At 74.4% G+C, this 45,144-nt stretch carries 31 protein-coding genes and 2 pseudogenes (1 of these 33 running past the window's edge); 13 read left to right on the top strand and 20 right to left on the bottom strand.

All coding sequences use genetic code 11. The features are described 5' to 3' along the window. A protein-coding gene (locus ACZ3IG_RS15975) for a TIM barrel protein (protein WP_467432410.1) crosses the window boundary here: on the bottom strand, window positions 1–528 show its 5' portion. The gene continues 303 nt to the left of window position 1, outside the view; the window shows 528 of its 831 coding nt (coding positions 1–528); it begins with the start codon at window positions 526–528; the stop codon falls past the left edge of the window. Between the two features lie 158 nt (window positions 529–686). Then, window positions 687–1,244: a hypothetical protein gene (locus ACZ3IG_RS15980; protein WP_467432412.1), complete on the bottom strand. Its 558-nt coding sequence runs from the start codon at window positions 1,242–1,244 to the stop codon at window positions 687–689. 276 nt (window positions 1,245–1,520) lie between these two features. Between ACZ3IG_RS15980 and ACZ3IG_RS15985 the strand changes: the two genes are divergently transcribed. From ACZ3IG_RS15985 to ACZ3IG_RS16020, 8 genes and pseudogenes are all read left to right on the top strand, one after another. Continuing rightward, window positions 1,521–1,772 (top strand): YkoF family thiamine-binding protein, encoded by a 252-nt coding sequence (locus ACZ3IG_RS15985; RefSeq protein ID WP_437083584.1) that lies wholly within the window; start codon window positions 1,521–1,523, stop codon window positions 1,770–1,772. After that, entirely contained in the window at window positions 1,769–2,137 is a 369-nt protein-coding gene (locus ACZ3IG_RS15990) for a helix-turn-helix domain-containing protein (RefSeq protein WP_467432414.1), read from the top strand. Before ACZ3IG_RS15985 ends, ACZ3IG_RS15990 begins: the two co-directional genes overlap by 4 nt. 152 nt (window positions 2,138–2,289) lie before the next feature. Beyond that, window positions 2,290–2,811, top strand: a complete 522-nt coding sequence (gene uraD, locus ACZ3IG_RS15995; RefSeq protein ID WP_467432415.1) for a 2-oxo-4-hydroxy-4-carboxy-5-ureidoimidazoline decarboxylase — start codon at window positions 2,290–2,292, stop codon at window positions 2,809–2,811. Next, window positions 2,808–3,209 (top strand): hydroxyisourate hydrolase, encoded by a 402-nt coding sequence (uraH, locus tag ACZ3IG_RS16000; protein WP_467432416.1) that lies wholly within the window; start codon window positions 2,808–2,810, stop codon window positions 3,207–3,209. The genes uraD and uraH overlap by 4 nt, the downstream gene beginning before the upstream one ends. A gap of 5 nt (window positions 3,210–3,214) precedes the next feature. After that, window positions 3,215–4,120 (top strand): factor-independent urate hydroxylase, encoded by a 906-nt coding sequence (gene pucL, locus ACZ3IG_RS16005; RefSeq protein ID WP_467432418.1) that lies wholly within the window; start codon window positions 3,215–3,217, stop codon window positions 4,118–4,120. A gap of 83 nt (window positions 4,121–4,203) precedes the next feature. Further along, entirely contained in the window at window positions 4,204–5,583 is a 1,380-nt protein-coding gene (locus ACZ3IG_RS16010; RefSeq protein WP_467432420.1) for an 8-oxoguanine deaminase, read from the top strand. A 290-nt stretch (window positions 5,584–5,873) separates the two neighbouring features. Beyond that, window positions 5,874–7,217 carry a nucleobase:cation symporter-2 family protein gene (locus ACZ3IG_RS16015; protein ID WP_467432480.1) on the top strand — a complete coding sequence of 448 codons (1,344 nt, stop codon included), beginning with the start codon at window positions 5,874–5,876 and terminating at the stop codon, window positions 7,215–7,217. A gap of 43 nt (window positions 7,218–7,260) precedes the next feature. After that, window positions 7,261–7,359 (top strand): annotated as a pseudogene (locus tag ACZ3IG_RS16020) (response regulator transcription factor); the annotation flags it as partial. 255 nt (window positions 7,360–7,614) lie between these two features. Here the strand turns inward: ACZ3IG_RS16020 and ACZ3IG_RS16025 are convergent. Together ACZ3IG_RS16025 and ACZ3IG_RS16030 are read right to left on the bottom strand one after the other, a co-directional pair. Next, window positions 7,615–8,259: a hypothetical protein gene (locus ACZ3IG_RS16025; RefSeq protein ID WP_467432421.1), complete on the bottom strand. Its 645-nt coding sequence runs from the start codon at window positions 8,257–8,259 to the stop codon at window positions 7,615–7,617. Between the two features lie 215 nt (window positions 8,260–8,474). After that, window positions 8,475–9,176: a hypothetical protein gene (locus ACZ3IG_RS16030; protein WP_467432423.1), complete on the bottom strand. Its 702-nt coding sequence runs from the start codon at window positions 9,174–9,176 to the stop codon at window positions 8,475–8,477. Between the two features lie 245 nt (window positions 9,177–9,421). Here ACZ3IG_RS16030 and ACZ3IG_RS16035 point away from each other — a divergent pair, with 245 nt between their 5' ends. Then, a complete protein-coding gene (locus tag ACZ3IG_RS16035) occupies window positions 9,422–9,865 on the top strand; it encodes an Rrf2 family transcriptional regulator (RefSeq protein ID WP_467432425.1) in 444 nt (147 codons plus the stop codon). Window positions 9,866–10,047: 182 nt separating this feature from the next. Beyond that, complete coding sequence (locus tag ACZ3IG_RS16040) at window positions 10,048–11,289, top strand: amidohydrolase family protein (RefSeq protein ID WP_467432427.1); 1,242 nt, start codon at window positions 10,048–10,050, stop codon at window positions 11,287–11,289. 77 nt (window positions 11,290–11,366) lie between these two features. Here the strand turns inward: ACZ3IG_RS16040 and ACZ3IG_RS16045 are convergent. Beyond that, window positions 11,367–11,516: pseudogene (locus tag ACZ3IG_RS16045) on the bottom strand (IS21-like element helper ATPase IstB); the annotation flags it as partial. A 574-nt stretch (window positions 11,517–12,090) separates the two neighbouring features. Between ACZ3IG_RS16045 and ACZ3IG_RS16050 the strand changes: the two are divergent. Continuing rightward, the gene (locus tag ACZ3IG_RS16050; protein WP_467432428.1) at window positions 12,091–12,714 is read left to right on the top strand and encodes a LuxR C-terminal-related transcriptional regulator; all 624 of its coding nucleotides are present in this window, start codon (window positions 12,091–12,093) and stop codon (window positions 12,712–12,714) included. Between the two features lie 10 nt (window positions 12,715–12,724). Here ACZ3IG_RS16050 and ACZ3IG_RS16055 read toward each other — a convergent pair whose 3' ends face one another. From ACZ3IG_RS16055 to ACZ3IG_RS16080, 6 genes are all read right to left on the bottom strand, one after another. Next, the gene (locus tag ACZ3IG_RS16055) at window positions 12,725–14,791 is read right to left on the bottom strand and encodes an ATP-binding cassette domain-containing protein (RefSeq protein ID WP_467432431.1); all 2,067 of its coding nucleotides are present in this window, start codon (window positions 14,789–14,791) and stop codon (window positions 12,725–12,727) included. Then, window positions 14,788–16,509, bottom strand: coding sequence for an ATP-binding cassette domain-containing protein (locus ACZ3IG_RS16060; RefSeq protein ID WP_467432432.1), 1,722 nt, complete (start codon window positions 16,507–16,509; stop codon window positions 14,788–14,790). Before ACZ3IG_RS16060 ends, ACZ3IG_RS16055 begins: the two co-directional genes overlap by 4 nt. A 73-nt stretch (window positions 16,510–16,582) precedes the next feature. Beyond that, window positions 16,583–16,711 (bottom strand): mycelium formation morphogenetic lantipeptide SapB, encoded by a 129-nt coding sequence (gene ramS, locus ACZ3IG_RS16065; protein ID WP_215167632.1) that lies wholly within the window; start codon window positions 16,709–16,711, stop codon window positions 16,583–16,585. Beyond that, window positions 16,708–19,359, bottom strand: coding sequence for a class III lanthionine synthetase LanKC (gene lanKC / locus ACZ3IG_RS16070; protein WP_467432433.1), 2,652 nt, complete (start codon window positions 19,357–19,359; stop codon window positions 16,708–16,710). The genes ramS and lanKC overlap by 4 nt, the downstream gene beginning before the upstream one ends. A gap of 123 nt (window positions 19,360–19,482) precedes the next feature. Further along, the gene (locus ACZ3IG_RS16075; protein WP_467432436.1) at window positions 19,483–20,088 is read right to left on the bottom strand and encodes a histidine phosphatase family protein; all 606 of its coding nucleotides are present in this window, start codon (window positions 20,086–20,088) and stop codon (window positions 19,483–19,485) included. A 20-nt stretch (window positions 20,089–20,108) separates the two neighbouring features. Beyond that, window positions 20,109–21,317 carry a pyridoxal phosphate-dependent aminotransferase gene (locus tag ACZ3IG_RS16080; protein WP_467432437.1) on the bottom strand — a complete coding sequence of 403 codons (1,209 nt, stop codon included), beginning with the start codon at window positions 21,315–21,317 and terminating at the stop codon, window positions 20,109–20,111. A gap of 87 nt (window positions 21,318–21,404) precedes the next feature. Here ACZ3IG_RS16080 and ACZ3IG_RS16085 point away from each other — a divergent pair, with 87 nt between their 5' ends. Next, window positions 21,405–22,055: a winged helix-turn-helix transcriptional regulator gene (locus tag ACZ3IG_RS16085; RefSeq protein WP_467432438.1), complete on the top strand. Its 651-nt coding sequence runs from the start codon at window positions 21,405–21,407 to the stop codon at window positions 22,053–22,055. A gap of 102 nt (window positions 22,056–22,157) precedes the next feature. On the opposite strand, the gene ACZ3IG_RS16090 is transcribed toward ACZ3IG_RS16085, so the two are convergent. From ACZ3IG_RS16090 to ACZ3IG_RS16100, 3 genes are read right to left on the bottom strand one after another with little or no spacing between them, the layout of a single operon-like run. Further along, complete coding sequence (locus ACZ3IG_RS16090; protein WP_467432439.1) at window positions 22,158–22,958, bottom strand: hypothetical protein; 801 nt, start codon at window positions 22,956–22,958, stop codon at window positions 22,158–22,160. Beyond that, window positions 22,958–24,235, bottom strand: a complete 1,278-nt coding sequence (locus ACZ3IG_RS16095; protein WP_467432440.1) for a VWA domain-containing protein — start codon at window positions 24,233–24,235, stop codon at window positions 22,958–22,960. Before ACZ3IG_RS16095 ends, ACZ3IG_RS16090 begins: the two co-directional genes overlap by 1 nt. Before the next feature lie 57 nt (window positions 24,236–24,292). Then, complete coding sequence (locus ACZ3IG_RS16100; RefSeq protein WP_467432441.1) at window positions 24,293–25,876, bottom strand: IucA/IucC family protein; 1,584 nt, start codon at window positions 25,874–25,876, stop codon at window positions 24,293–24,295. Window positions 25,877–26,025: 149 nt separating this feature from the next. On the opposite strand from ACZ3IG_RS16100, the gene ACZ3IG_RS16105 reads away from it, so the two are divergent. Next, window positions 26,026–27,597, top strand: coding sequence for an IucA/IucC family protein (locus ACZ3IG_RS16105; protein ID WP_467432482.1), 1,572 nt, complete (start codon window positions 26,026–26,028; stop codon window positions 27,595–27,597). A 39-nt stretch (window positions 27,598–27,636) separates the two neighbouring features. Here ACZ3IG_RS16105 and ACZ3IG_RS16110 read toward each other — a convergent pair whose 3' ends face one another. From ACZ3IG_RS16110 to ACZ3IG_RS16135, 6 genes are all read right to left on the bottom strand, one after another. Beyond that, entirely contained in the window at window positions 27,637–28,710 is a 1,074-nt protein-coding gene (locus tag ACZ3IG_RS16110; protein ID WP_467432485.1) for an ABC transporter ATP-binding protein, read from the bottom strand. 44 nt (window positions 28,711–28,754) lie between these two features. Continuing rightward, a complete protein-coding gene (gene modB / locus ACZ3IG_RS16115; protein WP_467432442.1) occupies window positions 28,755–29,588 on the bottom strand; it encodes a molybdate ABC transporter permease subunit in 834 nt (277 codons plus the stop codon). Continuing rightward, window positions 29,585–30,403, bottom strand: coding sequence for a molybdate ABC transporter substrate-binding protein (modA, locus tag ACZ3IG_RS16120; protein ID WP_467432445.1), 819 nt, complete (start codon window positions 30,401–30,403; stop codon window positions 29,585–29,587). Before modA ends, modB begins: the two co-directional genes overlap by 4 nt. Window positions 30,404–30,551: 148 nt before the next feature. Further along, entirely contained in the window at window positions 30,552–30,947 is a 396-nt protein-coding gene (locus ACZ3IG_RS16125) for a TOBE domain-containing protein (protein WP_467432446.1), read from the bottom strand. 40 nt (window positions 30,948–30,987) lie between these two features. Further along, window positions 30,988–31,767 carry a type VII secretion system-associated protein gene (locus ACZ3IG_RS16130; RefSeq protein ID WP_467432447.1) on the bottom strand — a complete coding sequence of 260 codons (780 nt, stop codon included), beginning with the start codon at window positions 31,765–31,767 and terminating at the stop codon, window positions 30,988–30,990. Between the two features lie 128 nt (window positions 31,768–31,895). Further along, entirely contained in the window at window positions 31,896–45,059 is a 13,164-nt protein-coding gene (locus ACZ3IG_RS16135) for a lonely Cys domain-containing protein (protein WP_467432450.1), read from the bottom strand. Window positions 45,060–45,144 lie beyond the last annotated feature (85 nt).

Below are 45,144 nucleotides of genomic sequence, written 5' to 3' on the forward strand. Positions count from 1 at the left end.
GACCGCCACCGCGGCCGGTGCGGACACCAGCGGGTACCGCGGTGACTCGGGCCCGTTCAGGGCCTCGACCAGCAGGACGGCGCCGATGCGGTCGGCCGCGCGGGCCGCGAGGGTCAGGTTCTCCAGCGCCAGCGCGTCCTGCTCGGCCGGGTCCACGCCCTCGACGCGGTTGCCGTAGAGCGCGTTGAGCGCCGTACAGCCCAGCGACTCGGCGAAACCGGCGGCCACCTCGACGTTGGCGCGGAACCGGTCCGACTCCTCGCCCGGCACCGACAGGACGCCGCGGTCCGGGCCGGGGAGCCGTCCCGCGTAGAAGTTCAGGCCGGTGAGCCGGACGCCCGCGTCCTCGACCGCCCGCTTCAGGCCGTCGAGCGCGGCCCGCTCGGGCACGGGCGCGTCGGTCCACGGCCACCACAGCTCGACCGCCCCGAAGCCGGCCGCGGCGGCCGCCGCCGGGCGCTCCAGGAGCGGGAGTTCGGTGAAGAGGATCGACAGGTTGACGGTGAAGCGCTGGTCCCCGAATCCCATCCGGATACCGCACCTCCTTCCAGGTTTCCGTATTGCGGAACAAGCTTTCTGCTTGTTGGAAGATTGCCGTCGAGGGACGAGGCTTGTCAAGGGTCATCGAAAAGCGCCCCGCCTCGGTGGCTGGGGCGCTGGGTCTCTTCGGAGGGATAGGGGGCGGCTCAGTCCTGGCAGTCGGCCGCGGAGCCGTCGGCCCAGGCGGTGACGGACACGCGGTAACCGGCTCCCGTGCTGAACTCGGGGCCGGGCTCGCTTCCTTCCGCGTCCAGGATCTCCCGCGTCAGGAAGTAGACGTCCAGCATCACGGTGCCGTCCTCTCCGTCACGGGTGAAGCACAGGTCCGCGTTCTCCGGCGACCGCCGGGTGGCCGGGGGCGGCGTCCAGCCCTCGCGCCGCGCCGCGGCCCGGTAGTGCCGGGTCACGTCGGCCTTGTCGCCGGGGAAGACGTAGGTGCGCTCGGCGTACAGCCGCGCATCGCCGCTGTCCTCCCAGCAGCCGGCGTCCAGGCCCTCGAAGCCCTGGGGCTCGACCGTCCCCCGGGGCCGGGAGTCCAGGACGCCGTAGGACTTCAGCTCGCCGACCCGGCTCCCGGTGCCCTCGCAGCCCGAGGTGGAGGCGGCCTCCGCCAGGGTCTGGCACCCGGTGAGTGCTCCCGTCGCGCACAGGGCGGCCGTCAGCAGGAGGGCGGCGCGCGGGATCGTTGCCTTGCGAGGTGACAAGCCGACTCCTGTGGGTGGCCTGGCGGGGCGGCCAGTCGCATCGCCCGACACCTGTCGTGCGCGGACGCTGACACTACCGAACTTACGTTTCCTGATGCCGGGTTGAAGCGCCGGACCGGGACCTCGGCGCGCACGGGTCCGCGCGCCGCGCGGCATGCCCGGGCGTCCGGGCCGGTCGCGGCGGGGAAGTCCGTTAAGGTCATGCCGGAACGGCTGTGCCCGCTCGGCCGAAGAGCTGGGAGAACCGCAGATCAGTACCGGCGCCAAGGGGACGCAGTGCGATTGAGAGTGGAGTTCACGACCGAGCCCTTCGACCTCGACGAGGCCCCCGCCCACGCGGTGGTCGCCCGCGAGGTCATCGAGGCCGCCGACCTGGACGCGGTCGACGTCGGACCGTTCGGCAACACCGCCGAGGGCGGCGCCGACGCGGTGCTCACCGCCCTGGGCGACGTGCTCCGCCGGACCCTCGGCGCGGGCGCCACCCGGATATCGCTCCAGGTCAACGTCGTGGAAGAGGGCGAGCGGTGACCGGGAGCACGGACGAGCCGTTCATCGCGGCCGTCAAGCCCCTGGTCGACGCCATCGGCGGCGAACTGGTCCCGCCGGACGAGGCCGGCCGGGACGACGTGGTGCTCTCCTGGCAGGGGGCCGACGTCGTCGCCGTACGCCTGCCCCAGCTCGCCGACTCCCTGGACCACATCCTGGCCGCGATGGAACGCCGGCGCGGCGTGCCGCTGGCCGAACTGGACCGCAGGGCCAAGCAGGAGGTCGTACGGAGTCTGGAGGCGCGCGGGGCCTTCTCGGTACGGCACGGAGTGGAGACGGTGGCGAGCGCGCTCGGCGTCAGCCGCTTCACCGTCTACAACTACCTGAACCGCGAAAAGGGCTCCTGACCAGCGACGACGCCCCCGCAACGGCAGCCGCCGCCCGGAACACCGGGCGGCGGCTTCGTTTACCGCGAATTTTCAACAAAGTGTTGACGCCGTGTTTCCGGGCGCGTTAGCTATCGGCACGCCCGTTCAGCACAAGGCCACGGAGGCTCCCCGTGACGTCCACTTCCACGCCGCCGGGTCTGGCCCGGTTCAACGCCCTCGCGGAGCCCGCGGCCCTCGCCGCACTCCACGAGGTGTGCGCCTGCCCGGCCTGGGGGAAGCGGCTGACCGCCGCCCGCCCCTACGCCACCCCCGAGGACCTGTACGCCACGAGCGACACCGCCACGGCCGGACTGACCGCGACGGAACTCGGGGAGGCGATGGCCGGGCACCCGCCGATCGGCCGGCCGAGGCCGGGCGACCCGGCCTCGGCCCGCGAACAGGCGGGCATGGCCGGCGCCCCGGCCGGGCTGAAGGCCGAGATGCTCGAACTGAACCTGGCCTACCAGGAGAAGTTCGGCCACGTCTTCCTCATCTGCGCCACCGGCCGGACCGGCGAGCAGATGCGGGACGCGGTCAAGGAGCGGATCGGCAACTCGCCCGAGCGGGAACGGGAGATCGTCCGCACCGAGCTGGGAAAGATCAACCGGATCCGGCTCTCCCGGCTCGTCGACGAAGAGGATGCCCCGACGTGAGCACCAGCACCACCGCCTCCGTGTCCACCCACATCCTGGACACCAGCGCCGGCCGCCCCGCCCGGGGCGTCGCCGTCCGGCTCTCCGCCCGCGCCGGCCGCGAGGGCGACTGGCGGGACCTCGGCGGCTCGGCGACCGACGCCGACGGGCGCTGCAAGGACCTCCCGGCCCCGCCGGAGGGCACGACCCACGTACGGCTCGACTTCGCGGTCGAGGCGTACTTCGAAGCAACGTCGAAGAAGCGAGCCGATGCGCAGCAGGACGCCCCCGCGAATCGGGACAGCGGTGCCGTGTTCTTCCCCGAGGTGACGGTCACCTTCGCCGTCGACCCCGGCGAGCACTACCACGTACCGCTGCTGCTCAACCCGTTCGGCTACTCCGTATACCGAGGGAGCTAGCAGACATGCCGACGATCCTGGGACAGAACCAGTACGGCAAGGCCGAGAACCGAGTCGTGAAGATCACGCGGGACGGCGCCACCCACCACATCAAGGACCTCAACGTCTCCGTCGCCCTCTCCGGCGACATGGACGAGGTCCACTACTCCGGCTCCAACGCCAACGTGCTGCCGACCGACACCACCAAGAACACGGTGTTCGCGTTCGCCAAGGAGCACGGGATCGAGTCCGCCGAGCAGTTCGGCATCCACCTCGCCCGTCACTTCGTCACCTCGCAGCCACCGATCCACCGCGCCCGCATCCGCGTCGAGGAGTACGCCTGGGAACGGATCGCCGCCTCCGGTGAGGCCGAGCACTCCTTCGTCCGCAAGGGCCAGGAGACCCGCCTCACCCAGATCACCTACGACGGCGAGCGCTGGGAGGTCGTCTCCGGTCTCAAGGACCTGACGGTGATGAACTCGACCGACTCCGAGTTCTGGGGCTACGTCAAGGACAAGTACACGACGCTCCAGGAGGCGTACGACCGCATCCTGGCGACCTCCGTCGCCGCCCGCTGGCGGTTCAACTGGACCGACGACCAACAGCGGATGCCCGACTGGGAGCAGTCCTACGAGCAGGTGCGCGACCACCTGCTGCGGGCCTTCGCCGAGACGTACTCGCTCTCGCTCCAGCAGACCCTCTACCAGATGGGCACGCGCATCATCGAGAACCGTGACGAGATAGACGAGGTCCGCTTCTCGCTCCCCAACAAGCACCACTTCCTGGTCGACCTGGAGCCGTTCGGGCTCAAGAACGACACCGCCGACGGCGCCGTGTACTTCGCCGCCGACCGGCCGTACGGCCTCATCGAGGGCACGGTCCTGCGGGACGGCTGCGAGGCACGGATACCGGCCGACATGACCAACCTCTGACGTGGGGCGCGCGCCCCCGCCACCCGCAGGGCGGGCCGGGGGCGCGCCGCACCGGAGGGCCCGCCACGAGAAGAGGACGCATCATGGCAGCAGCCCAGCGCATCGTGATCGAGAACGGGGCGATCGCGACCGTCGACGACCGGGACACCGAGTACGCCACCGGGTACGTCGTCATCGCGGACCACCGCATCGAGTCGCTCGGCGCGGGAAAGGCGCCCGAGGGCCTGGAGAACGTCGTCCGCCGTATCGACGCCTCCGGACACCTCGTGACGCCCGGCCTGGTCAACACCCATCACCACTTCTACCAGTGGATCACCCGGGGCCTGGCCACCGACCACAACCTCTTCGACTGGCTGACCGCGCTCTACCCGACGTGGGCCCGGATCGACGAGGCGATGGTGTACGCGGCGGCCCAGGGGTCCCTCGCGATGATGGCCCGCGGGGGTGTCACCACCGCCATGGACCACCACTACGTCTACCCGCGCGGCACCGGCGACCTGTCCGGCGCGATCATCCGGGCCGCCCGCGAGACCGGTGTCCGCTTCACCCTCGCCCGCGGCTCGATGGACCGCGGCGAGTCGGACGGCGGCCTGCCACCGGACTTCGCGGTGGAGTCCCTGGACGACGCGCTCGCCGCCACCGAGGAAACGGTACGGCAGCATCACGACGCCTCCTTCGGCGCGATGACGCGGGTCGCCGTGGCGCCCTGCTCCCCGTTCTCGGTCTCCACCGAACTGATGCGGCGGGGAGCGGAGCTGGCCCGCCGGCTCGGTGTGCGGCTGCACACCCACGGCTCGGAGACGGTGGAGGAGGAGAAGTTCTGCCACGAGCTGTTCGGGATGGGGCCGACCGACTACTTCGAGTCCACCGGCTGGCTCGGCGCGGACGTGTGGATGGCGCACTGCGTCCACATGAACGACTCCGACATCGCCGCGTTCGCCCGGACGGGGACGGGCGTCGCCCACTGCCCGTCCTCCAACGCGAGGCTGGCGGCCGGCACGGCCCGCGTCCCCGACCTGCTCGCGGCCGGCGTCCCGGTCGGCCTCGGCGTCGACGGCACCGCGTCGAACGAGTCCGGCGAACTCCACACCGAGCTGCGCAACGCCCTCCTGGTCAACCGTCTCGGCGCCCACCGCGAGAAGGCCCTGAACGCCCGCCAGGCCCTGCGGCTGGGCACCTTCGGCGGCGCCCAGGTCCTCGGCCGGGCCGCCGAGACCGGCTCGCTGGAGCCCGGCAAACTGGCCGACCTGGTGCTGTGGCGGATGGACACCCTCGCCCACGCCTCCATCGCCGACCCGGTGACCGCCCTGGTCTTCGGCGCCGCCGCCCCGGTCACCGCCTCGTTCGCGCACGGCCGGCAGATCGTCGAGGACGGGCGGCTGCTCACCGTCGACGAGGACGCCATCGCCCGTTCGACCCGTGACGAGGCGCGCCGCCTGGCCCGTATCGCGGCACAGGGCTGATCCACGCCGCCGACCGACTCCGGTCGGGAGGGACGGCTCCCGGCCGGTGGCCGTGGCACCCGCGAGGGTGCCACGGCGGCCGAACCCGGGGCGCGCACGGGGACGCGCGCGCCCCGGGTCGGCACCCCCTCCTCCCCGTCACCGGTCCCGCACGACCACCAACCTCCCCACCCGCACCACCTCCTTGACACCCACGTCAGAGCCGACGTGCAACCGACCGGAGGCGAGCCGCCGTGGCCGACCACCCAGTCGTCGATCACCCAGTCGACGAGAAACTCCCGCCCGTGAAGATGGCGACGACCGGCCTCCAGCACGTGGCCGCCATGTACGCGGGTGTCGTCGCCCCACCCCTGATCGTCGGCGCCGCCGTCGGTCTGTCCGGCACCGAACTGACCTTCCTGACCGGCGCCTGCCTGTTCACCGCCGGTCTCGCCACCCTGCTGCAGACCCTCGGCATCTGGAAGATCGGCGCCCGGCTGCCCTTCGTCAACGGCGTCACCTTCGCCGGGGTCGCCCCCATGACCGCGATCGTCGCCTCCGCCGACGACCGGTCCGACGCGCTGCCCCTGGTCTTCGGCGCGGTCATCGTCGCCGGACTCCTCGGCTTCCTCGCCGCGCCCGTCTTCTGCAAGGCGGTCCGGTTCTTCCCGCCGGTGGTCACCGGCACCGTGATCACCCTGATCGGCATCTCCCTGCTTCCGGTCGCCTTCGGCTGGGCGCAGGGCCCCGACACCACCGCGGACGACTACGGTTCACCCACGAATCTGGGCCTGGCCGCCGGCACCCTGGTCATCGTCCTGCTCCTGCGCCGCTTCACGCGCGGCTTCGTCAAGCAGATCGCCGTACTCCTCGGCCTGGTGGCCGGCACCCTCCTCGCGGTCCCGTTCGGTGTCACCGACTTCGGCCCGGTCGCCGACGCGGACCTGGTCGGCTTCCCGACGCCGTTCCACTTCGGGGCACCTCAGTTCCAGGCCGCGGCGATCGTGTCGATGTGCGTGGTGATGGTGGTGTCGATGACCGAGTCCACGGCCGACATGCTCGCCCTCGGGGAGATCGTGGACCGTCCGGCCGACGAGAAGACCATCGCCGCCGGCCTGCGCGCCGACACCCTCGGCTCGGCGCTCAGCCCGGTCTTCAACGGCTTCATGTGCAGCGCCTTCGCGCAGAACATCGGCCTGGTGGCGATGACCCGGGTGCGCAGCCGGTTCGTCGTCGCGGTGGGCGGCGGCTTCCTGGTCCTGATGGGCCTGTGCCCGGTCGCCGCCTCGCTGATCGCGGTCGTACCGCGCCCGGTGCTGGGCGGCGCGGGCGTCGTCCTGTTCGGCTCGGTCGCGGCCAGCGGCATCCAGACCCTGGTGCGGGCCGCCCTCGACAAGGACAACAACGTCCTGATCGTCGCCGTCTCCCTCGCCGTCGGCATCGTCCCGATCTCCGCGCCGGAGTTCTACCACGCGTTCCCGGAGACCGCGCGGATCATCCTGGACTCCGGCATCTCGACGGGGTGCGTCGCCGCGGTCCTGCTCAACCTGGTCTTCAACCACATCGGCGAGGGGCGGCAGGCGCGGGACGTGACCCATCCGATGGAAGCGGGGGAGGAGATCACGGGCGCGTCCCGGGCGCCGGCGACGCCGTGACACCGACGGTGCCCCTCCCCCCGAGGGGCGCCCGCCGCATCCGGCGCGGGTCGCAGCCCCGCCGGTGCTGCGCCGGGCGGGCCTGACCCTGGACCCGGCGCGCGGCGAGGTCGTCCGTCACGTCCGCTGCGTGCCGCCGTCGCATCCGGCAGACCGCCGGCGACACGGCCGGGGTACGGGTCGTCAGCGGGGTGTGCGACGAGGGGCGGGTGGAACCGGCCGTCCGAGGCACGGTCCCCCCGAGTCCCGGCGTTCGAGGTGCCGACGCTCTCCGAGCCGTTCCGCCGGCTCGGCACCGGCCGGGTGGTCACCGGCGAGAGCGGATCCGGCGCCGGTGCCCGCACATGAGCGGTTCTCCTGGACGGGCCGACCGAACCGGCTGTTCCCGGTCTGCCCGTCACACCCGGCGCGGTGACGCCAGCAGATAGCGGGCCCTGGTCCGCGGCTCCGTGTACTCGCCCGCCTGCCAGCCGGCCCGCTCCAGGGTGTCCGCCGCCGCCCGCAGCGCCCCGGCGTCCGGCGCGTACACGGCGACCGCGTCGGGCTGAGGGGTGGCCCGCACCCGGTAGCCGTCGGTGTCCGGGGCCGCCGGCCGGTGCCCGGCCGCCTCCAGGGCGAGTGCGGCGGCCCGCACCAGATGGGTCCGCTCCCAGCCGCAGGGCCGGTCCGTCGCGCCGTCCGGGTTGGTCATCCGGCGCAGCTCCAGCAGCCCCTGCCAGGCGCCCCGCACCTCCCGGAGCCGGCCCGGCCCGGCGGGCCCGGTCTCCTCGCCGCCGACCCGCGCGACGAAGACGCCGTCGTCGGCGGCGGGCGGCGCCGCCTCGGCGGCCTCCGGCGCCGTACCGCCGCCTTCCGGCGCGGACTCCCGTATCCGATGGCCGGCCGGCGTCAGGAAGTGGTCGTGCGGCGGACGCGGGTGCCGGAAGGCGAACCCCTGCTTCACCAGGGCCGCGAGCTGCGCCCGGGTCCCCTTCAGCCTCCCGGTGACGGGATCGGCGGCGTCGATGACCCGCCGCTGCGCGGCGGTCGGCGGCCGGGACATGGCACGCTCCCTCCTCGGCATCTCGGGGTGCCGGTAGGAACATTGTCACCACCCGCGAACGGCGGGTGTCATGTGCGGCGACGTGCGGCGGGGTCGCGTTCCCCGGTGTGTCGGGCGACCGCGTCGACGCCGGGACGGGCGTACCGCTCCAGGGAGCGGCGGAGGCGTGGCGAGAGCGGGCCAGCAGCATCGGGGTGGACGTACCGTCCTCGGCGTCATGCCCAGCCGTCCAGGTCCTCGATGTCTTCGGGTGAGGCGAGCGGGTCGGCCGGCAGCCGGGTGTTCTCCTCGAAGATCTCCTCGGCCCGGCGGCAGGAGAGCCGGGCGCGGCCGGCCTCTGGACACACGTCGAGCGTCGGCGTTCCAGCCGGGGCCGTGCGGTCGGTGAGGAACAGCCGGCCCAGGGTGCGGCGGGCGGTGAGTCGGGGCAGGAGCTGGGCGGTGCCGGACTGCCAGTGAATCCACTCGGTCGCCCCGCCCTTGGCGGTGATCCTGCCGCGCTTGTCCTGCGGGTACAGGTCTTCCACGGTCAGGCACAGCACCTCGTCGGTGCGGGCCGCCGACTCGTGGAGCATCTTCCAGAACGTCTTCTCCCGTAGGGCGACGTCCAGGCGCCACGGGGCGGCGATCTGGTTCTCGGCCAGGGGCTTGGCGCGGTCCGGCGGTGCCGGACGCCGCCCGATGCCGATCGTCGGGTCGCCGTCGATCCAGCCCTGGCGCTGCCACCATCCGATCGCCGTGCGGGCGATGGACAGTTCGCGGTTGACGGTGTCGGCGTCCATCTCGTCCGCCCGTGCCGCCGCCGGCTCGGCCAGAGCCTCCGGCGGCGCCGGGTCGTCGATCGCGGTGACGGGGAAGACGGGTGGCTTCGCGCCCCGGCGGGCGGGTCCGGTCGGTGCCGGTTCGCCGGCGAGCATCCACCGCCACGTCGTCAGCGAGATCCGGTAGATCCGCGCAGAGGACTTCGCGATGCCCGCACCGGTGAGGTACCGCTCGACCGCAGCAGCGCGTCCCCAGTCCAGAGTTCGGTCACTGGTTCGATCGCCACGCCTGCCCCTGGGTCCTTACGTGAGTCATGCGCCTTCAGGGCAACCCGGTTGACTGTCGATTCAACTGCAACTACTGTGGGTGCAGTTAACCAATGGCGGTAAGGAACAGGGAGATGGCGGGGCTCAGCAGTAGGAGCGCGATCGCGATTCACGCGCTCGCGATGCTGGCGCACCGGCGTGGGGGCTCGTTGACGTCCGCGGAGATCGCGGACAGCCTCGAAAGCAATCCAGTGCTCGTACGGCGCGTTCTCGGCCGTCTGCGGGACGCTGATCTGGTGTGGTCCACCGAGGGGCGAGCGGGGGGCTGGTCCCTTGCCCGCGCCGCGCGGGACATCACGCTCTATGACGCGTACGCCGCCGTCGAGGAGGGGCAGATCTTCTCGCGGTACGCCCATCCGCCCAGCCGGACGTGCGAGATCGGACGCAACATCGGCGACCTGCTTGACGTCGAGTTCCAGAGTGCCGAACGGGCTCTGGAGGAGCGGCTCGGCAGGACGACGATCGCCGGCCTGTTGCATCGGATACTGGCCTCCGACAGCGAACCGGGCAACCACTGATCAGGCGCTGACGCGTACCCGCTCGGCGTCCTGACGCATGACTTAACTATAACTCCATTGGTTACAGTTTTTCATGCCCGGCCACTCCCGGCCCTCCTGGCTCCCGATGTCAGCGGCCGCATGATCCGTCCGCGTGCACTACGGCCAGAACACCTACTCAGAACGCACCAGGAGTGAGAGCGATGCCCCAGGAGTCCGAAGCACTCGCGAGCGCCGAAGCTCGCGGCCCTGCGACGTACGACCTCGTGATCAGCCGCGCACATGTTTTCGACGGCCGCCAGGCGCTCGCCGGTCTGTACGACGTCGGCATCAACGGCGGAGAGATCGCTTCCGTCTCGGCCGAGCCGCTCAGGGGCAGACAGGAGGTGGATGCGGCCGAAGGATGGGTCATGCCGGGCCTGATAGACACTCATATCCACTTCTACGACGTACACGCGGTCTCCGATCCGCGTTCGATGCGGGCCTTCGAGGAGAACGAGCTACCCGGAAGGCTCGGGCTGTTCCTCGACCACGGGATCACCACCATCAAGTCGGTGGGCGATCCGACGGGCGGAATCCTGGACACGCGGGCCAAAATCGCCGCGGGCGCGCTGCCGGGCCCGCGACTGCTGGCCACCGGGTGCGGTATCACCGGACGCGACGGGCATCCCGCCGCCACCATCTTCAGCGGCAACCCCTGGGCGCGCGAGCGCTGGACGGGAGAGGTCGACAGCGTGCAGCAGATCCGCGACCTGGTGCACCACCTCGCCGACCGCAAGGTGGACGCGATCAAACTGCTGTCGGAAGGCGCGTGCGCACACTCCGGCGGGCCGGCGTACCTCTGGCAGAATCCTGCCTTTCCTGGTGGTGTCGAGTTGGAACGGCTTCCCCTCGATGTCCTTCGGGCGGGTATCGAGACCGGGCACGAGCGAGGCCTCCGGGTCACCGTCCACACCACCCAGCAAGCCGCGGCACGTGAGGCGATCGAGGCTGGGGCGGACGGCCTGGAGCACGGTGTCACCGTCGAGCCCCTCACCGACCACTCGCTCATCGACCTGATGCTCGAACACGGCATCACCTACACGCCCACGCTCTGGATCGACGACGCTCACCCGGACGCCCGTGGCAATCTCAAGAAGGTCGCTGAGGCCGGCGTGCACATCGCGCTGGGCAGCGACACCTTCAGCGGTCGGGGCCTGTTCGGAGCCAACACCCTGGACGAGGCCGAACTCATGGTGGCGGCCGGGATGACGCCCACCCAGGTGCTGGCCGCAGGCACCAGCGGCGCGTCGCGGCAGTGTGTCCGACCCGACCTGGGCACGGTGGCCCCCGGCAAGCGCGCCGACCTGCTCGTGCTGAACGCTGATCCCACCGCGGACATCGGCAACCTCCGGGACCTCAGCATGGTGATCCTGAACGGCGGGCTCGTCGTGGACAAGCGCTGAGCGCGCGTGGCAGGACGTCCTCCGCCTGATGACGGAAAAGCTGCTCGTCCGCGGCCTCGACGAGTTCGTTGACGAGCGTGGACAACGGCGGCATCGACGCTGGGGTCGGCGTCGAAGCCGAACTCCCGCAGCGACTTCTGCCTCGGGAAGGCCACGGCCCTGATCCGGCGCCCGGAGCGGCGCCGGGCCCGGTCGCCGCACTCGGCCGGCAGCGGTTCGGCGAGGAAGGCGAGGCAGGAGTCGCCGTTGAGGACCCGGCGGAGCAGCACCAGGAGAGGGAGCCGCTGACATCACCATCCGTCCGGCACCCCATCTCTGCCGGTCCTGCGGCTCCTGTGCCGAAGGGTGATCCGGTCGCGGTGTGGATACCGGGCGCGTAGGTGCGAACAGCGAACAGCTGGGCGAAGGGTTCGCGCCAGATTGCGCGGAGGCGTTTTCCGGCCGCCCCGGTCGGGGGCGGAAGGGGTCCGCCGCTCGGCGCCTCCGTGCCCCGGCTGGGCCGCCGGCCGGGGAGGCGTGTGCTGTCGTGCAGGTCACCGGGACGCCGCTGCGGCACGGGCGTCCGCCGCCGCACCCGCCGGTGCCGCCCCCTGGACGGCGGGTGTCCCGGCCGGATCTCGTCCGCGTGCGCGTCGCCGTTTCGCCTCCTTTTGAGCGCGGGGAACGGCGGAATGACTCCGATGAGCCTCGTACGCCCTTCCGCATGGTGTTCCCTCGGTACGAATCAGGGCACATGGCTCCTGGCGCGGGAGGAGTCGAGTCGGTTGCCCTGCCCGGACAGCCGCTGACAAGGGGTGGGACATGGTCCGCGTTCTCGTGGTGCACGACGAGGAACTGCTGCGGTCGGCGCTGGTGCAACTGCTCAGATCCGACGGCGCGCTGGAGGTGTCGTCCCTGTCCCCGCGCGCAGGTGTGCCGGATCGCCAGGCGCTGCCGAGGGACGTGTGCGTAGTGGACGGCGAGTGCCTGCAAGGGCCTCAAGGGCCTCAAGGGCCCCAAGGGGCGCAAGGGGCGCGGGAAGCGCCGTTCCGGGCGGAGTGCGGGGAACGGCTCGTCGTCCTGGCCACGCCCAGACGGCCGGGCGTGCTGCGCAGGGCGTTCGACGCCGGCGCGCTCGGACTGGTCGACAAGAACGCCCCGGCCCAGCGGCTGATCACAGCGGTGCACACGGTGGCCAAGGGGGAGCGCTTCCTCGACACGACGCTCACCGTGGCCCTGCTCGAAGGCGCGGAGATGCCGCTGACCAGCCGTGAGCTGAGTGTGCTGTCCCTGGCCGCCCAAGGGGCGCCGATGGCCGAGATAGCGGCCTGTCTGCACCTGTCCCAGGGGACCATACGCAACTACATGGCCACGGCGGTCCGCAAGGTCGGCGCCCGCAACCGGGCCGACGCGATCCGCATCCTGCAGAACGCCGGCTGGACGTGACGCGCCGCCGTCAGGTCTCCCGGTGCGGCCCCGCGTTCCAGTGGCCCGTCAGGTCCCGGTAGAGCGGCGAACGGGCCAGTACCTCCGCGTGGGTGCCGCACACCGCGCGTACGCCGTCCAGGACCAGCACCCGGTCGGCCCGCACGGCGGACGACAGCCGGTGCGCCACGACCAGCAGCGTGCCCGGCCGCCGGGCGAGCGCCGCTTCGGCGCGCGCCTCGGCCGCCGGGTCGAGGTGACAGGTGGCCTCGTCGAGCAGCAGCAGCGGAGCGGGGGACAGGAACGCGCGCGCCAGCGCGATCGACTGCCTCTCCGCGGCGGACAGTTCGGCGGGTCGCAGCGGGCCGTCGAGCCCGCCCAGCCGCGTCACCAGGGACCGCAGGCCGAGCGCCCCGACGGCCGCGTCGAGGTCGGCGCGGCTCGCGTCCGGACGCAGATAGGCGAGGTTGTCGCCCACGGTGCCGGAGAAGACGTACGCCTCCTGCGGCACCAGGGCCCGCGAGGCGGCCAGGTCGGTGGCGGCGCGGCCGGTCACCGCCTGTCCGGCCACCCGCACCTCCCCGCGGTCCGGCGCGAGGGTCCCCGCGATCAGGCGGACCAGCGTCGACTTGCCGATGCCGCTGGGCCCCACGACGGCGACGTGCTCGCCGGGGGCGAGGCGCAGGTCCAGCGCGTCGAGGACCGGCTCGGCACGGGCGCCGTAGGAAAGGGAGACGGAACGCAGCTCCACGGCCGTCTCTCCCTCCGTCCGCCTGTCCTGAAACGCCGATGACGCCGCCATGCGGCCCGCCGCCCTCGTACGGTCTGCCGTGCCTGTGTCGCCCGCTGCCGCCTCCGTACGGTCTGTGGTGCCTGTGTCGTCCGCTGCCGCCCCCGTACGGTCTGCCGTGCCCGTGTCGCCCGCTGCCGCCCCCGTACGGTCTGTCGTGCCCGTGTCGTCCGCTGCCGCCCTCGTACGGTCTGTCGTGCCTGTGTCGTCCGCTGCCGCCCCCGTACCGCCCGCCGTGCCCGTGCCGCCGGCCGCCTCCGCGCCGCTCGCGCCCGCCGCCCCCGTGCCGCCCGTCGCCGTGGGCCACGGCCCGGGCCCGGTGATGCGGTCCAGGACGACCAGCAGACGCGCGCCCGCCGCGCCGAGGGCGGTCATCAGGGTGTGCAGGGCGGGCAGCAGGGACTGGACGAGATAGGTGAACGCGCCCAGCAGCGCGCCCGCCGTCACGCCCCGGCCGCGCAGCCAGGGCACGGCGGCCAGCAGCGCCAGTACGGGCAGGTGCCCGGCGACGCCCAGCGCCGCCGTACGCACCGCCGCCCAGCCGGCCAGGGCACGGGCCGTCGCGGCGGCGTCGGCGACCAGGCGGGCACCGTGCCGGGCGCTGTCGGGACCGGTCCCGCAGGCCGTGAGATCACGCAACGCCGCCCGGGTCCGCGCCGCGTGGTCGCCCAGCGCCTCGTCGGCCGCCAGGGCACGACGCTGTGCCGCCGCCATGGGCCGCAGCGTCACCAGGAACAGGGCCAGACCGCCCAGCAGCGGGGGCAGGACCACCACGAGCAGCGCCGGATGCAGGGACAGCAGGCCGAGCAGGGCCCCGGCGGCGGTGAAGACGAACGAGCGCAGTGTGAGGACGAGACCGGCGAAGCTGTCCCGGGCGATCTCGACCTGGTTGGTCAGCCGGGAGACGGCCGCCCGGTCGGCCCCGCCCGGCCCGTGCAGCGCCCGGGCCAGGGACCGGTCGACGGCCCGCCGGACCAGCCCGTCGCGCAGCGGCTCGGTCAGCCCGGCCAGCCCGGCGAACACGCCCCGGATCACCGGCGCCCCGGACAGTACGGCGACCAGGGCGAGCGCGAGCCACAGCAGCCCCCCGCGGGTGTCGCCGGCGAGAAACCCCTGATCGACGCTGTGGGCGACCCCGTACCCCACCAGGAACGCCTGCCCCGCCTCCACCACCGACCACGCCGCGAGCCGCGCCAGCACCTTCCTGCGCCGGCCGAGGAACCGCCGGGCCGGCCCCCTGACCCGGCGCAGCGCCCCGGAGCCGTCCCGCGCGGTGGGTGCCGCGCCGCCCCGGTCGGCGGAGTTCACGGCCGTGCCCGCTCGGATGCCGGGGGGCGTGCCGGGGAAGGCACGGCGCCCGCGCCGCCCGCGGCGAAGACCGCGCGGTAGTCGGCCGTGTGCCACAGTTCGCGGTGGGTGGCGACGGCCCGCACCCGGCCCTCCTCCAGCCAGATCACCAGATCCGCCCGGTCGGCGACCGACGGCCGGTGGGCGACGACCAGGCGGGTGCCCGGCCGCGGGGAGCGGCGCAGCGCCCGGTCCACCTCGTGCTCGGTGGCCGTGTCCAGACTGGACGTCGCGTCGTCCATGATCAGCAGGCGTCCCGCGTGCGCGAAGGCCCGCGCGAGTCCGAGGCGTTGGTGCTCACCCCCGGACAGGGGCGCCGACGCCAGCGGCGTGCCGTCACCGCGCGGCAGCCGGCGTACGAAGCCGTCGGCGCCGGCGGCGGCCAGCGCGCCCCGCACCCGCTCGGGCGAGGCCCGCCGCGCCCCCGCGGCGACCGCCTCGGCGACCGTGCCCTCGCCCAGCACCGGGCGTTCGAAGGCGAAGGCGACCTCGCCGCGCAACGCCTGACGGCTCAGCCGGTCCAGGGGGACACCGTCCAGCAGCACCCGCCCCTCGTCGGGGTCGGTCAGCCGCCCCGCCACGGCCACCAGTACGGACTTGCCCGCCCCGCCGCGGCCGACCACCGCCGCGGTGGCGCCGCCCGGCACCCGCAGGTCGTCGGCGCGCAGCACCTCCCGGCCGTCGCGCACCACCCGCACCCCGCGCAGTTCGAGCGCGCCCGGTCCGCCCGGCGGCAGCCGCCGGGTGCCGTACGCCAGCGCGGGCAGCCGTTCCAGCTCCCGGGTCCGGGCGCGCGCCTGGCGGCCCCGCACGACCGCGCCCAGCAACGACGCGGCCCCGCCGACGCCGGCCGCCAGCTGCGCGTACCGGCAGGCGGCGAGCAGGCCGCCCACACTCAGGGCGCCCGCCGCCAGGCGCAGGCCCCCGACGGCGGTGGCGGCCAGCACCAGCAGGGGCACCAGGACGCCGCTGCGGCCCAGCGCCCGGCCGTGCAGCGCCCACATCCGCCGGCCGAGCGAACCCAGTTCGGGCAGCGGCGCCAGCACCCGCTCCCGCTCCCGTGCCGCCGTCCCCGCCGCGGCGATCGTCGCCGCGCCGTCCAGGGCCTCCAGGAGCCGGGTGGCGATCTCCGACTGGACGCGCTGATAGGCGGCGACCGACGCGCCGGAGTCCCGCGCGAACGCCCGCAGCACCAGCGCCAGCGCGGGCAGCCCGGCCAGGACGCACGCCGCCACCCATACGTCGACGAAGGCCAGCGCCACCAGCGCGCCGGCCGGTGTGACCAGCGAGGCCGCCAGCGCGGCCCGGGCGGCCGGGGCACCCCCCGCGGCGGCGGCGTTGAGGGTCAGCCGGGTCCCGACGTCCCCCGGGCTGAACTCCCGGGCCCGGTCGGGTACGGAGCCCAGCAGTCCGGCGAAGGCGCGGGAGCGGACCGAGGCCGTCCAGCCGGCGGTGCAGCGGCCGGTGAACAGCGCGGTGAGCGTGTCCAGCAGCAGTTCGCCGAGGAGCAGCCCGGCGCTCAGCGCGAGCCAGCGGCCCGCGTCCGCGCCGCGCAGCAGCAGGTCCAGGGTGCGGCCGAGCACGAGGGGCTGGGCCACCGCGGCCCCCGCCGCCCCCACCGAGCACAGCAGCACCAGCAGTTCGGGTGTCCGCCCCGGCCGCGCGCCACCGGTTCCCAAGGGGCCTCCTTCCGCCGGACGCGCACCCGGCGCCCCGGGCGGGAACCCGGGGCGCCGGTGCCGAGCGGCGTCGTCAGTTACAGGTCGTGACGCTCAGGCTGCTGTCGCCGCAGAGGAGCAGGCTGGCGCGGCTGCCGGTCTCGACGTCGCCCATGGCCTCGTCCTTCGGGGTCTCCAGCGACTGCAGTTCGAACAGGTTCATGACATCTCCTTCTGGTGCGGCAACGGGTGCCGTTGTTGCGTCACGACCCCGGACGGGGCCGAGTCGGGGGCCGCCGCGCGGGGGCGCGGCGGCGGGAGGAACGGCAGCCCGGCGCGCGGGCCGCCGTGCGCGGAGGCGACGGCCAGCAGACAGCCGGCCGTCCCCGTGGACAGGTCCATGGACAGCCGCATCATCTGCTCACCGGGGAAGGCGAGCCGGCCGCGGTACGACAGGGCGTGCCAGGACAGCGCGTCGAGCTGGCGCCGGACCGCCCCGGCACCGGTGCCGGGTCCGGTGGCCGTGGTGCGCGCGAGGTGCAGCACCATCCCGGCCACACCCCGGTACAGGCCCGGCTGGGCGTAGAACATGGCCTGCGCCGCGGCCACGATCTCGTCGCTCGCCCGCGCGAACTCCTCGTCGTGGCGGTGCGCCAGGTAGTCGTCGAGCACCATCCCGATGCCCACGCTGCCCGCGCCCAGGTAGGGCATGGTGCGCCAGCCCTCGTCCACCTGGAGCGCGCCGCCCGCGCCCCGGACGCAGCGGGCGAGGTCCCGGCGCAGGGCGTCGCGCGCGAGGTCGAGCAGCCCGGTGTCCCCGGTGCGTTCGTACAGCCGCAGGAAGAGCAGGGCGCCGCCCGTCGCGCCGTGCAGCAGCCCCGCGCGCGGCCGGGCGGACGAGCCGTCACGCACTCCACGGGCCGTCAGGTCGGCGCAGCGCAGGGCGGCGGACCGCAGCGCGGCGTCCCCGGTCGTGGCCGCCAGCGAGTCCAGGGCCAGGCCGAGCCCGGCGGTGCCGCCGTACAGGTCCGGGGCGAGGGCGTCGAAGGACTGGTCGAGGAGCAGCCCGGCGAGGCCGAGCGCGCGGTCGCGATGGCCGAGGTGCTCCAGCGTCCAGGCGATCCCGGCGAGTCCGTCGTGGAAACCGAGCGGCATCCCCGAGGGCGGCTGCTCGGTCCGGTCCAGGAGCCACTGCTCCTCGTCCTCGTCGCGGTCCGCGCCGCTGACGGCCAGCGCGTACAGCACCCCCGCCGCGCCGTGGCCGAACGCCAGCCCGCCGCCCGCCGTCGCGAACTGCGCGATGTCCCCGGGGAACAGCCGGTCCGTACGGGACGGGGTCGCCGACGCGTGGATCGCCGCGGCCATCGACTCCCGGCTGCGCGGCCAGTCACCCGGCGCGACGGGGACCACCGGCCCGGCCGCCCCACGGGCCGGGGACGCGCCCGCCGCACCGTCGGTGATCTCGTCGACCGCCGCGTCCAGCCACGCCCGGTCCACCGGGAACTGCTCGGCCACCAGGTCGGCGAGGTGCGCCGCCTTCTGCCGGTCCAGGGCGAACAGGCTGGTGAGCGGCAGGAACAGGGCGAGACGCAGACAGGCCAGCGCGTACCGGTCCACCGCCACGCCCCGCCGGCCCGCGGGCGCCACGAAGGCCGGGTTGGCGACGGTCTGCCGGCCCGGTTCGTCGACGTGGTGCGCGGCCTCGAAGTCCAGCAGGGCGACACCGCCGTCGTCCCGGACCATGATGTTGAACAGATGCAGGTCGTTGAAGACCACGCCCCGCGCGTGGACGTCCGCCACGGCCTTCTCCACCCGGGCGTGGACATCGAGCGCCCAGTCGGTGTACTCGGCCAGCCGCCGCCGGCCCGGGTCGGCCTCGATGAGCGGGTGGCGGCGCGCGAAGAACGTGTTGAGCGGCTTGCCGTCCAGGTACTCCAGGACGAGGAAGTGGTGCTCGCCGACGGTGAGGTGGTCCAGCACCTCGGGTGTGCAGTCCAGGCCCGACAGCGCCTGAAGCGCCCGCCGTTCGCGGTGCAGCCGGGTCACCGCGTCGGCGCCGTCGGCCGCGAGACCGGCGTGCGGCCGGGCCTCCTTGAGGACGACCCGCTCGCCGGTGCGCCGGTCCCGGCCGAGATAGACGCCCCCGCCGTTGGAGAAGTGCAGCGCCGACTCGATCGTGTACGGGATGTCCGCCACGGTCGTCGCGGAGCGGGCGTCCAGGTGCGGACGGAGGAAGGCCGGTACGGTCACCCACTCGGGCACCCGGAAGACGGGCCCGCGCGGATCGGGCACGAGCACCCCGTCGGGACCGGCCACCGCCGGGCGCAGCTCGCCGTCGGCGTCGTAGCACTCGCGCCGGGTGAAGCCGCCGTACCGCACGTGCACGGGGCCCTCGCCCAGCCGCAGGTCGCTGAGGATGTGCGGCCCCGGCTCACCGGCCAGCAGCCGCGACAGCTCACCCGCGAGCCGCTCGAACCGCTCCTCGTCGGCCGGGTACACGGTGATGAACTTGCCGCTGCCGGCCCGGTCCGCGTACTTGGCGTTGCGCTGGTGCAGCAGATAACGGCTCGGCACGAACTTGAAGGCCGTACCCCCGGCCACACAGTGCCGCCACACCCGCTCCAGGACCGACTCGGCGTTGTCGAGACAGGCGGAGACATGGATCTTCCAGCCCTGGTCGGGCAGTCCGGCGCCGGCCGGGCGCAGCGCCAGCCAGTCCCCGGACTCGTTGCGCCGCCAGCCCTCCGGGACGGGCGCCGAGGCCAGGGCGTACCGGGCCCGTCCGCCGCTGCCCGGCCGGGCGGCGACGCGGTGCGGGGCGTCGTAGAAACACGGGTCCGCGTCGCAGTACACGGCGTAGCCCTTGTTCATGCCCGCTCCCTCCCATCGGCCGCTGACTGCTCCGACGGTGCCACGGGCCGCAGGGGCCTGCACAGTTGCCGCTGTCACCACTCCGCCGTGCGGAACGCACGGGTAACTTCGCGGCGCGGCACGTTACGAGGGCGGCCCCGGCCGTACGTTCCAGGCCGCGATCACCGGCCGCCCGTGCTCGGCGCCCAGCCGGCACAGCGTCCCCGTCGCCAGCTGGAACAGGGCCCCGTGGGAGGCCGGCAGGCCCAGGTACCGGGCGGTGAGCACACGCAGGAAGTGCCCGTGTGCCACCAGCACCACGCACCCCTCGGTGTCCGCCAGCGCGGCGTCCACCTTCCCCAGCACCCGGTCGGCCCGCTCCCCGACCTCCTCCGGCGTCTCCCCGGGGTGGTCCGGCGGACCGGGCGCGACCCCGTCCGTGAACAGGAACCAGTCCGGCCGGTCCCGCTGGATCCGCGGCGTCGTGATCCCCTCGTAGCCGCCGTAGTCCCACTCGTGCAGGTCGGGGTCGATCCGCACCCCGTGCAGTCCGATCAGCTCGGCCGTCTCCCGGGCGCGCTGGAACGGGCTCACGAACGCGGCCCCGATCCGGTGCGAGCGGATCAACGGCACCAGAGCGCGCGCCTGTTCCCGGCCGCGCTCGGTCAGCGGCACGTCCGTCAGCCCGGTGTGCCGCCCGGACCGCGACCACTCGGTCTCGCCGTGCCGTACGAGGAAGAGATCACCCATACCGCAAGGCTACGGCCGGTCTACTGCCGGTACCCGTCCAGGAACCGCCCGATCCGCCCGATCGCCGCCTCCAGGTCCTCCGCCCGCGGCAGGGTGAGGATGCGGAAGTGGTCGGGGGCCGGCCAGTTGAAGCCGGTGCCCTGGACGACCTGGATCTTCTCCCGCAGCAGCAGGTCGAGGACGAACTTCTCGTCGTCGTGGATGCGGTGCACCTTGGGATCGATGCGCGGGAAGGCGTACAGCGCCCCCTTGGGCTTCACGCACGACACGCCCGGGATCTCGTTGAGCTTCTCCCACGCCACGTCCCGCTGCTCGCACAGCCGCCCGCCCGGCGCGGTCAGCTCGTGGATGGACTGCCGGCCGCCCAGCGCGGCCTGGATGGCGTACTGGGCGGGCGCGTTGGCGCACAGCCGCATGGAGGCCAGCATCGTCAGGCCCTCCAGGTAGTCGCGCGCGTGCTGCTTGGGACCCGTCACCACCAGCCAGCCGGAGCGGAACCCCGCCACCCGGTACGTCTTCGACAGTCCGCAGAAGGTGAGGACCACCAGGTCGGGGGCGAGGGCCGCCGTCGAGTGGTGGACCTCGCCGTCGTAGAGGATGCGGTCGTAGACCTCGTCGGCGAGGACCATCAGGCCGTGCCGGCGGGCCAGGTCGAGGATGCCCTCCAGGACCTCCTTCGGGTAGACCGCGCCGGTGGGGTTGTTGGGGTTGATGACGACGACCGCCTTGGTGCGGTCGGTGATCTTCGACTCCATGTCGGCGAGGTCCGGGTACCAGTCGGCCTGCTCGTCGCACAGGTAGTGGACCGCCTTGCCGCCCGCGAGGGTCGTCACCGCCGTCCACAGGGGGAAGTCGGGGGCGGGGATCAGGACCTCGTCGCCGTCCTCCACCAGCGCCTGCACGGCCATCGACACCAGCTCGGAGACGCCGTTGCCGAGCCACACGTCGTCCACCCCGACCTCCAGGCCGAGGGTCTGGTAGCGCTGGGCGACCGCGCGGCGGGCGGAGAGGACGCCGCGCGAGTCGGTGTAGCCGTGCGCCTGCGGCAGCATGCGGATCATGTCCTGGACGATCTCCTCCGGCGCCTCGAACCCGAACAGCGCCGGGTTGCCGGTGTTCAGGCGCAGCACGCTGTGGCCCGCCTCCTCCAGCGCGTCGGCGTGCTCGATCACCGGGCCGCGGATCTCGTAGCAGACCTCGCTGAGCTTGTTCGACTGCCGGAACTCCATGCGCCGCTTCCCCTCCGGTATCTGGTGTTGCTTGGTTTTACCAAGTTCACGCTTGGAAAGTCCAACACATTGTCTACACTGCGTCGCATGTCACCTCGCCGCCGAAGCTACGACCAGTACTGCTCCGCCGCCCGCGCCCTCGACGTCGTCGGCGACCGCTGGACCCTGCTGATCGTCCGGGAACTGCTGGCCGGACCGCGCCGCTACACCGACCTGCACGCGGACCTGCCGGGCGTGAGCACGGACGTACTCGCCTCCCGGCTGAAGGACATGGAACGCGACGGACTGACCACCCGCCGCCGCCTGCCCCCGCCCGCGGCGGCCTACGTTTACGAACTCACCGCGCGCGGCCGTGAGTTGCTGCCCGTGCTCCAGGCGCTGGGCGGCTGGGGCGCGGGCGAGATGGACGAGCGGCGGCCCACGGACGCCCTGCGCGCCCACTGGTTCGCGCTGCCGCTGCTGAGCGCCCTGGACGGCGAGGGCGTCGTCGAGGTGCGGCTGGAGGAAGGGGACTTCCACGACGGCGTCTTCCACCTCTACGCCGGCGCCACGGACGGCCCGGCCTACGGAGAGGGCCCCGCCCCCCGCGAACCCGACGCCCGCCTGACCCTGGACGCCGGCACCTGCGCCGCCGTCGGCCGGGGCGAGACGAGCCTGACCGACGCGGTACGGGCCGGGCGCGTCGAGGTGACGGGGGACGGCGTACTGGCGAAGGCGCTGCGGGAGGCCGCGGCCTAGGGACGCCCTCCGGGCCGGCCGCTCGGGCCGCCGGCGAGGACCGCGCGTACGCGAGAAGGCCCGCCGGGCGGGCGGGCCTTCCTGGAAGAGCGGTCGTCGGTGTCAGACCCCCGGCGGGACCCCGCGGGGCCGGCCCGAGCCGCGGGTCAGCGCGTAGCCGCCGATGCCCGCCAGCGCGGCCAGCACCGCGCCCACGCCCGTCCACACCCACCGGTCGGACCACCAGCCGGAGGACCAGCCGTCCTCGGGCTCGATCGCGGACAGCACGGCGGAGTCCGACGACTCCTCCTCGTCGTCCTGGGCGGAGGTCACCGCGATCCCCGGCACCAGCGGCTCGGACAGCGAGCCGTCCACCGCCGCCGCGCCGCCCATGTCCTCGGAGTCGGCCCGGACCTCCGTGCCGACCGGCAGACCGAGGTCCGACGTCGGCAGGCCCAGGGCCGTCAGCCGGACGTAGTACGTGCCCGGCAGCGGATCATTGGCCCACGGTTCGGACCAGGCCCGGACCGTGCGCAGGACACAGGTCAGTTCGAGGGTGGACGTGCCCGCCGCCGCGGTGCGCGTCTGGGCTCCGTACTGGCAGGCCTGCCGGCGGCGCAGCCCGTCGTACACGTCGACCTGCCAGGTCTGGGACGCGTGCGTGTCCGGCAGCTTCACGGTCGCCTTCACCGTGGGGCGCTGTCCGGCGTCCGCCGGGAACGACCAGTACAGGTAGTCGCCCGCGGAGCCGCTCGCGGTCGCCCGCTGCCCCTGGTCGATCTCCGTCGCCGTCCGGAACGACGTACCCGCCCGCGTGGGCGCGCCGTCCTCGGCCGAAGGGCTCGGCGAGGAGTCCGCCGCCGCGGGTGCCGCGGCCAGTCCGAGCGCCAGCAGTGCCGCGCCCACCAGTCCTGTGATCCGCATCAGTTGGTCCTCCAGACGGCGACGCGCCAGCGCGACACCCAGCCCCACACCAGTCCGGCGAGGAAGCCCACCACGATCAGCGCGCCCAGCAGCCACCAGCCGCGGCCCAGCCCGAAGGAGGCCACGTCGGACGCCTGGCTCGGACCGTCCACGACGTCGACGGTCAGCTCCAGCGGCAGACCGGGGGTGGTCTTCACCCCCGAGGCCGCCGAGAAGGAGTGGGCCACTTCGAGACACACGGTCTCGGTGGCGTCCCCCTGCCCTTCCTCGTCCTCGTCGACCTCGGCCTTCGGGTACCGCAGCCCCGTCGAGATCACGTCCGTACGCCCGTCGCCCGCGGCCTCGCCGCGCACGATCTCCCGGCCGTGCGCGGTGACCGCCCGCAGCAGCACGCCGTACGAGGGGCTCACGGCACGGTCGGCCGACACGCTCACCGAGGTCCGCAGCTCCTGCCCCGGGGCCACGTCCACGCGGTACCAGCGCTGCTGCCCGAACTCCTCGCGGTCGGTGTACAGACCCGACTTCAGTGTCGGCGCCGCAGCGCAGCGGTCCGCGCCCTCGGTGGCGACCGGCGTCACCACCGGGTCGGCCGCCCGGTCCACCAACTGGCTGACCTTGTCGGTCAGTTCGTCGGCGTGCTCGACCGACGTGTACGTCCCGCCGGTCGCCTCCGCGATGCAGCTGAGCTGCTGGCGCATCGTGGAGTTGGGGACCAGGCCGAGCGTGTCGATGGTCAGCCCGATGCCCTTGGCGGCTATCTCGCGGGCCACCTCGCACGGGTCGAGCGGCGCGCAGGTGTCCTCGCCGTCACTGATCAGCACGATCCGCTTGGACCCGGAGCCGTCGCCGAAGTCACCGGCCGCCGCCAGCAGCGCGGGACCGATCGGCGTCCAGCCGGTCGGCGTCAGCGTCGCCACCGCCGTCTTGGCCTCCGTGCGGTCCAGCGGACCGACCGGATAGAGCTGGGCGGTGTCCTTGCAGCCCGTCTTCTGGTTGTCGCCCGGATAGTCCGCGCCGAGGGTCCGGATGCCGAGACGCACCTCCTCGGGGGTCGCGTCGAGCACCTCGTTGAACGCCTGCTTCGCCGCGGCCATCCGGGTCCCGCCGTCGATGTCCTTGGTCCGCATGGAGCCGCTGACGTCGAGCACGAGGTCGACCTGGGGCGCGTCCTCGCCGGTGGGTTCGCCGGCGGACGCCGGGGCCGGGAGGGCGAGCCCGGCCGTCAGCGCGGCGAGCAGGGCGCAGACACCCGCCGCCAGCCGTTTACTTGTGATCATCGGCGGATCCTATTGACCCGGGGTGCCGTGATCCAAAACGGGCGGGGGCCGGCGGGTTCACATCCGGAGGGGATTGGGCAGCGCGGCCCACTGGTCGCCCGGCCGCCGAGGCGACAGCCGCATCAGCGTCAGCGCCTTCGCGGGCAGCGCCTCCTCGCACAGCGCCGCCAGGTCCGGCGTGCGCGGCAGGTCCCGTACGGCCGTCTCCAGAGCAGTCCGCAGCGCCGGCCCGGAACCCGCCGTACCGGCCAGCGCGCCCGCCACCAGGGACCCGAACAGCTTGCGGCGCAGCACCGTGACGTCGTCCGTGACCATGCGGGCGGGCAGGTCCGGCATCGGGATGCCGTGCCGGGCGAGCCGGGCCGGGCTGACCCGGAGGTCGGCCAGGTCCCGGTAGACCAGCCGGAGCGGTTCGCCCGCCGGGGAGAGCACCACCAGCAGGTTCTGGCCGTGCGCCTCCAGGGCAACGCCCAGCTCCAGGGCGCGCAGCCCCACCCGCAGCGTGAGCCGGGCGAGCCGTCCCGTCCAGCCGGGCGTCCGGGGCAGCGAGGTGGTCGCCAGCGCCGCCACCGGGACGACCCGCTCACCGGGCCCCCCGTACACGTCCGGCGACTCCCGCAGCACGGCGGCGAGATCGGGGGAGTGGGCGGTGGCCGCGCCCAGCGTGCGGGTGATGTGCAGCAGCCCCTCGCAGCGCGCGGCCAGCAGCTCGCCGAAGGCCGACAGGGTCGCCGACGCGGCGATCGAGGCGACGGAGATGTCCCGTACCGAGGAGGTCAGCCGGGCGCTCAGCGCGGTCTTGACGTGCGGGCCGGGCCCCGTGCCGCCGGCCACGGCGAGGGTGCGCAGGGACATCAGCGGGTGCGCGTCGAGCCGGGGGCCGCCCTCGCCCAGCCCGTTCGCCGCCTCCTCGCCCAGCCCGTTCGCCGCCTCCTCGCCCGGCCGCCCCGGCGCCTGACCGCCCGGCCCCTTCAGCACATGCGCCGCCTGCCACGGGTGCACCGGCAGCAGCAGCCGCCCCCCGTCCCGCATCCCGGCCGGCCAGTCGCCGGACACCAGGCACTCCTCCACGGGCACCGGCACCTGCCCCAGCGACACCACCGGCCCGTGCTCGGGCGCGTAGGCGAGCTGCTCGGCCACCGAGAAGCCCGGCCGGGAACGGCAGTTGGGGTGGAAGGGGTGCCCGTCGACCACGCGCTGCTCCCACTCCCAGCCGCTCCCCGGCCACGCGGGACGCGCCTCCCGCCCCGCCCGGGACAGCGCCAACGAGGCGACGCTGTGCCCGAGTTCGGCGGCGAACCCCTCGGCACCGGGTACGGCGAGAGCGGTCATCAGCCGCGCCGGATCGGCGTACTCGCACTCGTCGCATCGGACGGCGGTGACGTAGGCGTCGGTGCGATACGGGTCGGCGGCCGGGCCGTACAGCCGACGGCCGTCGCGCAGGCGCAGGACGAGGCCCCCGGCGGCTGGTTCCCGGCGGGCGATCCACGGCAGCGGGTCATGGACCAGCGCACGCCAGAGCCGGGACAGCACGGCCGCTCGGGCGCCCGGGAGTCCGGCCGTGAACCGGGGGAGGAGACCGGGGCGGACGGCGGCCAGTTCCTCGGCGACCTCGGCCTCGGCGGTGGGGGGACGGTGCACGGTCGGGCTCCTCGGGTACGAACGCGGGTGGGGACGGGTACGGGCTCGGTCATGGACTCGGTCGACTCGGTTGCGAACAGGGCGTCACGCCACGGTGACGAGGCCAGACATACTGATCCTCTCCGCCCATGACAGACCGTAGGGAACGAGTGGAACGCGTGGATGTCCTGCCCCCGCCCGCCGACGACGACGCCGTGACCCGGGACGACGTCGCGGCGCTCGCCGACGCCTGTGCGGCGGTGCCGCTGCTCAACTGCCTGCTGCGCGAGGTGGCCGAGCGCCTGCCGGGCCGTCACCCTGACACGGGCTACGGCCCCCGTACAGGCACCCGCCCCCGCCCCGGGGACCGGCCCACGTACCGGCTGCCGGGCACGGGCCGGCTGCTGCGGGTGCGCGGCGGCCGGCGTCCCGCCGAACCGGAGGTCCGCACGGCGGACGGCTGGCGCCGCGTCGACCACGCCGAACTGGTCAAACTCGTCGCCGAGGAACTCCTCCTCCACACCGGCCTGCCCAACCACGAACTGCCCACCGAGATGACCGACAGCCGGGACGCGGTGGCCGCCCTGCTGACCGCCCGCGCCGCCGCCGAGCCGCCCGCCGACCCGTACCTCCGTTCCGAACAGGCCCTGCTCATCGGCCACTCCCACCACCCCGCGCCCAAGGCCCGCGGCGGCGGCCCGGCCGCGGCCTGGCTGCCCTACGCCCCCGAGGCGCACGCCCGCTTCCCGCTGACCCTCCTCGCCCTGCGCGCGGACACGGTCGTCGAGGAGGGCGGGACCGGGGCCCTCGACGCCCTGGGCGAGGCCCCGCCCGGCTACCGGCTGCTGCCCGCGCACCCCTGGCAGCTCGCCCTGGTCGCCGACGCCCTCGCCCCGGCCTTCGCCGACGGCCGCCTGATCCGGCTGGGCGAGACCGCCGCCCCCGCCTGGCCCACGGCCGCGATCCGCACCCTCTACGTGCCGCGGAGCGACCTGTTCCTCAAGTTCAGCCTCGACGTGCGCATCACCAACGACATCCGCCGGCTGTGGCGCCACGACCTGCTCAGGCTGCGCCGCACGGACACCGCGGCCCGCGCCGCCTTCGCCGCGCAGGCCCGCCCCGCCGCCTGGCTGGGCGACACCGGCTACCGCACCGCCGCCTTCGCCTTCGAGGAACTCGCCGTCCTGGTCCGCGACGGACTCCACGGCCACCTGCTGCCCGGCGCCACCCCGCTGCTCGCCGCCGGCCTGGCCGAGGGCTTCACGGGCAGCCCGCTCGCCGCGACCGCCGACCCGGACGCCTGGTGGGAGGCGTACCTCGCCCAGGTGGTCCCCCCGGCCCTCACCGCCTTCCACGACCACGGCGTCGTCCTGGAGGCCCACCTCCAGAACACCCTGGTCGCGGTCGACGCCCACGGGACGCCCGTACAGGCCCTGTTCCGGGACGCCGAGGGCGTCAAGCTGCTGCCGGAGGTGTCCCGGGAGGCCGGCTGGGAGCGGCTGGTGTACTGCCTGGTCGTCAACCACCTCACCGAGATCGCCGGGGCGCTGGCCGAACGGCACCCGGGCCTCGACCCCTGGCCCGCCGTCCGCCGCGAACTGGCCGGGCACGCCCTCCCCGAGATCCCCGCCCTGCTGACCGCGCCCACCCTGCCCGGCAAGACCAACCTCCTCCTGCGCTGGACCGGGGCGGACGGCGCCGCCGCCCGCTATCTGCCGCTGCCCAACCCGCTGGCGGGATGAGCCCGCCCCACGGCCGTTCGACAGGCACCCGGCGGCCGCTCAGTCCGGATACGCGTGAGTCTGCGCCGCCTTCACCGTCGCCCAGACCTCCGCGCCCGGCTGGAGGTCGAGTTCCGCCGCGGCGACCGCGCTGAGGTCCGCGGCGAGCGCCAGTTCGCCGCGGAGCGCGGCCCGGATCTGGTCCCCGTGCGGCTCCATGCCCGTGACCTCGCAGTGCCACAGGTTGCGGGCGCTGGAACCGGTGGGCCGGTCCCGGTGCAGGGTGACCGCGCTCGGCGGGAACGCCACGAAGACCGGCCCGGACAGCTCCTCGGTGGTGACGACGGACGGACCGGAGGCGAGCCGGACGGTGTGCCCGTCGGCCTCGCCCCGGTACAGGTTCAGGCCGACCAGCTGGGCGATGTAGTCGGTACGGGGCCGGCGGGCGATGCCGGACGGACTGCCCTCCTGCACGACCCGCCCGTGCTCGACGACCACCAGCCGGTCCGCCAGCACCATCGCGTCCAGCGGGTCGTGCGTGACCAGCACGGCGACGGCCTCGAACTCCGCGAGATGACGCCGGAGCTGGGCCCGGACCTCCAGCCGGGTACGGGCGTCCAGCGCGGCGAGGGGTTCGTCGAGCAGCAGCAGCCGGGGCCGGGTGGCCAGCGCGCGGGCGACGGCGACGCGCTGCGCCTGACCGCCGGAGAGCCGGCGCGGCTTGACCCCGGCGTGCTCCGCGAGCCCCAGCCGCTCCAGCCACGCGGCGGCCCGCGCCCGCGCCTCGGCCTTGCCCACGCCCTGACAGCGCGGCCCGAAGGCCACGTTGTCCAGCGCGGTCAGGTGCGGGAAGAGCAGGTAGTCCTGGAAGACGACGCCGACCGGGCGCAGCTCCGGCGGGGTGCGCTCCAGCGCCGCGCCGTCCAGCCGCAGCCACCCGTCGGTGAGCGGGGTCAGGCCGGCGAGGGCGCGCAGGGCGGTGGTCTTCCCGGCGCCGTTCGGGCCGAGCAGGGCGACCACCTCGCCCGGCGCGACGGCCAGCTCCACGTCCAGCCGGAACGTACCGCGCTCGACGACGAGACGGGCGTCGAGGCCGCCGCGTGCGGCGCCCGCGCTGTCGGTCAGGTTGCTCATCCCGCCGGTCACCTTGCCGTTCGTCCCGCCGTACGTTCTGCCGCTCATCCCGCGGTCATCCATCGGTCGCGCAGCCCGGCGAGGACCGCGACGGACACGGCCAGCAGCACCAGGCTCAGGGCGGTGGCGGCCTCGGGGTCGCTCTGCAGCGCCAGATAGACGGCGAGCGGCATGGTCTGGGTGCGGCCCGGGAAGTTGCCCGCGAAGGTGATCGTCGCGCCGAACTCGCCCAGTGCCCGGGCCCAGGCCAGTACGGCGCCGGCCGCGATGCCCGGCGCGATCAGCGGCAGCGTGACCCGGCGGAACGCGGTGAAGCGGGAGGCGCCCAGGGTGGCCGCCGCCTCCTCGTAGCGCGGGTCGGCGGCGCGCAGGGTGCCCTCGACGCTGATGACCAGGAACGGCATCGCGACGAAGGCCTCCGCGATCACCACGCCGGTGGTGGTGAACGGCAGCGTGAGGCCGAACCAGTCGTCCAGCCACGACCCGACGATGCCGTTGCGGCCGAGCGCCATCAGCAGGGCGACACCGCCGACGACCGGCGGCAGCACCAGCGGCAGCGTCACCAGGGAGCGCACCAGACCGCGCCCGGGGAACTCCACCCGGGCCAGCAGCCAGGCCAGCGGCACCCCGATCACCATGCTCACCGCCGTCGCCGCCGTGGCGCACAGCAGCGACAGCCGCAGCGCCTGCCACACCTCGGCGCTGGTCAGCAACTGGGGCAGCCCCGACCAGGGCGTCCGTACGAGCAGGGCGATCAGCGGCACGATCAGGAACGCGAGCCCGATCACCGCCGGCACCAGCAGCGGCAGCGGCACGCCGCGCACCTGGGCCCGGGCCCGCCGGCGCCGGGCGCGTACGGCTTCGTCGGCCCCGGTCACGACTTCAGGAACCCGGCCTCGGCCAGCACCTTCTGCCCCTCGGCGGACCGCACCAGGTCGATGAACGCGTCGGCGCCCGCGCTGTTCCGGGCGTCCTTCAGCCGGGCGATCGGATAGTCGTTGACGGCCTCGGCGGATTCGGGGAAGTCCACGCCCTCCACTTTGTCACCCGCCGCGTGCACATCGGTCTTGTAGACGACGGCCGCGTCGGCCTCCTTCAGCTCGACCTTGGTCAGGGCGGCCTTGACGTCCTGCTCGTAGGAGACGGGCGTCAGTTCGAGACCGCTGGCGTCGAGGGCCGTCTTGGCGGCGGCACCGCACGGCACCTCCTCGGCGCACAGCACGACCTTCAGACCGGAGGCCGTGAGGTCCTCCAGCGAGGCGATCTTGTCGGGGTTGCCCGGCAGGGTGGCGATCTCCAGCTGGTTGCGGACGAAGGTGACGGGGGTGCCCGCCGCGTCCCCGGCGTCCGTGACGATCTTCATCGTCCTGGGGCTGGCCGAGGCGAAGACATCGGCGGGAGCGCCGCCGTTGATGCTCGCCGCGAGGGAGTCGCTGCCGCCGAAGCTGAACGTCACCTTCGTACCGGGGTGGGCCTTCTCGAACGTCTCGCCCAGCGTCGTGAAGCTCTCCTTCAGCGAGGCCGCGGCGAAGACGGTCACCGTGCCGGACAGCTGGTCCGAGGCGGAGGAGTCCGGCGTGGCCGTCGTGGAGTCGTCGGACGAGGAGCAGGCACTCAGCGCGAGCAGCGCGGCGACGCCCGCTCCGGCCGCCGGCAGCGTACGGGCACGGGCACGAGCACGGGCACGGGTCATCACAGGTCCACTCCCTCGGACTCCTGACAGCGGGATGTCCCGATGATAATGCCGCAGATGCAAGCTCGAAGTCTCCTACGAGTTCGCATCAGCGTGATCTGCGGGCTATGAAGTTGGCAGATGCGTCAGTGAGGGTGTCAGGTGCCGCTCACGCGCGGTCGATGTGCACGTTGGTCGACTTCACGCGGGCGGTGGCCTCCATGCCGACCTCCAGCCCCAGTTCCTCCACGGCTTCACGGGTCAGCAGCGACACCAGCCGGTGCGGACCCGCCTGGATCTCGACCTGCGCGGCGACATCGCCGAGCTTCACGGCGGTGACGATGCCGGGGAAGGCGTTGCGGACGGAGGTGTACGAGGCGTCTTCCTCGCCGCCGCCGGACTGGGCCAGCTCGACCGAGAAGGCCGCCAGGTCCCGGCCGTCGACGAGCCGCCGCCCGGCCTCGTCCCGGTGCGTGGCCACCCGGCCCGCGTCCGCCCAGCGGCGCGCGGTGTCGGGACTGACGCCGAGCAGCCGTGCCGCCTGGCCGATCGTGTAGGAGCGCATGCGAGTGAAGATACGTGACCGGTCCGCGGTGGCCCGCCGGTCAGTGGCCCACCGGACCGTGTGCCGGTTCCGGCCGCCCCGGCCCGGTGGCTCGTGCGGTGAACCCGCGCACCGACTCGCCGACCGTTTCCACGCGCCGGGGAGCCGGGTCGGGGTCCGGGGCGGCCGGGGACGCGGGGGCGGCGGCTGTCAGCGCCCTCGTCAGGGTCTCGTGGTCGAGGTCCAGGACGGTGCCCGCGGGGGAGGTCGGGTTCAGGTACAGCCGGTGGTCCGGGGGGAGCCGGGACAGCAGGTCGGGCACGGACAGACGGACGAAGGCGAAGACCCCGGCGGCGTCGAGGTGTGGGGGCGCGGTATAGGCGGGGACCACCGGGCCGCCGTCCGCCGACGTCGCCGCCACCGGGGAACCGTCCGGCAGGGTGAGCACCATCAGCCGGGCCTCCGCGAGGGCGTGGACCACGGAGTCGACGGGACCGTAGCCCGTGACCGCCAGGTGCAGCGCGGCGTCGACGGGATCGGTCGGTTCCGGCCAGCCGAGAGCCTCGGGAGAGGGACGGTAGGCGTCGTTGCCCTCCCACTCCTCGACCGTGCCGTCGAGACCCGAGCGCCAGCGCCCCGCCACCGCCGAGGCCGGTGGCGGGGCGCTGGCGTGCCAGCCCGGGTCGACCGAGCCGATCCAGTGGTCCGCAGCGAGCCGCGCGACCTCCTCGACGTCCGCCGGCGCACCGGGCGGCGGCGCCGGGGGCGGGGGGAGGACGTCGGACGCGATGCCGTGGGACGCGATGCGGTGGGACGCGCTGTCGTCGTGTGCTGTGGTCATGGCGTTCGGCAGGCTAGGGGCCGCGAGTGGCGGAGAGGTTGCCGGGAGGTCGCCGTCAGTCGGCCGGTGGGGGCAGTGGACGCTCGCCGGCCGCGGCGGGGATCGCCGCCTTCGGCGACCGGCCGGGGCTACGGGCCGTAGTGGATCTCGTTCCCGTCCGGCCGGACGAGCGTGAGGCCGAGCCCCAGGTCCGCGGCGGCCACGGCGGCCGCCACCTCCGTGACGGTCGCGGCCCCGTCGGCCTCGCCCCACCGGCGCAGCAGCCGGTAGCGCTGGGCGGGAGTGAGCGTGACCTCCGCGGCCGGCAGCCCGCCGGTCAGTGCCGCGAAGGCGCGCTGGTCCTCCGGCAGCGTCACGCCCACCGACTCCAGTTCGCCGGGCGTGAGGGTGGTGTGCGAGCCGGCCCACCCCGGACCGGACAGCCGCGTCGGCACGCGTGCCGCGGCGTCCGGTGCGGCCAGCCGGAACTCCACCCAGCGGTGCAGCGCGTCGCCGGCGTCGGGACCTGCCAGCAGCGCGCCCAGGCCGGGCAGGTCCAGCCGGTCGGCGGCCCGGTCGCGGACCGCCGCCGCCAGCGCGTCCGGCAGCCAGTCGGCGGCGTCGGCGGGCTGGGTCAGGACCAGCGCGGTGACGGGGGCGGAAGGGGTGGCCGCCGAACCGGCCGCGGGCTCGGGGGCGGCCGGCGGTGCCGCGGACTTGACCTGGTCGGGGCGGACGTGGACCCCGAGCCGTTCGGTGAACAGTCCGGCCACGTTGTCCAGCCAGCCGGCGGCCGTCTCGGGAGCCACGCCCGGGCGGACCGACTTGCTCATGTAGCGGCCGGACTTGTCGTTGACCGTCCAGGAGCGCAGCGCGGGGCTCCACCGGAACTCGCCGGACACCCGGCTCGCCCCCGGCCGCGTCCGGCCGTCCGCGCCGAACTCCGCGGCGACGCCGGTGTGTCCGAGGCCGTCCAGCTCCGCCTTCAGCTGCTCCGCCGTGAGACCGGGGCGCTTCGTGCGCAGGCCGGCCAGCAGGGTGTCCGCCTGGTCCTCGCTCAGTACGGCGGACGGCTCCTCGCTGCCCACCAGCACCCGGCCGTCCCGGGTGACCGTGTAGAGCCACACGGCGTCCCGGCTGCCCGTCAGGAGCAGGTCGGGGTCGATGTCGTCCAGCGGTGTCCACAGCGGATTGACGCGTACGTCGCCCTGGTCGTCCCGCTCCTCGTCCTTCACGCGCTTGGGCCGCACCGGGTTCCCGAAACCGCCGTCCCGTTCGAGGTCCCGGGCCCTCAGCCGGGCGAGCAGGGGAGCGGACAGCTGCTCGGCGAGCCGGCGCGCGTACACCTCGCTCGCCCCGTGCCGACGGGCCAGCTCCGCCAGCCAGTCCCGGTCGGCTTGGTCGGGCCGGTCGGCACGGTCGGCCCGGTCGGGTTCCGGTGCGGGCGGTGCCTGCGGCGGGGCGGGCAGAGACGGGGCCGGCCGCGGGGGTGTGCCGTCCGGGACGAGCGACCGGTAGTGGTCCCTGCCGTTGTAGTGCACGTGGAGGGTGGGACCGGCAGCCTCCGGGTCCAGGGAACGGGCGTCGAAGCCGCCGGTGCCGTCGGGCTGGACGACGACCAGGTCGACGTCGAGTGCGCGGGCCACCAGCAGCGGCACCTCGTCGTAGAACGGCGTGTGCCACAGGTCCGGCGCGGCCAGCGCGCGGGCGACGAGGTCGTCGTGGCCGAGAGCGAGGAACTCGCCCCGGTCGTACGGGATGCCGCGCGGGCCGACCCCGCCGAGCGGTCCGGTACGGACGCGCTGCCACAAGGCGTCGGCGGCGGGCGCCGGACCGGCCGTGCGCAGCGTGTCCAGGAGCCGGGTACGCAGCGTGTCGGCCTGCTCCCGCGCGACCAGACGCTGTTCGAGCAGCGGGTCCACGGACGCCGTCACCTCTTCCGGGGTGAGCGCCGGCAGCAGCGTGCGTACGGCGTCGCCCGGCAGGTCGGCCAGGAGCGCCCGGTCGTCCCGCAGGTCCGCCAGGCCGAGCAGCCGACGGCGCTGCGCGGCGTCCGTCAACCGCGCGTCCACGCGCTCGCGTTGCCTGCGGGTGAGGTCCGGCGGGCGGGTCTCGCCCAGGATGTCCAGCAGGCTGGTGAGGTCCGGGAAGAGGTCCTGGACCAGCGTCTCCAGCGGGTCCCGTTCGGCGTGCTGGGCGCGCAGCCCGGCGGCGGCCGGGTCACCGGCGTACCAGCGCACCAGCCGGTCGCGCAGCTGACGTACCGTCAGCCCGGCCGCCGGGGCGGCCGGACGCTGCGCCGCGAGGCCGTCGAGGACCGCGTGGATCAGGCAGTCCCCGTCGGCGGGCACCTCGCGCAGCACGAACGAACGGCCGCCGGTGGTGACGAGGGGACCTGCGAGCGGGCGGGGCGCCTTCGCCCTGCCCCCGGCGCCGGTTCCGGCGCCGGTGAGACCCTGCGCGCCGGTTCTGCCGGTGAGCGGGGACGCCTTCGGCGGGGCCGGCGGGGTGACGGAGGCCGGGTCGAGGGGCCGGGGCAGGGCGGCCAGATAGGTGTCCCCCTGCCGGTACAGGGTCACCTCCCGCGGCGCCGACGTCTCGGGACCTGCGGAGAACCGCTGGTGGGAGCCGTCCTCGTCGACCACCGTCAGGTTCACGCCGAGCGTGCGCGCGGCGGTGGACGCCGCGAGGCCGGCGGTGGTGCCGTCCCAGTGCCTCGCCTGGCGCAGGTGCAGCCGGACCAGCCGTTCCCGCTGGAACGGGGTGAGCGTGTCGCGCACGGCGTCCGGGAGGCGTCCTCCGGCAGCCTCGATGGCGTCCCGCGTCGAGGCGTTGCGCGGACCCGCGAGACCGGCCCTGAGCTCCAGTTCGCGGGAGCGGAAGGCCGCCTCGGGGTCGAGGTGCGGGTCAGCGGGCAGTGCGCGGCTCATGGAGATCCGGCTCGCCAGCCGGTCCGGCTGCCGGCCGTCACCGAGCGCGTGGGAGAGGGCGGCGTAGAAGCCGTTGCCGTCGGCGTCCGGCCGGTGCAGGTCGTAGCTGCGGATGCGGCCGTCGGACTCGGTGGCGGTCAGGGTGCGGTGGTCGGAGGCGGCGTCGAAGGTCACGGCGGGGTGGGCGTCGCCGGGTTGCCACGGCGGCCGGGAGTGTGCGGGCCGCCCCTCCCGACCGACACCGTCGCCCTTCGGCGGCTTCTTGCCGTCGTCCTTCTTCCCGTCGTCCCTCTTTCCGTCGTCCTTTTTGTCGCCCTCCGCCTTCTCCGCCTTCTCCGCCTTCTTCTTCCCGTCCGTGGCCGGTGCAGTGAAGGTGACCTCGGCCGGTTCCGGCGTGCTGCCGAGGGTGCGACGGCCGGACTCCGTGGCGTGCAGCTGGTGCCAGCGGGTGAGCCGGTCGGCTCCCTCGCGGACCCGGGCGTACTCGTCGGCGAGCGCCTCCGCGGTGGCACGCAGGTCCGCCAGCTCCTGGCCGAGATCGTCCAGTCGCCGCTGGGCGGCGTCCCTGGCCGCGCGGGCCGCCGACACCTCCGCGGCGGCCGCGCGCAGCAGGTCGTCCAGACGCGCCGCGGCCTTCTCCCGCTGCTCGTCCTGGAGCCGGGCCCAGCCGTCGTGCTCGGGCTCGGCGGAGGCGATCTCGTCGGTGACGCGGCGCAGGGCGGCGCGGGCCGCGGCGATCCCGGGCAGGCTGTCGACGTCACGGGCGGCGAGCGCGGCCAGGGTGCGCTCCGCCCCGGCCAGCGCGGCCTCCAGCCTCGGCCCCTCGTCACGGCGCCGGTCCCAGTACTTCTTGTCCGCGGCCGTCCACTCCTTGTCGGCCTTGGTGACCGCGTCCCACGCCCTGGCCGCCTTCGGCGGGAAACCGCGGTCGTCGATCAGGCCGAGGTCCCGGGCCACGTCCTCCCGCACCCAGGCCAGGACCGTGGTCTCGGTCTCCATCGCCTGCGGTCCCCGCTGCGGGTTGCCGAAGGGGCTGCGCACGGCCCGCGCCACCCGGCTGTCCTTGACGTGGTGGTGCACCCCGGCGACGCTCAGCCAGGTGGTGGGCACGGCGAAGAGGAGCGAACGGGTCGTGTCCGGCTTGACGTTGACCGAGCCGAGCCGGTCCCCTTGCTGGGCGAGGGTGTCGGAGTCGGTCGAGGAGTCGCCGGGGCCGGTCGCTCCCATCTGGTTGGTGCCGCTGGACTGCGACGAGACGAGAGGGCCGCCGCCCAGCGAGGACTCGGTGGTGCCGACGCGAGCGGCCGACATGCCGCCGCCCTGCGTGTCACGCTTGGGGGCCTCGTGCTTCATGCCGTCCGCGACGGCCAGCAACTGGGCCCGTTCGAGGTCGGGCTTGGAGTACATCGCCAGCTCGCCGTCGGCACCGCCGAAGAAGCCCCGGTCGGTCAGGCCCGGTACGCGGTAGCCGTCGGCGTCGAGAGTACGGTCGTAGAACGCGCTGAGGGCCCCGTTGCCCGTCCCGTCCTCCAGGTTCTGCGCCGCTCCGGTGCCGGCCCGGGTCAACGGGGTGTCCGCAGCGCGGGCCAGCAGCTCGGCGCTCGGGGTGCCGCGCTCGGGCAGGTTCAGACCCGTGTCGTACGCGGACGCCAGCGCCAGCGTGTTGGCCTCGTGCAGCCGGTTCAGACCGACGATCCGGCGGACCTTGAACCCGTCCTCCGGCAGGGTGAACGGCTTCGTGCTCCCGTCGCCCGGGTGCCGTACGTCGCGCCAGCCCCCGGCACCCAGGGTGCGCGGCACGGCGACCTTGCGGGGCGCGCCGGGCGGCGGCAGTTCCGGCGCCGCCAGCGGGTCCGGCGCCGTCTCGGCGCCGGCCGGCTCCGGGGTGGCGGACACGGGGTCGGGGCGCATCAGGCTGAGGGGGTAGTGCTCGATCAGCTCGCCGACGTCCCCCTCGGCCTCGACGGACAGCCGGGCCCGGCCGGTGACCTTCCGCCACCACCGCCCGGTCCGCCGCCCGAGGGAACTCCAGGGCCCGCCGCGACCGGCGCCGTCAGGCCTCTCGGGGGCACCGGTGTCCGTGAGGTCCAGGCTCAGGCGGAGCCGGTAACGCGTGACGTACTCGCCGTGGGCCTGGGTGGTCGTGGCGGTGGCGATCCGTACGCTGCCGTCGGAGCGGGTCTGCGACACGCTCTGCTGGGTGGCGCCGACCTCGGAGTAGCTCGGGCCGGCCGCCCGGGCCACCGGGTCCCCGGTGTGGACGGCCTCGGTGACCGTCGTGCCGACGCTCGCCCCGGAGGCCCGGCCGCGGGTCTCGGCCACCGTCTCCACGGCCTGCCGGTGCTCCTCCAGTTCGACGCTGTGTCCCAGACCGGCGAACCCGGGCCCGTCACCGTCGCTGACCGTGGACCGCGGCACCTTGACGGGGATCAGCTCCGCCCGCACCCCGACCTGCCGGGAGCCGACCCACATCCGCGCCGTGCCCGAGCCCCAGCGGCCGATCTCCGCGGGCACCGACAGGCCGGAGCCGGTCATCTCCTTGCCGAGGGCGCGCACCACACGGTCGGAGACCAGCCGGTGAACGGTGTCCCGGTCGGCCTTGGACAGCCCGAGCGGACGGAGTCTGCGGTCGAAGTCCCGCAGGACGGGCGCGGTGTTGAGGGCGTTGACGGTGAAGCCGCCGAAGGAATTGTCCAGCAGCCACGGCTGCGGCGACCAGGTGCGCCGGGTGTAGCGCGGCACGTCGCCCCAGCGGTCGCTGAGCAGCCCCAGCCGGTAGGCGCTCTTCTCCGGGATGTGCGCCGTCCAGCCGTCGTTGACCAGGACCCGCCGGCCCGCGGCACCGGCCAGCCGGCGCGGCAGGTGCCGCCAGCCGGTCGCGCTCCGGCCGACCGTGGTGGACGCCGCCGCGATCTCGTGCTGGACGTCGCCGGTCACCAGGACCTGGCGGTTGAAGTCCTTGCGGTTGATCTCGGCGAGGGCGATCCGGGAGACCTGCCGCGCCCGGGAGCGGTCGAGACGGTAAGGGCTGACGACGACGCCGTAACTGCCGGTCACTCCGGGGCCGGTGGCGTGGGACTTGAGGAAGACCAGCTGGCCGCCGGTGAACAGGGTGCTGGTGCGGCTGTTGCGGCCGGCCACCTGGGTGGCGCCGCCGAGAGTGGTCTCGGTGTCGATGCCGACCGGACCGGTCAGCGCGCTCAGACTGCCGGGCACGACCTGGGTGCGGTGGGCGAGCACCGAGGAACGGTTCAGGTAGGGCGCCTTGGCCCACAGCCCGGAGGCCCGCCAGCCGGTGGGGGTGGAGGTCTGGTCGAAGTTGGCGGTGAGGTACTGGCTCTGGAAGGCGCGCAGCGCGGCGTCGTGCGCGGGAGCGCCCTGCTGCGTCAGCAGCCACGACCCGCCGGACGCCTCCTTCAGCACCTGCTCCGCGGCATCGGCGAGCCCGGGGTGCGAGGTGACGGTGAGCGTCAGGAACGGGTGCTTGTGGTGGTCCGGGGTGCGACGGCGGGCCGCCTGGTCGAACAGGGTGCGCGTGGTCAGCGCCAGATCGCGGGCCGACCGGCGCGGGACGGGCAGCGGAACACCGTGCAGCGGGCCGGGGGTGCGCCCCGTGCCGCGCGTGGGCACGTGTTCCACCGGGATGCTGAGCAGCACCCGGCCGACCACCGCCGCGCCGGGCGGCACCGGGTCCGGCGCGGCGGTGGACGGCGTGGCGGTGGCCGGTGCGGTGCCCGGAGTGCCGAGCAGGCCGGTCTCCCGCTCGCGGAAGACGAAGGGCTGGGTGCCGAGAAGGTTGAGGAAGAGGACACCGCGCAGCAGGCTGCGGAACCGCCAGAAACCGCCGCGCCGCGCGGTCAGGGCGATCCGGTAGCTGTACAGGTCGGCGCCCTTGGTGCCGATGGCCATCGCCTCGTGCGTCACGCTCGGCCCGTACACGCTGTCGGAGTCGCTGCGGACGCCGTACCGCACACCGACGCTGCCCGTGCCCGCCTGGGACGGGCCGCCGATGTCGTCGGTGTGGGAGTCGCGCAACGAGAGCAGGCCCTCCAGGCCGCCGTGCAGACCGCGTCCACCGCTCTGCCGGCCACCCAGGTTCTCGCTGCCGGGCGCGCTGAACCGCAGCCGCAGGTCTTTCTGCCGGCCCTCGTAGCGCCGTCCGGTCAGCTCGGCGTCGATCCACACGTACCGCAGTCCGCGGCCGATCCGGCCGGAGTCGACCAGCTCGATCCGCAGCCCGGTGGTCATCATCGCTTCGAGGTTGCCCGCCATGCCGTGGTGGTTGAGCGTGTTCAGCACTTCCAGGGTGTTGTTCAGCACGATCTGGAAGTGGTTCGGGCCGCGCCAGCGCGGGTTGCCCGGGTCGAGTTCGGCGAGCGGGGCGACGAGGTCCGGGTAGGCGCGGGCGACCGCTGCCAGCACCTGTTCCGCGAAGTGCTCCGGGAAGCTGCGCTCCGCACCATCGACGGTCCGGGTGAAGGCGCCGTCGTCGAAGGTGAACTCCTCCGGGCGGGCCATGCCGAGGGTCGCCGGCCGGTCCGCGGCCAGGTACGGCGGCACGGCGGGCTCGGTGTCGCGGGCGAGCCCCCGGTCCAGGCCGGCCAGCCGGCGGGCCTCGGTGCGGGTCATCCGCTCCACGGCCCAGGTGTGGAAGGTCCGGGTGCGCGGCTCCTCGGTGCCGGGCGGCGCGGTGACGGTGACCGTCTTCTGGACGAAGTACAGACCGGTGGGGTTGCCCTTGGCCTGTCCGGCCGCCTTGACGGAGCCGGTGCCGCCGGTGGAGCCGGTACGGCCGCGGGAGCTGCCGTAGCGGACCTGGGCGCCGAGCAGCATCCGCAGGTCGAACTTGCCGTGGCCGGTGCCGAAGAACTGGAAGGACGGGCCGAGCGCGCCGCCGACCTCGGTGCTGCTGCTGTGGCCGACCAGCCGCTCGTTGCGGACGGTGGCCTGGGTGATGTCCCGCAGCTCCGCGGCGGTGGTCTCGCTGATGAGCCGCGCCTCACCGGAGCGCACCTCCACGGTGAACACGCCGAGCGGTGCCGAACCCGAGGAGTCACGGAACAGTGGCGGGGTCGTGGTGCGGCCGGCGTTCTGCACCCGGCTCATGCGCTGGAAGCCGTCGGTGGAGAAGAAGTCGGTCAGCTGCGCGCCGGCGAGGGTGTCCGACTTGACCCCGAGCCGCTGGAGCGTCCAGTCCCGGACGTGTGCCATGGGGCCGAACGCCTCGGTGTTGACGAGCCGGTAGGCGGGCCGGCCGCCCAGGTCCATCCGCTCCGGCAGCCGGTCGGCGGGCGGCTTGTCCTGGGTGAGGCTGTCGGCGATCCGGGCCATCAGCCCCGAGCGGACCGCGAAGCCGAACGCGACGCCGTCCCGGCTGCCGGCGGGCAGGCTCCGGCCGGCCGCGTCGACGGGCCGGCCCAGCCGGTCGGTGACCTCGATGTCGTACCAGACGTCGTCGAGATGGGCGTGCGAGCCGTCGGTGGTGCGGGTCTCGTTCTGGTTCATGGTCTGGTTCTGCAGACCGTACTGGACCTGTTTGCCCCAGTTCTTACGGAAGAAGGCCCGGCCCCAGACCGTGTACTTGAGCTTCACGGGCCCCAGCGGGACGGCCGGCACCAGCGAGGTCGAGGTGCTGTTGACGGCGGTGCGGCCGGTCGTGGCCGTGGTGCGCGCCATCGTGTCGACCTTGACCGGGTTGGCGTAGCCGAAGGTGAACCGGTCCCACCTGCCGTACGGCCGGGCCGTCACCCGGAGCACGCGGGTGCGGCCGTTCGCGGTCCGGTAGGTGAACTGCTGGCCGTCGCCGAAGAAGGCCTGCGGACGCTCCCGCAGCCGCAGCCGGACGTCCTCCTCCAGGCTCCGTGCGGCCCTGCCCCACCGCTTGTCGGGCGCACCCGGACGCGGCCCTCGCCGGCCCAGCTGCCCGGCGATCTCCGCCGCGACCTGATCGGTGCCGCGCAGCACGCTGTCGCTCTGGCCGAGCGCGTAGGACCGCCGCAGCAGTTCGGGCGGGAGCCCGGGATACAGCGCGGCGACACCGCCCATGTACGCGGGCAGCCGGGAGCCGTCGGAGAACCGCACCGGCCCGCCGCCGTCCACCGGGGCGGGGGGCAGGTCGCGGTCGACGCGCGGCGGGCGCCGCAGGTCGAGGTCGCGGCCGACCCAGCCGGGCGGGTTCACGCTGCGGGACCGTACGGGCGGTGCCGGCGGGCCGAGCGGCCCGGGAGGATGCGGCGGCTCGGGAGCGTTCGGCGGCTCGGGAGGGGGACCGTCCTCCGGGATGGGCGGCAGCGGACGACGGTTCGCCGGCGTGGTGATCCGCCTGCGGGCGGTGGCCGTGGTGGTCGTCCCGTGCGTGGTGGCCGTGGTGGCCGTGGTGGCCGTGGTGGTCGTCCCGTGCGTGGTGACGGACGTGTCCGAGTCCGCGGACGTCGGGGTCGGTGTCGGGGCCGGGGTCGGGGTCGCCGAGGAGACGCCTTCGGCGAGGGCCGTGGTAGGTGTCGTACTCAGGTTCCGCTGCGCGGAGAGGGGCGACGCCGTCGGGAGGGCGGGCGCGGACGGCTGGGGCGGGAACAGGTCCCTGGGGTGGGTGCGGGTCCAGGCGGCGCCGGACTCCGCGGCCACGGTGAGCGGACCCGTGTTCCCGTCGCGCCCCAGGCCGACGGTGCCCGCGTGCGCCCAGACGGACCGGGCGGTGGCCGAGGCGACCGCCAGCCGCAGCGGTCCCGGCTGCGCGACACCGGCCTGCGGCGACGCCGCGGCGCCCGCGTGCGGGACGGCCAGGACGACATCGGTGTTCCACAGGTTCCGGCCGGTCAGTTCGGGATCGTGGGCGATCAGCTCGGCGAACTCCGCGTACGGCACGGCGAGCCGTACGCCGCCGGGCAGGGTGAGCCACACCCGGCCGTGCCCGGCGTCGTCCGCCGCGACGACGTAGGCGGGGCTCAGGCCGGAACCGGCCCAAGGAGCCGCCTGGCTGCCGGTACGCCGGTGCGTGCCGTCGGGCCGCGGCGCGGTGGTGCCGACGACCGAGCCGTCCAGCGGAGCGCCCGGCACCGGGGAGATCCAGTTGCGGCCGGCCGGCCGCCCGTCGGTTCCGGCCAGCAGGCTCTCCGGCGCGAAGGCACCCAGTTCCTCCAGGTGGAAGGCGGCCAGCTCGACCGGATCGGACGGGTCACGCCCGGCGGCGATCGCCCGGGTGGCGAGCCAGCCCAGCTGGGCGCGGCGCCCGGGGTCGGGCGCGGGCAGGTGCAGCACGCGGGCGGCGGTGGCGGTGACGTCGGGCAGCCCGTGGAGCCACTCGAAGGCCTTGACCTGTGCCCAGTACAGCCGCGACACCTCCGCCTCGCCGACCGGTTCGGAGGGGTCCAGGCGGAGCACCTTGCGGACCGTCCCCGGCAGGTCGTCGAAGTTCCCTGTCTGCCGGGCCACTCCGACGAGCTGGGGCACGCGCGCGAAACGGCTCAGCGCGGTGCCGGGGGGCGCGGTGGCCGCCCGGGTCAGCAGGTTCCGGTAGGCGGTGGCGTCCACCGGCCCCGGGCCGCCGCCGTGGTCGCGCAGGTGCGCGAAGGCCAACCGCTGGAACAGGTCCATGGTGAAGGGCCCGGTGCCGAGCAGGGCCGGGTCGGACTGCCGCATCGTCTCCAGCGCTCCGATGCCGCGGAGCAGATCACCGTAGGAGGGGTCGCCGTCGATACCGGGGCCCAGGGCCAGCCGCAGGGCGCGCACCAGGCGCAGGGTCCGCGTGATGGTCTCCGCGGGCACCGGGTCCGGGCCCGTGTGCAGGCCCGCGGTCCGGGCGCGGGCGGCCAGCTCGTCGTCGGACGGCTCGGGATGGAACTCCCGCACCTGACCGCCCCGCCCGCGCGCGTCGGTGTACGCCTCCAGCCAGATGTCCGACGGGTCGCCCGGGTCGTGGTGGTGGCCGGCGGGACGGTCGACCGCCCGTACCCGCTTGCGGGTGCCGTTGGCCACGGTCTGGGCGATGGGGACCTCCGTGAGCGGGTCGGCGGCCGGTTGCGGACGGCTGGCCAGGTCGGCGGAGGTCCCGGTCCTGCCGCGCTGGTAACTGCCGCCGGTCCAGCAGGCGTCGAGGTAGATCCAGTCCTGCTCGCGCAGGCGCCGCACGCTCGGCCGGCGGGAGAGCCAGCCGGCGAGTTCCCCGCCGGACGCGTGGTAGGTGCTGCCGTCCTCCTGCGGGACGGAGACGGTGTGCGGGGAGGCGTGCATGATCAGGTGGTAGACCTGCTCGCCGGAGCCCGCGCCCACGGTCAGCGGTGTCCGCGCGGTCGCGCCGAGCGAGCCGGGGTGCCGCCGGGCGAAGCCGGTGATCCGGTGCACGTTGCGGGCCCGGTACTCGCGCACACCGGCCAGCTCGGCCGGGTTGAAGGCCATCCGGCCGAGCTGCGGGTGGCCGTTCTCGTCGGCGATGATGGTGTGGCTGATCATGCGGCGCTCCCACTGGGGAACGTCCGCGCGGTCCTCCGGCACCACCTCGCCGGGCCGGCTGAGGATCCAGTCCCCCCGGGGGACGCCGGGCCGGTCCAGGAGGGCCAGCGGCACCCGACCGGTCTCGTCCCGGCGGCCCAGGACCGGTTGACCGCTGGTGGACCACACCTCGCGCCCCAGCCGGTCGGCGAGCGCACGCGGCAGCTCCAGCTGCCGGCCACCGGCGTAGGGCACGACCAGGAGGACGGGAACCTCGGGCGGCAGGGCGGACAACACCGGGTCCATGGCGAGCAGTTCGGCGAGGACGGCCGGCGGCGCGGAGACGCGGGCGCCGTCCTTGGCACGGACGAGGATCGCGTGGGAGTTGCCCGACGCCATGACGACGTACGGCCGCGGCTGTCCCGCCCCCGGACTCCAGGGGGCGGGGCGCGGGGCGCTCGTCTCCTCCCGTCCGTCGGGGAGGCGTACCCGCACGCTCGTGGCGTCGGGGTCCACATCCAGCCCGTGGCCGGCCCCCGGGGCACCGCTCCACACCCGGCCGTACGGGGTGCCGTCCTGCCCGGTGAGCGCGCTGGGCGTGGCCAGCCCGCCCCCGAGAGCGAGCCCGAAGGCGGCCAACGCCGCCAGCGTGGAGGCCTGTTCCATCGCCGGGTCCAGGGCGATCCGGAAGAGGTCGCCGTGGTGGTCGTGGGTGACGGGGGTGCCCGGGTCGAGCAGCAGCACCTGCCGTGCGACGGCGTCGAGATCCAGAGGCCCGGGGTCGAGCGCGGGACCGTGGCCGGCCTGCCGCAGGGCGTCGAGCCGGCCGACGGCGTCCAGGAGGGAGGGGTGCAGGGGGTTGCCGGTGATGCCGGCCCCGAAGACACGGGCGAGTTCGGCGGCGTACGCGGGGTCGGGCCCGTACTCCGGGCTCTGGTCCGGGCGCCGGCCCTCGGGCTCGGGAGTGCCGAGGTCCATGTCGACGGAACCGAGGCTGCCGGCCGGCGACCCCGGGGCGGGCGGGTCCACGAGCGGGGTCAGGGGCGCACCGGTGGGGACCGCGGACTCCGTGACGGAGGGAGCGGGGACGCGCGGGTCGGCGGCGCCGGTGGTGGGGACGGGCCTGGGGGCCTCGGACGTCGCGGAGGGTCCGGGCCCCTCGCTCACAAGGTCCGGACTCGTACGGTCCGGCAGTCCCAGTTCCTGATGCGGCTGATCGGCGAGGCCGGCCGCGGTGTCCAGGACCTCGGGCGAGGGACCCGGCCTGGTCATCAGCACCTTGACCTGGTCGACCACGGGGAGGTCGCTGAAGGTCAGGGACAGCGGGTCACCGCTGAGGACGGCCTGCGCCTGCTGCTCGAAGGTGAGCGAGACGCCCGCACGGTCGAGGTCCTGGGCGCTCACCGGTGTGTCGGGGGCCACCCCCGGCAGGTGTTCCGGGAGATCGGCGGCGGTCACCTGGGCGGCGATGAACCGCCGTTGTCCGTCATCCCCGGGCACGATGACGTTCTGCGTGTCCGGGACGTTGGTGACGTCGCTGTCGGCGTCCTGCGGTGAGGACTGCTGGGGTGTCGTGTCGACGTCCTGGGTGTTGCTCTCGCTGCGCGGCTGGGGTGTCGTGCTGCCGGGCCGGGGGGTGCCGTTGGTGGTTGTCGGGTTTCCGCTGGTTCCGGTGTTGCCGCTGGTGGCCGTGTTGCCACCGGGCGCGGTGTTCCCTCCGGTCGTGACGTTCGAGAGGTCCGGGATGCCGCTCTTGATGTCGAGGCCGTTGCCGTTGATGCCGGCCCCGGTGACGTCCGTGTCCAGGTCGGAGGACTGGGTGGGGGGCCGGCCCGCGCTGTTCAGCCCGTCGCGGTCGCGGTCGCTGTCACCGGACGCGGAGGTGCCCTTGCCGCCGTCGCCGGAGTGGGAGGTGCCGTCGGACGAGGAGGAGTCGTCCTGCGTCGTGTCCGGCACGGTCAGCTCGGTGCCGTCCGAGGTGTCGCTCTGCGCGTCCCAGAGGTCGTCACTCGGGTCGGTGACGTCGCTGTCGGAGTCGCTG

The sequence above is a fragment of the Streptomyces sp. NPDC016677 genome (assembly GCF_055562815.1).

Coding starts and splice junctions, on each gene's coding strand:
- ACZ3IG_RS16040 (WP_467432427.1), top strand. CDS start 10,048: ATGCCCCAGGAGTCCGAAGCACTCGCGAGCGCCGAAGCTCGCGGCCCT.
- ACZ3IG_RS16125 (WP_467432446.1), bottom strand. CDS start 30,947: ATGCGCTCCTACACGATCGGCCAGGCGGCACGGCTGCTCGGCGTCAGT.
- modA (WP_467432445.1), bottom strand. CDS start 30,403: ATGACCCGTGCCCGTGCTCGTGCCCGTGCCCGTACGCTGCCGGCGGCC.
- ACZ3IG_RS16010 (WP_467432420.1), top strand. CDS start 4,204: ATGGCAGCAGCCCAGCGCATCGTGATCGAGAACGGGGCGATCGCGACC.
- lanKC (WP_467432433.1), bottom strand. CDS start 19,359: ATGAACAAGGGCTACGCCGTGTACTGCGACGCGGACCCGTGTTTCTAC.
- ACZ3IG_RS16080 (WP_467432437.1), bottom strand. CDS start 21,317: ATGGAGTTCCGGCAGTCGAACAAGCTCAGCGAGGTCTGCTACGAGATC.
- ACZ3IG_RS16025 (WP_467432421.1), bottom strand. CDS start 8,259: ATGTCCCGGCCGCCGACCGCCGCGCAGCGGCGGGTCATCGACGCCGCC.
- ACZ3IG_RS16015 (WP_467432480.1), top strand. CDS start 5,874: ATGGCGACGACCGGCCTCCAGCACGTGGCCGCCATGTACGCGGGTGTC.
- ACZ3IG_RS16075 (WP_467432436.1), bottom strand. CDS start 20,088: ATGGGTGATCTCTTCCTCGTACGGCACGGCGAGACCGAGTGGTCGCGG.
- ACZ3IG_RS16130 (WP_467432447.1), bottom strand. CDS start 31,767: ATGACCACAGCACACGACGACAGCGCGTCCCACCGCATCGCGTCCCAC.
- ACZ3IG_RS16095 (WP_467432440.1), bottom strand. CDS start 24,235: ATGATCACAAGTAAACGGCTGGCGGCGGGTGTCTGCGCCCTGCTCGCC.
- ACZ3IG_RS16110 (WP_467432485.1), bottom strand. CDS start 28,710: ATGAGCAACCTGACCGACAGCGCGGGCGCCGCACGCGGCGGCCTCGAC.
- ACZ3IG_RS16050 (WP_467432428.1), top strand. CDS start 12,091: ATGGTCCGCGTTCTCGTGGTGCACGACGAGGAACTGCTGCGGTCGGCG.
- ACZ3IG_RS16030 (WP_467432423.1), bottom strand. CDS start 9,176: ATGCTCGCCGGCGAACCGGCACCGACCGGACCCGCCCGCCGGGGCGCG.
- ACZ3IG_RS16085 (WP_467432438.1), top strand. CDS start 21,405: ATGTCACCTCGCCGCCGAAGCTACGACCAGTACTGCTCCGCCGCCCGC.
- ramS (WP_215167632.1), bottom strand. CDS start 16,711: ATGAACCTGTTCGAACTGCAGTCGCTGGAGACCCCGAAGGACGAGGCC.
- ACZ3IG_RS16090 (WP_467432439.1), bottom strand. CDS start 22,958: ATGCGGATCACAGGACTGGTGGGCGCGGCACTGCTGGCGCTCGGACTG.
- ACZ3IG_RS16035 (WP_467432425.1), top strand. CDS start 9,422: ATGGCGGGGCTCAGCAGTAGGAGCGCGATCGCGATTCACGCGCTCGCG.
- pucL (WP_467432418.1), top strand. CDS start 3,215: ATGCCGACGATCCTGGGACAGAACCAGTACGGCAAGGCCGAGAACCGA.